Annotated in this window: 48 protein-coding genes and 3 tRNA genes (1 of these 51 running past the window's edge); 29 read left to right on the top strand and 22 right to left on the bottom strand. The window is 70.4% G+C overall.

The window, feature by feature from the left end; translation table 11 throughout:
- The 14 genes from CSC62_RS13940 to CSC62_RS13875 all read left to right on the top strand — a co-directional run.
- Positions 1–171, top strand: the 3' portion of a protein-coding gene (locus CSC62_RS13940) for a KdsC family phosphatase (RefSeq protein WP_211369017.1). Its footprint begins 399 nt before the window's first position; only the last 171 of its 570 coding nucleotides appear in the window; its start codon lies beyond the left edge, outside the window; the stop codon is at positions 169–171.
- Positions 168–725, top strand: coding sequence for an LPS export ABC transporter periplasmic protein LptC (gene lptC / locus CSC62_RS13935; RefSeq protein WP_162407288.1), 558 nt, complete (start codon positions 168–170; stop codon positions 723–725). The genes CSC62_RS13940 and lptC overlap by 4 nt, the downstream gene beginning before the upstream one ends.
- A gap of 1 nt (position 726) precedes the next feature.
- Positions 727–1,251: a lipopolysaccharide transport periplasmic protein LptA gene (gene lptA / locus CSC62_RS13930; protein ID WP_425502032.1), complete on the top strand. Its 525-nt coding sequence runs from the start codon at positions 727–729 to the stop codon at positions 1,249–1,251.
- Complete coding sequence (gene lptB / locus CSC62_RS13925) at positions 1,251–1,973, top strand: LPS export ABC transporter ATP-binding protein (protein ID WP_162407286.1); 723 nt, start codon at positions 1,251–1,253, stop codon at positions 1,971–1,973. Before lptA ends, lptB begins: the two co-directional genes overlap by 1 nt.
- A gap of 60 nt (positions 1,974–2,033) precedes the next feature.
- A complete protein-coding gene (locus CSC62_RS13920; RefSeq protein WP_162407285.1) occupies positions 2,034–3,464 on the top strand; it encodes an RNA polymerase factor sigma-54 in 1,431 nt (476 codons plus the stop codon).
- 58 nt (positions 3,465–3,522) lie between these two features.
- Entirely contained in the window at positions 3,523–3,840 is a 318-nt protein-coding gene (hpf, locus tag CSC62_RS13915; RefSeq protein ID WP_162407284.1) for a ribosome hibernation-promoting factor, HPF/YfiA family, read from the top strand.
- Positions 3,841–3,937: 97 nt separating this feature from the next.
- Positions 3,938–4,891 carry an HPr(Ser) kinase/phosphatase gene (gene hprK / locus CSC62_RS13910; RefSeq protein WP_162407283.1) on the top strand — a complete coding sequence of 318 codons (954 nt, stop codon included), beginning with the start codon at positions 3,938–3,940 and terminating at the stop codon, positions 4,889–4,891.
- Positions 4,888–5,757, top strand: coding sequence for an RNase adapter RapZ (gene rapZ, locus CSC62_RS13905; RefSeq protein ID WP_162407282.1), 870 nt, complete (start codon positions 4,888–4,890; stop codon positions 5,755–5,757). Before hprK ends, rapZ begins: the two co-directional genes overlap by 4 nt.
- 151 nt (positions 5,758–5,908) lie before the next feature.
- A complete protein-coding gene (locus CSC62_RS13900) occupies positions 5,909–6,301 on the top strand; it encodes a PTS sugar transporter subunit IIA (RefSeq protein WP_162407281.1) in 393 nt (130 codons plus the stop codon).
- The gene (locus tag CSC62_RS13895; protein WP_162407280.1) at positions 6,294–6,563 is read left to right on the top strand and encodes an HPr family phosphocarrier protein; all 270 of its coding nucleotides are present in this window, start codon (positions 6,294–6,296) and stop codon (positions 6,561–6,563) included. The genes CSC62_RS13900 and CSC62_RS13895 overlap by 8 nt, the downstream gene beginning before the upstream one ends.
- Positions 6,564–6,612: 49 nt before the next feature.
- On the top strand, positions 6,613–8,331 hold the full coding sequence (ptsP, locus tag CSC62_RS13890; RefSeq protein WP_162407279.1) for a phosphoenolpyruvate--protein phosphotransferase: 1,719 nt from the start codon (positions 6,613–6,615) through the stop codon (positions 8,329–8,331).
- Positions 8,332–8,457: 126 nt separating this feature from the next.
- Entirely contained in the window at positions 8,458–9,819 is a 1,362-nt protein-coding gene (mgtE, locus tag CSC62_RS13885; protein WP_162407278.1) for a magnesium transporter, read from the top strand.
- A gap of 103 nt (positions 9,820–9,922) precedes the next feature.
- On the top strand, positions 9,923–10,723 hold the full coding sequence (locus CSC62_RS13880) for a carboxylesterase family protein (RefSeq protein WP_162407277.1): 801 nt from the start codon (positions 9,923–9,925) through the stop codon (positions 10,721–10,723).
- A gap of 13 nt (positions 10,724–10,736) precedes the next feature.
- Positions 10,737–11,015: a hypothetical protein gene (locus CSC62_RS13875; RefSeq protein WP_162407276.1), complete on the top strand. Its 279-nt coding sequence runs from the start codon at positions 10,737–10,739 to the stop codon at positions 11,013–11,015.
- A gap of 11 nt (positions 11,016–11,026) precedes the next feature.
- Here CSC62_RS13875 and pgi read toward each other — a convergent pair whose 3' ends face one another.
- The 6 genes from pgi to pcnB form a co-directional block, all read right to left on the bottom strand.
- Positions 11,027–12,541, bottom strand: coding sequence for a glucose-6-phosphate isomerase (gene pgi, locus CSC62_RS13870; protein WP_162407275.1), 1,515 nt, complete (start codon positions 12,539–12,541; stop codon positions 11,027–11,029).
- Entirely contained in the window at positions 12,541–12,921 is a 381-nt protein-coding gene (gene panD, locus CSC62_RS13865) for an aspartate 1-decarboxylase (RefSeq protein WP_162407274.1), read from the bottom strand. The genes pgi and panD overlap by 1 nt, the downstream gene beginning before the upstream one ends.
- 56 nt (positions 12,922–12,977) lie before the next feature.
- A complete protein-coding gene (panC, locus tag CSC62_RS13860; RefSeq protein WP_162407273.1) occupies positions 12,978–13,820 on the bottom strand; it encodes a pantoate--beta-alanine ligase in 843 nt (280 codons plus the stop codon).
- Positions 13,821–13,867: 47 nt separating this feature from the next.
- Entirely contained in the window at positions 13,868–14,683 is an 816-nt protein-coding gene (gene panB, locus CSC62_RS13855; protein WP_162407272.1) for a 3-methyl-2-oxobutanoate hydroxymethyltransferase, read from the bottom strand.
- Positions 14,684–14,779: 96 nt separating this feature from the next.
- A complete protein-coding gene (gene folK / locus CSC62_RS13850) occupies positions 14,780–15,280 on the bottom strand; it encodes a 2-amino-4-hydroxy-6-hydroxymethyldihydropteridine diphosphokinase (RefSeq protein WP_162407271.1) in 501 nt (166 codons plus the stop codon).
- On the bottom strand, positions 15,277–16,644 hold the full coding sequence (pcnB, locus tag CSC62_RS13845; protein WP_343039610.1) for a polynucleotide adenylyltransferase PcnB: 1,368 nt from the start codon (positions 16,642–16,644) through the stop codon (positions 15,277–15,279). The genes folK and pcnB overlap by 4 nt, the downstream gene beginning before the upstream one ends.
- Positions 16,645–16,703: 59 nt before the next feature.
- Between pcnB and CSC62_RS13840 the strand changes: the two genes are divergently transcribed.
- Positions 16,704–16,778 (top strand) — tRNA-Glu (locus tag CSC62_RS13840).
- A 163-nt stretch (positions 16,779–16,941) separates the two neighbouring features.
- Here the strand turns inward: CSC62_RS13840 and CSC62_RS13835 are convergent.
- From CSC62_RS13835 to CSC62_RS13790, 10 genes are all read right to left on the bottom strand, one after another.
- Positions 16,942–18,372 (bottom strand): sugar porter family MFS transporter, encoded by a 1,431-nt coding sequence (locus CSC62_RS13835; protein ID WP_162407270.1) that lies wholly within the window; start codon positions 18,370–18,372, stop codon positions 16,942–16,944.
- Positions 18,373–18,474: 102 nt separating this feature from the next.
- Positions 18,475–20,907, bottom strand: coding sequence for a glycoside hydrolase family 95 protein (locus tag CSC62_RS13830; protein WP_162407269.1), 2,433 nt, complete (start codon positions 20,905–20,907; stop codon positions 18,475–18,477).
- 66 nt (positions 20,908–20,973) lie between these two features.
- Complete coding sequence (locus CSC62_RS13825) at positions 20,974–23,841, bottom strand: TIM-barrel domain-containing protein (RefSeq protein WP_162407268.1); 2,868 nt, start codon at positions 23,839–23,841, stop codon at positions 20,974–20,976.
- 99 nt (positions 23,842–23,940) lie between these two features.
- On the bottom strand, positions 23,941–25,614 hold the full coding sequence (locus tag CSC62_RS13820; protein WP_246194451.1) for a GH35 family beta-galactosidase: 1,674 nt from the start codon (positions 25,612–25,614) through the stop codon (positions 23,941–23,943).
- 53 nt (positions 25,615–25,667) lie between these two features.
- Positions 25,668–27,596, bottom strand: a complete 1,929-nt coding sequence (locus CSC62_RS13815; RefSeq protein WP_162407298.1) for a sialate O-acetylesterase — start codon at positions 27,594–27,596, stop codon at positions 25,668–25,670.
- Positions 27,597–27,610: 14 nt separating this feature from the next.
- Positions 27,611–29,818, bottom strand: a complete 2,208-nt coding sequence (locus tag CSC62_RS13810; protein WP_246194449.1) for a cellulase — start codon at positions 29,816–29,818, stop codon at positions 27,611–27,613.
- A 127-nt stretch (positions 29,819–29,945) separates the two neighbouring features.
- Positions 29,946–32,894, bottom strand: a complete 2,949-nt coding sequence (locus tag CSC62_RS13805) for a TonB-dependent receptor (protein ID WP_162407266.1) — start codon at positions 32,892–32,894, stop codon at positions 29,946–29,948.
- Positions 32,895–33,157: 263 nt separating this feature from the next.
- The gene (locus tag CSC62_RS13800; protein WP_162407265.1) at positions 33,158–36,238 is read right to left on the bottom strand and encodes a TonB-dependent receptor; all 3,081 of its coding nucleotides are present in this window, start codon (positions 36,236–36,238) and stop codon (positions 33,158–33,160) included.
- A 217-nt stretch (positions 36,239–36,455) separates the two neighbouring features.
- Positions 36,456–39,629 carry a TonB-dependent receptor gene (locus CSC62_RS13795; RefSeq protein WP_162407264.1) on the bottom strand — a complete coding sequence of 1,058 codons (3,174 nt, stop codon included), beginning with the start codon at positions 39,627–39,629 and terminating at the stop codon, positions 36,456–36,458.
- A 231-nt stretch (positions 39,630–39,860) separates the two neighbouring features.
- Positions 39,861–40,826, bottom strand: coding sequence for a LysR substrate-binding domain-containing protein (locus tag CSC62_RS13790; RefSeq protein ID WP_162407263.1), 966 nt, complete (start codon positions 40,824–40,826; stop codon positions 39,861–39,863).
- 186 nt (positions 40,827–41,012) lie between these two features.
- Here CSC62_RS13790 and CSC62_RS13785 point away from each other — a divergent pair, with 186 nt between their 5' ends.
- The 6 genes from CSC62_RS13785 to fdxA all read left to right on the top strand — a co-directional run bounded on the left by CSC62_RS13785 (position 41,013) and on the right by fdxA (position 45,758).
- Positions 41,013–41,762, top strand: a complete 750-nt coding sequence (locus tag CSC62_RS13785) for an SDR family oxidoreductase (protein WP_162407262.1) — start codon at positions 41,013–41,015, stop codon at positions 41,760–41,762.
- Positions 41,755–42,378, top strand: coding sequence for a 2-dehydro-3-deoxy-6-phosphogalactonate aldolase (locus tag CSC62_RS13780; protein WP_162407261.1), 624 nt, complete (start codon positions 41,755–41,757; stop codon positions 42,376–42,378). Before CSC62_RS13785 ends, CSC62_RS13780 begins: the two co-directional genes overlap by 8 nt.
- Entirely contained in the window at positions 42,375–43,526 is a 1,152-nt protein-coding gene (gene dgoD, locus CSC62_RS13775; RefSeq protein ID WP_162407260.1) for a galactonate dehydratase, read from the top strand. Before CSC62_RS13780 ends, dgoD begins: the two co-directional genes overlap by 4 nt.
- A 7-nt stretch (positions 43,527–43,533) precedes the next feature.
- Positions 43,534–44,451, top strand: a complete 918-nt coding sequence (locus tag CSC62_RS13770) for an SMP-30/gluconolactonase/LRE family protein (RefSeq protein WP_162407296.1) — start codon at positions 43,534–43,536, stop codon at positions 44,449–44,451.
- Complete coding sequence (locus CSC62_RS13765) at positions 44,448–45,347, top strand: 2-dehydro-3-deoxygalactonokinase (protein WP_162407259.1); 900 nt, start codon at positions 44,448–44,450, stop codon at positions 45,345–45,347. Before CSC62_RS13770 ends, CSC62_RS13765 begins: the two co-directional genes overlap by 4 nt.
- An 87-nt stretch (positions 45,348–45,434) precedes the next feature.
- Entirely contained in the window at positions 45,435–45,758 is a 324-nt protein-coding gene (fdxA, locus tag CSC62_RS13760; protein WP_162407258.1) for a ferredoxin FdxA, read from the top strand.
- A 72-nt stretch (positions 45,759–45,830) separates the two neighbouring features.
- Here the strand turns inward: fdxA and CSC62_RS13755 are convergent, their stop codons facing one another.
- On the bottom strand, positions 45,831–46,346 hold the full coding sequence (locus CSC62_RS13755; RefSeq protein WP_162407257.1) for a hypothetical protein: 516 nt from the start codon (positions 46,344–46,346) through the stop codon (positions 45,831–45,833).
- A 27-nt stretch (positions 46,347–46,373) separates the two neighbouring features.
- The gene (gene dapA / locus CSC62_RS13750; RefSeq protein ID WP_162407295.1) at positions 46,374–47,282 is read right to left on the bottom strand and encodes a 4-hydroxy-tetrahydrodipicolinate synthase; all 909 of its coding nucleotides are present in this window, start codon (positions 47,280–47,282) and stop codon (positions 46,374–46,376) included.
- A gap of 147 nt (positions 47,283–47,429) precedes the next feature.
- Between dapA and CSC62_RS13745 the strand changes: the two genes are divergently transcribed.
- The 8 genes from CSC62_RS13745 (at position 47,430) to CSC62_RS13710 (ending at position 53,050) form a co-directional block, all read left to right on the top strand.
- On the top strand, positions 47,430–48,005 hold the full coding sequence (locus tag CSC62_RS13745; protein ID WP_211369016.1) for a glycine cleavage system transcriptional repressor: 576 nt from the start codon (positions 47,430–47,432) through the stop codon (positions 48,003–48,005).
- A gap of 20 nt (positions 48,006–48,025) precedes the next feature.
- Entirely contained in the window at positions 48,026–48,502 is a 477-nt protein-coding gene (locus CSC62_RS13740; RefSeq protein ID WP_162407255.1) for a peroxiredoxin, read from the top strand.
- A 132-nt stretch (positions 48,503–48,634) separates the two neighbouring features.
- Positions 48,635–50,035, top strand: coding sequence for a PhoH family protein (locus CSC62_RS13735; RefSeq protein ID WP_162407254.1), 1,401 nt, complete (start codon positions 48,635–48,637; stop codon positions 50,033–50,035).
- A 201-nt stretch (positions 50,036–50,236) separates the two neighbouring features.
- Positions 50,237–50,488 (top strand): helix-turn-helix domain-containing protein, encoded by a 252-nt coding sequence (locus CSC62_RS13730; RefSeq protein ID WP_162407253.1) that lies wholly within the window; start codon positions 50,237–50,239, stop codon positions 50,486–50,488.
- Between the two features lie 2 nt (positions 50,489–50,490).
- Positions 50,491–51,180 (top strand): YoaK family protein, encoded by a 690-nt coding sequence (locus CSC62_RS13725; protein WP_162407252.1) that lies wholly within the window; start codon positions 50,491–50,493, stop codon positions 51,178–51,180.
- A gap of 77 nt (positions 51,181–51,257) precedes the next feature.
- Positions 51,258–52,079, top strand: coding sequence for a bifunctional hydroxymethylpyrimidine kinase/phosphomethylpyrimidine kinase (gene thiD, locus CSC62_RS13720; RefSeq protein ID WP_162407251.1), 822 nt, complete (start codon positions 51,258–51,260; stop codon positions 52,077–52,079).
- On the top strand, positions 52,076–52,969 hold the full coding sequence (locus CSC62_RS13715) for an alpha/beta hydrolase family protein (protein WP_162407250.1): 894 nt from the start codon (positions 52,076–52,078) through the stop codon (positions 52,967–52,969). The genes thiD and CSC62_RS13715 overlap by 4 nt, the downstream gene beginning before the upstream one ends.
- Positions 52,970–52,973: 4 nt before the next feature.
- Positions 52,974–53,050, top strand: a tRNA-Arg gene (locus tag CSC62_RS13710).
- A 238-nt stretch (positions 53,051–53,288) separates the two neighbouring features.
- On the opposite strand, the gene CSC62_RS13705 is transcribed toward CSC62_RS13710, so the two are convergent.
- The 4 genes from CSC62_RS13705 to recX form a co-directional block, all read right to left on the bottom strand.
- Positions 53,289–53,381, bottom strand: a tRNA-Ser gene (locus CSC62_RS13705).
- An 80-nt stretch (positions 53,382–53,461) separates the two neighbouring features.
- Positions 53,462–53,668 (bottom strand): carbon storage regulator CsrA, encoded by a 207-nt coding sequence (gene csrA / locus CSC62_RS13700; RefSeq protein ID WP_162407249.1) that lies wholly within the window; start codon positions 53,666–53,668, stop codon positions 53,462–53,464.
- 164 nt (positions 53,669–53,832) lie between these two features.
- Positions 53,833–56,484, bottom strand: a complete 2,652-nt coding sequence (gene alaS, locus CSC62_RS13695) for an alanine--tRNA ligase (RefSeq protein WP_162407248.1) — start codon at positions 56,482–56,484, stop codon at positions 53,833–53,835.
- 118 nt (positions 56,485–56,602) lie between these two features.
- Positions 56,603–57,034, bottom strand: a complete 432-nt coding sequence (gene recX / locus CSC62_RS13690) for a recombination regulator RecX (RefSeq protein ID WP_162407247.1) — start codon at positions 57,032–57,034, stop codon at positions 56,603–56,605.
- Positions 57,035–57,146: the final 112 nt, after the last annotated feature.

The following is a 57,146-nucleotide window of genomic DNA, read 5'->3' as shown; positions in this document are numbered from 1 at the left end:
GCCCCGGCCAACGCCCATCCCTGGATCGCCGAGGTCGTGCACTGGCGCACCCACGGCCGTGCCGGCGAAGGCGCGGTGCGCGAGGTCTGCGACGTTCTGCTGGCCGCCCAGGGCCACGTCGCCGAGATCCTCGCCGGCGGCCACGGCGCGCGCGACGGGCGCCGGGCATGAGCTGGCGCACCGGCCTGGGCCTGCTGCTGGTCGCCGCCCTGGTGTCGGGCTGGTCGGCCTGGCGCATGCGCGGGCGCGATGCGCCGACCGCGGCCCAGGCCCAGCGCTCGGACTACGTGCTGCGCGACTTCGAGCTGGTGGTGCTCGGCAAGGACGGCGCCGAGTCTGTGCGGCTGCAGGCGCCGCAGCTGCAGCGCAGCCGCGAGGACCGGAGCCTGGACATCGCCACCCCGCTGTTCCTGGTGCCCGCCGAGCAGGGCCCCTGGCGGCTGCGCGCCGATCGCGGCTGGGTCAGTCCCGAGGCCGACCGGGTCCGCCTGGACGGCAATGTCGCCGGCGACAGCGACCCGGCCGCCGGCATGCCCACAAGCTTCCGCACCACCCGCCTGGAACTGCTGCCGGACCAGGACCTGGCCCGCACCGACCAGCCGGTCGAACTGCGCCAGCCCGGTATCATCCAGACCGGCACCGGCCTGCAGGCCAACCTCAAGTCCCGCCAGTACCGCCTCCTCTCCAAGGTCAGGACCCGCTATGAACCTTCCGCGCGCCGCTAGCCTGCTTCCCGGAGCGGCCCTGGCCGCGCTCGCGCTGGCGTCGGTGCTCGCCCCGGCGCCGGCCGCGGCCAAGTCCACCGACCGCAACGAGCCGATGACCCTGGACGCGGACGACTCCGACTGCAACCAGGCCCAGGCCAACTCCCGCTGCATCTTCAACGGCAGCGTGGTCATCACCCAGGGCACCCTGGACATCCGCGCCGCGCGCGCCGAGATCGTGCAGCGCAACGGCGAGATCGACCAGGTGATCCTGACTGGCAAGCAGGCCACGATGAAGCAGCAGATGGACGACGGCACCGCGATGAACGCGCGCGCCGACCGCATCGTCTACGAGCCGAAGAAGGAGATCCTGACCCTCACCGGCAACTACCAGGTCGAGTCGCCGCGCGGCAGCAACAGCGGCCAGCGCATGGTCTACAACATGGCCAGCGGGCAGATGCAGAGCGGCGGCGACGGCAGCCGGGTGCGCACCGTGATCCAGCCGCGCGCCCAGTCCCAGGCCCCGGCGAAGAAGGAAGCCGACTGATGCTGGTCGCCGAAGGCCTGCGCAAGAAGTACAAGCAGCGCGAGGTGGTGCGCGAGTTCGGGCTGACGCTGGATGCCGGCGAGGTGGTCGGCCTGCTCGGCCCCAACGGCGCCGGCAAGACCACCTGCTTCTACATGATCGTCGGCCTGGTGGCCGCCGACGCCGGCCGGATCGTGCTCGACGGCCGCGACATCACCGGCGAGGCGATGTACACCCGCGCCCGCCTGGGCGTGGGTTACCTGCCGCAGGAACCGTCGGTGTTCCGCAAGCTCAGCGTGGCCGACAACCTGCGCCTGGTGCTGGAGCTGCGCGAGGACCTCAAGGGCGAGGCCGCCCTGGAGCGCGAGCTTTCGGCCCTGCTGGACGAGCTGCAGATCGGCCACGTCGCCGACCAGCTCGGCGCCAGCCTGTCCGGCGGCGAGCGCCGCCGCTGCGAGATCGCCCGGGCCCTGGCCGCGCGGCCGCGGCTGATGCTGCTGGACGAGCCGTTCGCCGGCGTGGACCCGATCTCGGTCGGCGAGATCCAGCGCATCGTCACCCACCTCAAGAACCGCGGCATCGGCGTGCTGATCACCGACCACAACGTGCGCGAGACCTTGGGAATCTGCGACCGGGCGTATATCCTCGCCGAGGGAAGCGTGCTGGCGCAGGGGGCGCCGGACGCGCTGCTGGCCGATCCGGACGTGCGTCGGGTCTACCTCGGGGATACCTTCCGCCTGTAGTTTCCGAACAGGAGCCGTCCCCCCGGCCTGCAGCCCCGTCGCTCCACACCTGGCAGGGACATGAAGGCACGGCTGCAGACATCGCTGGGACAGCAACTGGTCATGACGCCGCAGCTGCGCCAGGCCATCCGCCTGTTGCAGATGTCCACCCTGGAACTGCAGGCCGAGGTCGCCGAGGCGATCGAGACCAATCCCCTGCTGGAATGGGCCGACGAGGCCGCGCAGGAGACGCCCGCCGGCGAAGGCAGCGCCGACCCGGCCGAGGGCGGCGGTGAGGATGCGCCGCCGGCCGAGGCGGCCGACGACGGCGACTGGTCCAGCGAAGAGCCGGCGTGGGAAGGCAATGGCGGCGGCAGCTACGACGACGACGAGCGCGACAGCGCCGCCGAGCGCGTGGCCGAGCCGGAGACCCTGGCTGACCACCTGCTCTGGCAGCTGCACCTGTCGCACCTGTCCGAGCGCGACCGCCACATCGGCGCGGCCCTGATCGACGCCCTGGACGAGGACGGCTACCTGCGCGAGCCGCTGGCCGCCATCGCCGAGACCCTTTTGCCGGAGATCCACGCCGGCGAGGACGAAATCCTGACCGTGCTGCACCAGCTGCAGCGCTTCGACCCGGTCGGCATCGCCGCGCGCAGCCTGGGCGAATGCCTGCGCCTGCAGCTGGACGTGCTGGCCGAGTGCGCCCCCGGCCGCGCCCTGGCCCTGCGGATCGTCGACGGCCCGCTGGAACGGCTGCCGCGCAGCGGCATCGACGGCATCGCCCACGAGCTGCGCTGCCCCCCGGCCGAGGTGGAACAGGCGGTGCAGCTGCTGCGCTCGCTGGACCCGCGCCCGGGCAAGCAGCTGGCCGAACTGGAGCACGACAGCTACGTGGTCCCCGACTGCGTGGTCTGGCGCCAGCGCGGGGTGTGGAAGGTGGCCTTGTCGCAGCAGGCCCTGCCGCGGGTGTCGATCCACCGTGGCTACGAGCAGATGATCCGCCGCTGCGGCGAGAGCGACGCCGGCTACCTGCGCACCCAGCTGCAGGAGGCGCGCTGGCTGCTCAAGAGCCTGGAGGCGCGCGGCGAGACCCTGCTCAAGGTGATGCGCTGCCTTTTGCGCCAGCAGGCCGCGTTCCTGGAGTTCGGCGAACAGGCCCTGCGCCCGCTGACCCTGCGCGAGATCGCCGGCGAGGTCGGGCTGCACGAATCCACCGTCTCCCGCGCGATCGCCCGCAAGTACGTGCGCACCCCGCGCGGCACCCTGCCGCTGAAGTCCTTCTTCGCCTCCGGGATCGACACCGACGGTGGCGGCGAGGCCTCCAGCACCGCGATCCAGTCGATGATCCGCGGTCTCATCGACGGCGAGAACCCGCGCAAGCCCTTGTCTGACGCCAAGCTGGCCGAGCTGCTCAAGCAGGGTGGAATTCCGGTGGCGCGACGCACGGTGGCGAAGTATCGTGAAGCCATGAACATTCCGGCTTCGCACGAGCGGGTCCGCATCGGCTGACGCAGCGGCATCCGCATCGACGGGGCCGCCCACGCGGCAACCACCAAGGAGGTTCACGATGCGCATCGAAACGTACGGCCAGCAGATCGAGGTCACCCCGGCCCTGCGCGAGTACGTCGAGGAAAAGCTCCAGCGCCTCGGACGCCATTTCGAGCAATCCCTCGAGGTCCGGGTCCAGCTGGGCCTGCGCAAGCCCTCGCACCACGCGACCGCCGACCTGGTCGTGCCCGGCAAGACCCTGCACGCCGACGCCGACGGCGAGAACATGTACGCGGCCATCGACCTGCTGGCCGACAAGCTCGACCGCCTGATCCTCAAGCACAAGGAGAAGCAGCAGGACCACCACGCCCCGCGGGTGGTGTCCGACGCGCTCTGAGCCCTGACCCGGGACAGGCGCGCCTTCCCGCCGGCGGTGCCCACGCGCCGCCGGTTTGGGCGACAATCCGGCGACCCCAGCCGACGAGACGGGCCGCATGAGGAACGCCAGCATCACCGCGCGCGAGCTGTTCGAGCAGCAGCAGGAGAAGCTGGCCCTGCGCTGGCTGGCCGGGCGCAAGGGCGAGGTCCGCGAGATCGAATCCGGCGAGACCAACGCCCGCCGGCCCTCGCTGGCCGGCTACCTCAACGCCGTCTACCCCAACAAGGTCCAGATCCTGGGCAGCGAGGAGCTGGCCTGGCTGGATTCGCTGGACTCGCGCCAGCGCTGGGAGACGATCGAGAAGATCATCCAGTTCCGGCCGCTGGCGCTGGTGGTCAGCAAGAACCAGTCCTGCCCGGAGGACCTGCGCGCGGCCGCCGAGGAAACCGACACGCCTTTGTGGGTCTCGCCCAAGCGTGGCCACGAACTGCTCAACCACCTCTCCTACCACCTCGCCCGCACGCTCGCACCGCGAGTCACCCTGCACGGGGTGTTCATGGAGATCTATTCGATCGGGGTGCTGATCACCGGCGAGGCCGGCTCGGGCAAGAGCGAGCTGGCGCTTGAACTGCTCAGCCGCGGCCACCGCCTGGTCGCCGACGATGCGCCGGAATTCACCCAGATCGCCCCGGACGTGCTCGACGGCACCTGCCCGGAGCTGCTGCAGGACCTGCTGGAGGTGCGCGGCCTGGGCGTGCTCAACGTGCGCGAGATGTTCGGCGACACCGCGGTCAAGAAGAACAAGTACCTGCGCCTGATCGTGCACCTGACCCGGCCCATGACCGAGCCCAACCCGCACGGCTACGAGCGCCTGACCGGCGACTCCGGGACCCGCCACGTGCTCGACCTGGACGTGCCGCTGATCACCCTGCCGGTGATGCCCGGCCGCAACCTGGCGGTGCTGACCGAGGCCGCCACCCGGCTGCACATCCTGCGGACCAAAGGCATCGACCCGGCGGCCATGTTCATCGCCCGCCACAGCAACCTGCTGGAGCGGCGCGGGACATGAGCGCGCGCTCGACCGTGGTCATCGTCAGCGGCCTGTCCGGCTCGGGCAAGTCGGTGGCGCTGAAGACCTTCGAGGACCTGGACTACTACTGCGTCGATAACCTGCCGATCGAGCTTTTGCCGGCGTTCGTGCGCACCCTGGTCCGCGACGACGGCCTGCCCGAGCGGATGGCGGTGGGCATCGACGTGCGCAGCCGCCACAGCGACCTGAGCCGGCTGTCGGAATGGCGCGCGGCGGCGGCCTCGCTGGGGGTGGACGCGCAGCTTTTGTTCTTCGAGGCCGACGACGAGATCCTGCTGCGCCGCTACGCCGACACCCGCCGCCGGCACCCGCTCAGCCGCCTGGGGCTGTCCTTGCCGCAGGCCATCGCCAGCGAGCGCGCCCTGGTCCAGCCTTTGCGCCAGGAAGCGGACGCGGTGATCGACACCAGCGGGCTCAACGTCCACCAGCTGCGCCGCCAGGTGATCACCGGCTTCGCCCTGGAGCACAGCCCGGGGCTGTCCCTGCTGTTCGAATCGTTCGCCTACAAGCGTGGGGTGCCGGAGGAGGCGGACTTCGTGTTCGACGCCCGGGTCCTGCCCAATCCGCACTGGGATCCCGAGCTGCGGCCGCTGACCGGTCGCGATCCGCGCGTACGCGACTACCTGGACTCCCAGCCGGAGGTGGAGGCCTACGCGGGCCAGGTCGCCGCGTTCCTCGACACCTGGCTGCCCAAGCTGCGCAGCGACACCCGCGCCTACGTCACCGTGGCCTTCGGCTGCACCGGCGGCAAGCACCGCTCGGTCTACCTGGCCGAGCGCCTGGCCGCCCACGCCCGCGCCCAGGGCTGGAACGAGGTGGCCACCTACCACCGCGAACAGGACTGACCGCTCCCACGCACCCGGCCCACGGCAACCGACCGCATCTCCCGCCCCGTCCCGGGGACAACGCAGGACAACCCGGGACATCGGCGATTTCCGGCAAAAAAGCCGGCGCGACCCACTGACGGCGGTCATAGCGCTCTGTTAACTTTCCGCCATGGCCTGTGGCATCCTCCTGATCACCCACCCCGGCGTCGGCTCCGCACTGCTTGCGGTGGCGACCGCCCTGCTGCGCAACCTGCCGCTGCGGGCGGAAGCCTTCGAAGTGCCGTTCGACGCCGACCTCGAACAGCTGCTGCCGGCGGCCTCGGCCGCCCTGCGCCGGGTCGACGGCGGCGACGGCGTGCTGGTCCTGACCGACCTGTACGGCGCCAGCCCCAGCAACCTGGCCGTCAAGGTCGCCCGGCTCGGCACCCCCGTCCGGCGGGTGGCGGCGCTGAGCCTGCCGATGCTGCTGCGGGTGATGAACTACCCGGAACAGGGACTGGACCAACTGCCCGCCACCGCCGCGGCGGGCTCGCGCAATGGAGCGATCATCGACGATGCTTGAACGTGAACTCACCGTCTCCAACCGCCTGGGCCTGCATGCTCGGGCCACCGCCAAGCTGGTGCAGGTGCTGGCGCCGTTCCGCTGCACGGTCACCCTGCAGGCGAAGGGACGCGAGGTCAACGCCAAGAGCATCATGGGGGTGATGCTGCTGGCGGCCGGCCAGGGCACCCCGATCACCGTCCGCACCGACGGCGAGGACGAGGCCGCGGCCATGGACGCGCTGGCGGCCCTGTTCGAGCGCCGCTTCGACGAGGACGCATGAGCCGCGGCCCGGCCCGCGTCACGCCCGCACCCCGCCGGGAACCCCGGGGGTGACCCAGTCCTTCGCCGGCCATGGCGCGTCGCGCGGGCTGGCGCTGGGACGTGCGCGCGTGCGCCTGCCGCATGCGCTGGAGATCGGCGAGCAGCACGTGCCCGCGGCCCAGGTCGAGGCCGAGGCCGCGCGCCTGCAGGCCGCGCTGGAGGCCGCCCGCGCCGAGATGCGCACCCTGCGCGAGAAGCTGCAGGGCGCCCTGTCCCGGGACGCGATCGAGTTCATCGACCTGCACGCCCTTTTGCTGGACGACCCCGAGCTGGTCCAGGCCCTGGACGGGCTGATCCGTCAGGAACGCTATTCGGCCGGCTACGCCCTGCGGGTGCAGCGCGATCGCCTGGCGGCGGTGTTCGAGTCGATGGACGACCCGTACCTGAAGGCGCGGCTGGACGACCTCGACCATATCATCGGCCGGGTCAACGCCCACCTGCACCGGCGCGAACCGCTGCCGCGCGGCACCGCCGGCGAGATCCTGGTCTGCGAAAACGTCGCCCCGTCCGAGATCGCCCAGCTGCAGGCGCAGGGCGTGGTGGCGATCGTCTCGGCCGCCGGCAGCCCGCTCTCGCACAGCGCGATCCTGGCCCGCAGCCTGCACCTGCCGCTGGTGGTGGGCGCGGCCGAGGCGCTGGCCCGGATCAACGACGGCGACGTGGTCATGGTCGACGGCGACAGCGGCCGGGTGGTGGTCGACCCCGACGCCGCCGAACTGCACGACTACCGCGCCCGCGAGCAGCAGGAGGCACGCGAGCGCCGCGACCTGGAGCGCCTGCGCAGCAAGCCCACCCGCACCCGCGACGGGATCGACATCGCCGTGTACGCCAACGCCGAGTCGCGCGAGGACGTGGCCCGCGCCCACGCCCTGGGCGCGGCCGGCGTGGGCCTGTACCGGACCGAGTTCCTGTTCCTGCAGAGCGAGCAGCTGCCGGACGAGGAGGAGCAGTTCCTCGCCTACCGCGACGCGGTCCTGGCCATGCCTGGCCGCCCGGTCACCTTCCGCACCCTGGACCTGGGCGCGGACAAGGCCGACCGCGCCGGCCTGGCCCTGGCCAACGAGGACAACCCCGCGCTGGGCGTGCGCGGCGTGCGCCTGTCCCTGCTGTACGACCGCGTGTTCGACACCCAGCTGCGCGCGATCGTTCGCGCCTCGGCCTACGGCCCGGTGCGGGTGCTGGTGCCGATGGTCGCCTGCCGCGAGGAACTGGTGATCGTACGCCGGCGCCTGGCCCGCGCAGTGGCGAGCGTGCGTCGGCACGGCGTCGCGGTGGAGCCGCCGCCGCTGGGCGCGATGATCGAAGTGCCGGCCGCGGCCATCGGCGTGCACGGCCTGGCCGACGCCGTGGACTTCCTCTCGGTCGGCACCAACGACCTGGTCCAGTACCTGCTGGCGGTGGACCGCAACAACGACGCCCTCGGCGACCTCTACTCGCCACTGCATCCGGGCGTTTTGCGGCTGCTGGCGCACGTGATCGGCGCCGGCGTCCAGCACGGCGTGCCGGTGGCGGTGTGCGGCGAGATGGCCGGCGACGTGCGCCTGGCGCCGCTGCTGCTGGCCCTGGGCCTGCGCGAGTTCAGCCTGCACCCGGCCAACCTGCTGGAGCTGCGCCGCGCCATCCGCGACTGCGACCTGGCCGCGTTGCAGGCCGGCGCGCCGAAGCTGCTGCAGGCGCGCGACCGCAGGGCGATCGAACGCTGGCTGGCTGCGGCCACGCAGACGTAGGTCGTCGCGCGCATGGGCAGCCGCGCGCTCTATACCAATGCAACACGCGCGGGCGATAATCGCGGCATGGACACCTGACCTGCCGCGCGTCCTCCGGGTTCGCGGCCCCAACCACCGGAGACGCGCATGGCCGAAGCCGTCCGCCACGACAAGACCGCGCGCCAGCTGCGCATGCTGTCCGACGCCCTGGACAGCGGCCGGCTCGGCCCGGTGCGGCGGCTGGTCAACACCCTGTCCCCGGCCGAGATCGGCAACCTGCTCGAATCGCTGCCGCCCGGCAAGCGCGAAGTGGTCTGGGGCCTGGTCGATCCCGAGGACGACGGCGAAGTGCTGGTCCACGTCGGCGAGGAGGTCCGCGAGAGCCTGATCGCCGACATGGACCCGGACGAACTGGTCGCCGCGGTCGAGGACCTGGACATCGACGACCTGGCCGACCTGGTCGAGGACCTGCCGGACACGGTCATCGACGAAGTCCTCAAGTCGATGGACCGCGAGAACCGCGAGCGCCTGGAGCAGGTCCTGTCCTATCCCGAGGACAGCGCCGGCCGCCTGATGAACCCGGACGTGGTCACCGTGCGCGCCGACGTCAACGTCGACGTGGTCCTGCGCTACCTGCGCCTGCGCGGCGAACTGCCCGACCACACCGACCATCTGTACGTGGTCAGCCGCCGCCACCAGTACCTGGGCCGGGTGCCGCTGGCCGCCCTGGTCACCCACGAGGACTCCACCCCGATCAACCGCCTGATCGACGACGAGCAGCCGGCGATCGACGTGGGCGAAGGCGCCCAGGAAGTGGCGCGCCAGTTCTCCGACCACGACTGGGTCTCCGCACCGGTGGTGGACGACAACAACATCCTGCTCGGCCGGATCACCATCGACGACGTGGTCGACATCATCCGCGAGCAGGCCGAGCACCAGGCCATGGGCGCGGCCGGCCTGGACGAGGACGAGGACCTGTTCTCGCCGGTCCGGCGCGCCGTGCGCGGCCGCGTGGTCTGGCTGGGGATCAACCTGTTCACGGCCTTCCTGGCGGCCACGGTGATCAACCAGTTCGACGTGACCCTGCAGAAGATCGTGGCCCTGGCGGTGCTGATGCCGATCGTGGCCGGCATCGGCGGCAACGCCGCGGTCCAGGTGCTGACCCTGATGGTCCGCGGCCTGGCCCTGGGCCAGGTCGGTTCCAGCAACGCCGGGATCCTGTTGTGGAAGGAGATCCGGGTGGCGCTGATCAACGGCCTGCTGATCGGCGGCATCGTCGGCGTGATCGCCTTCCTCTGGTTCCACAGCCTCCTGCTGTCGCTGGTGATCGCGCTGGCGCTGATGCTGAACTTCTGCGCCGCCGCCAGCGCCGGGGTGCTGCTGCCGTTGCTGCTCAGGCGCCTGAACATCGACCCGGCGGTGGCCGGCACGGTGGGGGTCACCGCGGTCACCGACGTGATGGGCTTCTTCTGCTTCCTCGGCCTGGCGACCCTGATCCTGCTGCATTGAGCGCGGTCCGCCGGATGCCGGCGCCTCCACGGGCACGGCCCATGCTGCCGTCTTCGCCCCACCGGCCTATGCTGGGCATCCCGCCGCGGAGGAGTGTAATGCGATGCGCCTGCGATCCTGCCTGTTCCTTGCCGCCCTGCTGTCGCTGTCGATCCTGATGGGCGCCTGCCAGTCCCGCCCGGACCGCCCCGCCGGCGGCCATTTCCTCGAGCGCACGCTCGAATTCGAAGGCCGGTCCTTCCGCTACGCGGTGTTCGTGCCGGCGACCGCGGCGGCCAGGCCTTTGCCGGTGGTGCTGTTCCTGCACGGCTCCGGCGAGCGCGGCCGCGACGGCCATGCCCAGACCACCGCCGGCCTCGGGCCCTGGCTGCGCCGCAACACTGACAGCTTCCCGGCGCTGGTGGTGATGCCGCAGGTGCCGGAGAACGAGGAGTGGATGGGCTTCAACGCGCGCATGGCGCTGGCCGCCCTGGACGCGGCAAGCGCCGAGTTCGGCGGCGACCCGGCGCGCACCTACGCTACCGGCATGTCGATGGGCGGCTACGGCACCTGGGAAGCGGCGCTGCTGGCGCCGCGGCGCTTCGCCGCGCTGGTGCCGGTGTGCGGCGGCGTGCGCGCGCCGCGTGCAGTGCGCCCCACCCTGTTCGTCACCGCCGTGGCCGGCGAGGCCGATCCCTATACCGCGCTGGCCACCCGCCTGAAGCACGTGCCGGTCTGGATGTTCCATGGCGCCCTCGACGACCTGGTGCTTCCGGACGACGACCGCCGCCTGCACCGGGCCGCCGCCGTGGTCGGCGCCGACTTCCGCTACACCGAATACCCGGACGGCAACCACAACGCCTGGGACGCCACCTACGCCGACCCGGCGATGTGGGACTGGCTGTTCGCCCAGCGCCTGCCCTGAGGACCCGAAGACGATGGCCGAACTGGTCGACGAGTATTTCCAGCCCGGCTGGCGCAGCCGCCGGATCGAGTGCGCCGCCTGCGAATGGCGCGGCGACAGCCGCGGCATGAGCCTGCAGCCGCACGAGGACCTGAGCGAATACCTGTGCCCGCAGTGCGAGGACATCCTGCTGGTGGTCCGGCATCCGGACATCGCGCAGGTCCGCGCCGCCGCCGCGGCCGGGCACCCGGAAGCGCTGGAGCAGCTGGCGCTGGTGGAGGAATACCTGCGGCAGCGAGGATCGGAAGGCTGACCGGGACGCCCTCAGCGCCCCAGCCGCGCGATCAGCTCCGCCGTGACCGGATCGGCCGCCTTCGTCTCCCCGCGCAGGGCCGGCAGCAGGGTGCTGGCAACCTGCTTGCCCAGCTCCACCCCGAACTGGTCGAAGGCGTTGATGCCCCACACCACCGACTGCACGTAGACGCTGTGCTCGTACATCGCCAGCAGAGCGCCCAGCGACTGCGGGGTCAGCGCGTCGAGCAGGATCGTGGTGCTCGGCCGGTTGCCCGGGTAGACCTTGTGCGGATCCTCGCTGGACTGGCCGTTGGCCAGCGCCTCGGTCTGCGCCAGCAGGTTGGACAGCAGGGCATCGTGGTTTTCGGCGTAGGGATCGTCGTTGTGCACGGTGCCGATGAAGTCGGCCGGTACGATCCCGGTGCCCTGGTGCAAAGCCTGGAAGAAGCTGTGCTGCACGTCGGTGCCCGCTCCGCCCCACCACACCGGCACGGTGTCGGCGGCGACCGGGCTGCCGTCCAGCTTCACCCGCTTGCCCAGCGACTCCATCACCAGCTGCTGCAGGTAGGCCGGCAGCAGCGCCAGGCGCTGGTCGTAGGTCATCACCGCGTGCGAGGCCAGGCCCAGGGCATTGCGGTTCCAGACCGCGGTCAGGCCGTGGCGCACCGCCAGGTTGGATTCCAGCGGCGCCTCCAGCACGTGCGCATCCATCAGCGCCGCGCCTTCCAGCAGCTGCTCGAAGCGCTCGAAGCCGATCGCCAGCGCGATCGGGAAGCCCACCGCCGACCACAGCGAATAGCGGCCGCCGACCCAGTCCCACATCGGCAGGACGCGTTCGGCGGCGATCTCGAACGCCGCCGCGGCGCGTTCGGGATTTGCGCTGACCGCGTAGATGCGCTCGCTGCCGCCGAGCCAGTCGCGGACGATGGCGCCGTTGAGCAGGGTCTCCTGGGTGCCGAAGGTCTTGGAGATGAGGATCGCCGCGGTACGCTTCGGGTCCAGCGGCGCCAGCACGCGCTGGGCCGCGGCGCCGTCGACGTTGGAGATGAAATGCACCCGGAAGCGTCCCGGCACCGGCCCGCGCAGGGCATCGGCCACCAGCCGCGGCCCCAGGTCCGAGCCGCCGATGCCGACGCTGACGATGTCGGTGACATCGCTGGCCTCCAGCGACTCGATCAGCCCGCGCATGCGCACACGCACCGCCGCGGCGGTCTCGTAGGCCGCATGCGCCGCCGGCGCCGGCGACAGGTCGCCGCGCAGGGCGGTGTGCAGCACGGCCCGTCCCTCGGTGACGTTGATCTTCTCGCCGTCGAACATGCGCCGGAACGCGCCGGCCAGGTCGTGCCCGCGCCCCAGCGCCAGCAAGGCGTCCCAGGCGGTGGCGTCATAGCGCTGGCGGGCGAAGCTGGCGTACAGCGGACCGACCTGCAAGGCCTGCGCGGCCACCCGTCCCGGTTCGTCTTTCAGCAGCCCGGCGATGCTGGCGCCGGACAGGCGCGCGGCGTGGGACTGGAGGGATTCGGTACCGGGGACGGATGCGGTCATCAGGCGGCCTGCTTGGGGATGGTGTGGTTGGTGTGGGTGATGCGGTTGGCCGCGTCGACGTAGACCAGGTTGGGCTGGAACGCGTCGGCCTGCGCGGCGTCCATCGAGGCGAACGCGGCGATGATCACCAGGTCGCCCACCTGCACGTGGCGCGCGGCGCCGCCGTTGAGCGAGACGATCCCGCTGCCCTCGTCGGCGCGGATGGCGTAGGTGGTGAAGCGGCTGCCGTTGGTGACGTCCCACACGTGCACCTGCTCGAACTCGCGGATGCCGGTGGCATCGAGCAGCAGGCCGTCGATCGCCACCGAGCCTTCGTAGTTGAGCTCGGAGTGGGTGACGGTGGCGCGGTGGATCTTGGCTTTCAGCAGGGACAGGAGCATCGGGCGTTCAACTCTTCGACGTGGATGGTAGCAACGCGCGCGGCGTCGCTGGGACTTCAGAACTCGAGGTTGTCGATCAGCCGGGTCGCGCCCAGGCGCGCGGCGACCAGCGCGACCCTGGGCCCGGCCTCGCCGTCGACCGGTTCGGACAGGTCCGGACGACGCAGCGCGGTGTAGTCGACCGCGAAGCCCTCGGCCTGCAACTGGGCGGTGGCCTGCGCCTCCAGCGTCGTGCGCGGCGTGCCGGCCAGGCAGGCATCGCGCATCTGCCGCAGGACCCGGTGGATCGCCGCCGCGCGCGGGCGCTCGGCCGCGCCCAGATACTGGTTGCGCGAACTCATCGCCAGGCCGTCGGCCTCGCGGACGATGCCGCCGCCGAGGATCTCGATCGGGAACTGCAGGTCGGCCACCAGCTGACGGATCACCGCCAGCTGCTGGTAGTCCTTCTTGCCGAACGCGGCCACGTCCGGCAGCACCTGGTGGAACAGGCGGCTGACCACCGTGCACACGCCGTCGAAATGGCCGGGACGGCACTCGCCCTCCAGCACGGCGCTGACGCCGGGCACGTGCACCTTCGAGGCCAGCTCGACCCCGAACGGGTACATCGATTCGACCGTGGGCAGCCACAGCACGTCGCAGCCGGCGCCTTCCAGCCCGGCGGTGTCGGCGTCGGGGGTGCGCGGGTAGCGGGTGAAGTCTTCGTTCGGCCCGAACTGGGTCGGGTTGACGAACACGCTGGAGACGACCCGGTCGGCGTACTGGCGGGCCAGCATCACCAGCGAGTAGTGGCCGGCGTGCAGGTTGCCCATGGTCGGCACGAAGCCCACCCGCAGGCCCTGCCGCCTCCAGCCGCGCACGCGCTCGCGCAGGGCGTCCAGTTCGGTGATGGTCTCGATCATGGGGTTCCGGTCTCGGCGTGCGGGTACGGCTGGCGGGCGCGGCGTGGTCAGGCGTAGGCGTGTTCGGCGTCGGGGAAGCTGCCGTCGCGCACCGCCTGGGCATAGGCCGCGAACGCACCAGCGACCGAGCCGCCCTGGGCCAGGAAGTCCTTGACGAAGCGCGGCCGGCGGTGGCCGCTATCCAGGCCGAGCATGTCGTGCAGCACCAGCACCTGGCCGTCGCAATGCGGGCCGGCGCCAATGCCGATGGTGGGCACCTCCACCGCGGCGGTGATCTTCTGCGCCAGCGGGGTCGGCACGCATTCGAGCACCAGCAGGGAGGCGCCGGCCTCGACCGCGGCGCGGGCGTCGGCCAGCAGCCGCGCGGCGGCCTGCTCGTCGCGGCCCTGCAGCTTGAAGCCGCCCAGCCGCAGCACCGACTGCGGGGTCAGGCCCAGATGGGTGCAGACCGGGATCTCGCGCTCGACCAGGAAGCGCACCACTTCGAGCTTGTGCCCGGCGCCCTCGATCTTGACCATCTGCGCTCCGGCCTGGAGCAGGGCCACAGAGGCGTCCAAAGCGCGCTCCGGGGTCGCGTCGGCCTGGAACGGCAGGTCGGCCACCAGCAGCGCCCGCTGCAGCACCCGGGCCACCGCGGCGGTGTGGTAGGCCATGTCGGCCACGGTCACCGGCAGGGTCGAGTCGTGGCCCTGGACAACCATGCCCAGCGAGTCGCCGATCAGGACCAGGTCGATCCCGGCCTGGTCCATGATCCGGGCGAAGCCGGCGTCGTAGGCGGTCAGCATCGCCAGCCGGCGGCCCTCCCGCTTGGCCTCGGCCAGGGCCGGGACGGTCCAGGGCTTCTGCCCGGCATGTACGCTCATCGGGAGGAGTTCCGCGTGGTAAAGCGCGGCATTATCGCCCAGAACGCCGGCAGGTCCGCGGCGGCGGCCGGAACACTCCGGCCCGGCCGCCCACCCTCAGGCGCCATCCAGCAGTTCCACCCCGGCCGGATCGATCGCGCGCAGGGCTTCGCCGACGCTGCCGTGGCCCGGGAACGGCTCGGCCGCGGCGATCTCAGCCAGCGGCACCAGGGCGAAGGCGCGTTCGTGCAGGTGCGGGTGCGGGACCCGGAGGCCGGGCTCGTCGATCATCCGGCCGCCGTACAGCAGCAGGTCCAGGTCCAGCAGCCGCGGGCCCCAGCGCGAATCCGGGCCGCGCTCGCGCCCGGCCCGGCGCTCGATCTCCAGCAGCGCCGCCAGCAGGGTCTGCGGCGCCAGCCGGGTCTGCAGCAGGGCCGCGGCGTTGACGAAGTCCGGCTGGTCGGTGCGGCCCCAGGCGACGGTGCGGTAGCAGCGCGACACGGCCAGCAGGCGGGTGTCGGGCAGCGCGGCCAGGGCCTGGGCAGCCGCGTGCAGGGTCGCCTGCGGATGCCCCAGGTTGGCGCCCAGGCCTATGCAGGCGTGGACCGGGGCGTTCATTCGCCGGCCGTGGCAACCCGCCGGCGCCGGCGGCGACGGCGCCGCGGCGCGCCCGGCTCGTCCGCCTCGCCCTCGGCCGCGGCGGCCTCCAGGCTGGCCGACAGTTCGTCGCCGGAGCTGGCCTGGGCCTCCCGCCAGAACTCGACGTCGGCGGCGTGGCCGTCGGAGGCGGCCAGGCGCAGGACCAGGAAATCGAACGCCGCGCGGAAGCGCGGGTGGGCCAGCAACCGGAACACGCGCTTGCGCTGGCGGCTGGAGAAGCGCGACTGCAGCAGCCAGATCTCCTGCATCGGCAGCGAGAAGCGCTTTGGCAAGGCGATGGTCTGGGCCTGGTGCAGGGTCACCCGGTCGGCGGCGCGGCGCTGCGCCTCCTCCGGCTGCATGCCCTGGGCCTGCAGCCCGGCCAGGGCGCGGCAGTAGGCCGGCCACAGCAGCAGGGCGAACAGGAAGGCCGGCGAGACCGGCTCGTCAGCCGCGACCCGGGCGTCGGTGTTGCCCAGGCCCTGGACCAGCATCCGCCGCAGGGCGCCGCTGCGGTTGGAGCGCAGGGCGGCGGCGGTCTCGGGCATCAGCGCGCCGAGCAGGCCGTGGCGCTCCAGGCCCTCGAAGCTGGCCACCGCGTGCCCGGACAGGAACAGCTTGAGCATCTCCTCGAACAGCCGCGCCGGCGCCGCCTCGCCCAGCAGCCCGGCCAGGCGCGGGATCGGCTCGGCGGTGGCCGGCTCGATCGAGAAGCCCAGCTTGGCCGCCAGCCGCACCGCGCGCAGCATCCGCACCGGGTCCTCGCGGTAGCGGGTCTCCGGGTCGCCGATCAGGCGCATGGTCCGCGCCTGCACGTCCTCGAAGCCGCCGGTGTAGTCGCGCACCGAGAAGTCCTCGATCGCGTAGTACAGGGCGTTGCAGGTGAAATCACGGCGGACCGCGTCGTCCTCGATCGTGCCGTAGACGTTGTCGCGGACCAGCCGCCCGTCCTCCATCTCGCGGTCGCCGCTGCCGTCGTCGATGTTGGCGCGGAAGGTGGCGACCTCGATGATCTCGCGCCCGAACACCACGTGGGCCAGGCGGAAGCGGCGGCCGATCAGCCGGCAGTTGCGGAACAGTTGCTTGACCTGCTCGGGCGTGGCGTCGGTGGCCACGTCGAAGTCCTTGGGGTGCATGCCCAGCAAAAGGTCGCGGACCGCGCCGCCGACCAGGTAGGCGCCGAAGCCGGCCTCGCGCAGGCGGTAGAGCACGCGCAGGGCGTTGGGGCTGATGTCCCGGCGGGAGATCGTGTGCTGGTCGCGCGGGATGCTGCGCAGGACGGGCGTCGGGAGGGCTTGCGGATTGATGGGCGTGCTTCCGTGAACAGGGTCGTGCCGGACCATTGCCGTCCGGCGGGCGCGTGAATATACTAGCGCGCCTTCGCCGGTTACACCCGTACAACGCTCCCTTCGTCTAGTGGTTAGGACGTGGCCCTCTCAAGGCTAAAACAGGGGTTCGAGTCCCCTAGGGAGCGCCATCCCGGTGCAGCGAAGCGACAAAAAGCCCCGTTTCCGGGGCTTTTTTGTTGTACGGCGCCCGGCCCTGCCCTTTGCAGGCGCCGGTCCTGCCGGCGGCCGCCAGGGCGGCCGGCCGGCCATCGGCAAGGACCGCGGGGCAGGACGCCTGCCCCGCCGCGAGTCTCAGCCCTCCATCTGCTCGAGCTTGATGCCCTTGGTCTCGTGCACGTACTTGAGCACGAAGGCCACCGAGACGAAGGCCGCGACCATGTAGATCGCATAGGTCGAGGCCAGACCGATCCCCGCCAGCAGGATCGGGAAGCTCATCGTCACCGCGAAGTTGGACGTCCACTGCGCCGCACCGGCCACCGCCAGCCCCGAGCCTCGGATCTGGTTGGGGAACATCTCCCCCAGCATCACCCACATCACCGGGCCCCAGGACACGTTGAAGAACACCACGTAGACGTTGGCCGCCACCAGCGCCAGCGTGCCCATGTGCCCCGGCAGCTGCAGGTGACCGTCCACCAAGGAACCGCTGGCGAACGCCCACACCACCAGCGCCAGGCTCACCGCCATCCCCGCCGAGCCCACCCACAGCAGCGGCTTGCGCCCGACCTTGTCGATCAGCACCACCGTCACCAGGCAGGCACCAATGCTCAGCGCCCCGGACAGCACGTTGATCAGCAGCGCGTCGGCCTCCGAGAACCCCACCGCCTGCCACAGCACCGCCCCGTAGTAGAACACCACGTTGATGCCCACCAGCTGCTGGAAGGTGGCCAGGCCAATGCCCACCCACACGATCGGCCGGATCTTGCCGGTGGCCTTGTTCACCAGGTCGCCCAGGGTCGGGCGGTGGTGGTCGGCCGACAGCGAGGCCTCGATCTCGGCCAGGGTGGCCTGGGCGGCCTGCGGCCCGTACAGCCTGGACAGCACCGCCAGGGCCTGGTCCTTGCGGCGCTTGACCACCAGGAACCGCGGGCTCTCCGGGATCACCAGCAGCAGCACCAGGAACAGGGCCGAGGGCAAGGCCATCATCCAGAACATCCAGCGCCAGGCCGGCTGTCCGGCCCACAGCGCCTCGGTCGAGGTCCCGGCCGCCTGGGCCAGCAGGTAGTTGCTCAGGAAGGCGGCGAACAGGCCGGAGATGATCGCGATCTGCTGGACCGTGGCCAGCCGGCCGCGGTAGCGGGCCGGGGCCACCTCGGCGATGTAGGCCGGCGACATCACGCTGGCCGCGCCCACCGCGAACCCGCCCAGGACCCGGGCGGCGATGAACACCAGCGAGCTGGGGGCCGCGCCCGAGCCCAGGGCCGAGAGCAGGAACAGCACCGCCGCGGCGATCAGCACGCTGCGCCGGCCCCAGCGGTCGGCCAGGCGGCCGGCGAAGAACGCGCCGATCGCGCAGCCCAGCAGCATCGAGGCCACCTCGAAGCCCAGCGCCGCCTTGGACGAGCCGAACGCCTGCTGCAGCCCGTCGACCGTGCCGTTGATCACGCCGCTGTCGAAGCCGAACAGGAAGCCACCGATGGTGGCCACACAGCTGATCAGGATGATGAATCCGGTGTTCTCCGCGCCCGCCGCGGTAATCCCGCCGGCGGTCTCGCTCGCGCCCATGCCTGCCATTGCCATCCCCTCTAGGGTTGTCGTTGTTCATGTGTGGAGGCCGGAATGTACCGGCTTCGCATCGCTCGCCGCACGCAGCAGTGCGCGACGCGCCTACGCGTGCCTCAACCGCCGTCCTTTCCAATCGAGCGTCGCCACGGCACCTGCGTCCAGCGCCACCTCCAGCGCCTGCCCTCGATACTCGATCCGGTAGCGGCCGCCACGGCGGCTGCGCAGCCTCGCCCGCAGCAGCTGGCCGCCGTTCCATTCCAGGTCGACCTCGCCCGCGCCGCGCACCTGCAGCCCGGCCACCCGGCCCCGCGGCCAGGCCGCCGGCAGGGCCGGCAGCAGGAACACGCTCCCACCCCAGCTCTGCAGCAGCATCTCGGTGATCCCCGCGGTGCCGCCGAAGTTGCCGTCGATCTGGAACGGTGGGTGCGCGTCGAACAGGTTGGGATAGGTGCGCGAGGGGCTGAGCAGCATCGCCAGCACCTGGTGCGCGTGTTCGCCGTCATGCAGCCGCGCCCACAGGTTCAGGCGCCATCCGATGCCCCAGCCGGTGGCCTCGTCGCCGCGGAGCTCCAGCGAGCGCCTGGCCGCCGCGGCCAGATCGGGGGTGTCGCGCACGTTGATCTGGCTGGACGGATGCAGCGCGTACAGGTGCGAGACGTGGCGGTGATGGATCTCCGGCGCGTCCATGTCCCAGTCCTGCTGCCACTCCTGCAGCTGCCCGGCCTTGCCGATCCGGTGCGGCGGCAGCCGCCGGCGCAGCGCTTCCAGCCTGGCCGCCAGTTCCGTGTCCACGCCGAGCAGGCCGGCGATCTCGATGCACTGGCCGAACAGGTCGCGCAGGATCTGCGCATCCATCGACGGCCCGGCGCACAAGGCGGCGCCGTGCGGATGCTCGTTCTCCGGCGAGATCGACGGCGCGGTGACCATCGCCCCGGTGCCCGGGTCCTCGACCAGGGTGGCGGCGAAGAATTCGGCCGCGCCCTTGAACAACGGCCAGACCCTGCGCAGGTACTCCGGGTCGCGGCCGTAGTCCCAGCGGTCCCACAGGTGCTGCAGCAGCCAGGCGCCGCCGGTCGGCCACAGGCCCCACTGCGCGCCGTCGATCGGCGCGCTGCGCCGCCACAGGTCGGTGTTGTGGTGCACGACCCAGCCGGGCGCACCGTACATCCGCCGCGCGGTCTCCGCGCCGGCCTCGGCCAGCTCGGCCACCATCCGCTCCAGCGGCTCCACGCACTCGGCCAGGGCGTTGGCCTCGGCCGGCCAGTAGTTCATCTGGGTGTTGATGTTGATCGTGTACTTGCTCTCCCACGGCGGGGACAGCAGGTCGTTCCAGATGCCCTGCAGGTTGGCCGGCTGGGAGCCGGGCCGCGAGCTGCAGATCAGCAGGTAGCGCCCGAACTGGTGGTACAGCGCGGCCAGCGCCGGGTCGCCACCCTGGGCGAAACGGGCCACGCGCGCATCCGTCGGCAGGCCGGCGACCTCGGCCGGGCTGTCGCCGAGGTCGATCGCGACGCGATGGAACAGCCGGCGGTGCGCGGCCATGTGCGCGGCCAGCAGCTCGTCCCAGGACTTGGCCGCGGCCGCGTCCAGCTGCGCCCGGGTGATCGCCTCCGGGTCGCCGCCGATGTCGTCGTAGCGGCGGAAGCTGGTCGCCGCGGTCAGCAGCAGCACGACCTCATCGGCTTTGAGCACCTCGATCCGCTCGCCGCGCCGGCGCAGGCTGCCGCCGCGCGCCAGCACCCGCAGCCGGGCGACGAAGCGCAGTCCGCCCTCGATCCCGAAGGCATCGCCGTTGCGTCCTCGCAGCAGAAGTCCGTGCTCGCCATCGGCCTCCACCGCAGCCTGGGCGTGATCGCTGCCCAGGCCGATGCGCAGGCCGATCCGCCGCGGCTTGTCGCCGCTCAACCGCACCGCCACGCATTGGTCCACCGCCGAGACGAAGGCCTCGCGGGTGTGCTGCATGCCGCGCGCCTCGAAGGTGCTGGTCGCCAGCGCCCGGTCCAGGTCCAGCTCGCGGCGGTAGCCGTTGAGTTCGGAGATCTCGAGGAAATCCAGCAGCAGGTCCCCCAGCGGCTGGTAGGGCATCTGCTTCTTCGGCTGCCCCATCATCTTCGCGTTGGCCAGTGCCTCGGCCTCGGCGTAGCGGCCGGCGAACAGCAGCCGCCGCACCTCCGGCAAGGCGGCCAGCGCTTCCGGCGGAGTCGGGTCGTAGGGCTGGCCGGCGTAGAGGGTGTCCTCGTTGAGCTGCAGGCGCTCGGACCGGCCGCCTCCCCAGACCATCGCCCCGAGCCGGCCATTGCCCAGCGGCAAGGCCTCGACCCATTGCGTGGCCGGGCGCGGGTACCACAGCTTCAGCGCCGCATTCCCCTGCCCCGCGGGAGCCGCAGCGTCCGCGGCTGCGGCGCCGATGGCACCGGCCATTGCGGCCAACGCGCTGCCGCCGGCGACAGCGGCCGGCGTGGCGGCCCTCGCACCGCCGGCGACGGCCAACGCCGCCGCGGTTCCCTTCAGCAGCTCGCGTCGGGTCAGGCTCATCCTGCTTCCTTCATGCGCGTCGCGGCACGCACCGGCATGGCGCCGGCACGTGCCGCGACCGGTGGCTCAGCCGCGCGGACGGCGCACGGTGACGGCCTTGCCGTCGTAGCGGATCGTGGTGTCGGCCGCGGGCTCCAGTTCGCCGACGCCGTCGCGCGGGCCGTCGACCCAGCGCACCCGGATCTCACGCTGCGCCTGCATGCCCGGGTACTGGCCCTGGCGCGCGCCGATGACCAGCTCGCCGCGCTTCTCGTTCCAGGCCAGCGGGATGCGGCTGGATTCACCGCGCTCGTAGCCGTAGTTGCGGCCCTGGTCCTCGTACAGCGAGAAGCTGCCGTCGGCACCGGTGTAGACCTCCAGGGTGACCGGCGCGTCCGGCTTTTCGTCCACGTACTGCTGGACCACGGTGCGCGGCACGATCGAGCCGGCGCGCACGAACAGCGGGCTGCGCTCCAGCGGCGCGGCCGCCTCGATGGTCTGCCCGCCGGCGTGGCGCTGGCCGGTGTGGAAGTCGATCCAGCTGGTGCCCGCCGGCAGGTACACCGGACGGTGGGTCGCCTTGAACGCGGTCACCGGCGCGACCAGGAAGGCCGGGCCGAACAGGTACTGGTCGGCGATGTCGCGGACCTTGGGATCGGCCGGGAAATCCATCGCCAGCGTGCGCAGGATGGTGCCGTCCTTCTGATTGGTGTCGCCGGCCAGGGTGTAGATGTAGGGCAGCAGCGCGTAGCGCAGCTTCAGGTAGTGGACGAAGCTGGCGTAGTGCGGCGTGCCTTCCGGGGCGATGTTCCAGATCTCGCGATAGGGGAACTGGCCGTGCAGGCGGAAGATCGGCACGAACGCGCCGTACTGGAACCAGCGCAGGCTCAGCTCGCGCCATTCGGCCAGGTGCGCCGGGTCCTGGCTCTCGTAGCGCTTCTCCGGCGAGAAGCCGCCGATGTCGAAGCTGACGTTGGGCGCGCCGGCCATCGAGGCGTTGACCAGGCCGGAGATCTGCTCGCGTAGGTCGTCCCAGCGCGGGACGATGTCGCCGCTCCAGAACGCCGCGCCGGCGCGCTGCTGCCCGGCGAAGAACGCGCGCGAGAGGATGAACACGCGCTTGTCCGGCTCGACCTCGCGCGAACCGCGGTAGACGCCTTCCGAATGGACCAGCGGATAGGAGTTGAAATACTCGACCGAAGGACCGAGCGCGGTCGGCGTGGTCCGCGCCTTGCGCTCGCCGATGTCGATGTTGCTGTGCAGGTCCGGCTCGGAGGCGTCAAGCCACCAGGCATCGAAGCCCTTGCTGTTGAGCTTCTCGTTGACCTGCCGCCAGAAGATGTCCTGGGCCTGCTTCGAGTACGGGTCGTAGAAGGAGTTCAGGTAGCCCTTGCCGATCCAGTCCAGCTCGCCGACCTCGACGTTGCGTTGGTACATGTGCCCGGCCGCGTCCAGTTCCTTGTAGTTGGCCGTGGTCGGATAGAACTTGGGCCACACCGAGATCATGATCTGGGCGTGCTGGTCGTGGACGTGCTTGACCATCCCGTCCGGGTCCGGGAAGTTCTTCGAGTCGAAGTCGTGCGAGCCCCAGGCGTTCTCCGGCCAGTACGACCAGTCCAGGACGATCGCGTCGATCGGCAGGCCGCGGCGGCGGTACTCGTCCAGCGCGCCGGTCAGCTCGGCCTGGGTCTTGTAGCGCTCGCGGCTCTGCCAGAAGCCGTAGGACCACTTCGGCAGCAAAACCGCCTTGCCGGTCAGCTCGCGGTAGCCGGCAACCACCTCGTCGCCGCTGCGGCCGGCGACCACGTAGTAGTCGATCATCTGCCCGGCCTCGGACCAGATCGACAGGTCCCTGGCCTGCTCCGCCGGCAGCGGGTCGCGGTGCAGCAGGGCGATGTAGGCCGGGTCGATCGCGTCCCACTCCACCCGCACGGCGTGCTTCACGCCCGGCTCCAGCTCCAGCGCGAACTCGTGGTGCCACGGGTTCCAGTTCTGGCGCCAGCGGTCGATCACCAGCTTGCCGTCCACGTACACCTTGGCGTATTCGCTGTTGTACATGGAGAAGGTGTGGCGGCCGCCGTTCCTGGCCTCGATCGCGCCTTCCCACACCACCTGGGTGCGACCGCCCTGGGCGGTGTTCCAGCCCTTCTTCGGCAGGGCCTTGAGGTCCTTGATGTACTGGTAGTTGACCTCGGCCTCGCGGCGCACGACCCGGGCCTTGCCGTCGATCGAGTAGGTCGCGGTCAGCGCGCCCGGCTTGCCCCCAGCGTCGTACACCACCAGGCTCTCCTGCAAAGGACGCAGGCCGCGCGGGTCGCCGTAGCGGGTGATCGAATTGTTGTCCCAGAGGATGCCGAAGTTGCGGCTGGACACCAGGTAGGGAATGGCGTTGTCGATGTTGTGCTGGAGCAGCTCGACGTCGCGGCCCTTGAGGTTCATCCAGCCCTGCTGGTGCAGGCCGGTGCCGTAGAAGGCCTCGTCGTCCGGCGACTGGAAGCGCTGGCGCAGGCTGTAGTACGGCTTGCCTTCGAACTCCACCGCCTCGAACGTGCGCGCCCCTTCGGTCTCGGCCAGCAAGGGCTTGCCGGCGGCGTCGAAGAAGCTGACCCGGCCGTCGTCCAGCGCCACTTCGGCGGCGATCCCGGCGGCCTTCAGCCGTACCTTGCCCTCGCCTTCCTCGAGCTGAAACGCGCCGGCCGGAACGGCCGCCGGCGCGCGCATCAGGCTCGGGCTGCGCTGGAAATCGCCGTCGGGATCGGCGCTGACGCGGACGATGCGGTCGCCGACCAGCTGCAGGCGCACGTCGGCGGCGGCGGCATCGGCCGGGCGCACGATCACCCCGTCGAGCTGGCGCTCCACCGTCTGCGCCGCCGCGGCCCAGGGCAGCGTGGCGGCGGCCACGGCAATCGCCAGCAGGCTGGCGCGGGCATGGACGTGCTTGTTCTCGCGGTTCATCGGTATTCCCCTCGTTGCGGCGCCCTTGCGGCGGCGCCCTTTGCCATATGCCGGCGCCTCACGGCGGCGCCTTGCTGTGTTCTGTGGTGCGACGTCGGATCAGTAGCTGGCCATCTTCACCCGCAGCAGCTGGGTGGCGCTGGAGAAGTTGAGGCCGTAGTCGGTCTGGTCGCCGTTCCAGCGGCGGCGGAACGTCCATTCGCCGTCGACGTAGGTGCCCTCGTCCACGTACTCGTAGATCTGGCGGTCGGCCAGGGCCGGGTCGGCGGCGGTGATGTTGATCCGCGCGTGGGCGCCGGTGACCAGGAACTCGTCCGGCCCCAGCTGCACCACCAGCGCGCGGCCGATCGGCTCAGGATTGCCCGGCGGCTCGCCCTGGAACCAGAACTGCGGCACACCGTAGGTGACCACCATGTTCCAGCGCTCGTCGATCTTCAGCGTCTGCACCGCCTGGCCGGGCTGCTCGGCGGTGCCGCGGACCTTGCCCTCGAAGCTGGCCTGGGCGATCACCGGCGCCGCCGGCGCGACCAGGCGGTAGTTCAGGGCGAAGGTCTCCAGCGTCTCAGGGTTCATCGCCTTGGCGCCCAGCGGGTAGTTGGAGTACTTCGAGTAGTCGATCCCGAACGGCGACCAGCCAATCGCCTGCTGCCCAAGGGCCGAGAAGAAATAGCGCGCGTACTCCTCGCGGTTGCCGGTCTCGGCCACGAACAGCGGGTTGTCCGGACGCGAGTAGCGCTCCAGCACCGTGGTGTAGTGGCTGTACTCGGGCATGTAGATGTCCGGCGCCAGCAGGTCGATGTGCGGGGCGGCGGCCTTGTAGATGTCGAGCACGTTGTCGGTCGGACCGCCGCTGGCGTACTGGCCCGGCTGGCCGGGGTTGAACGGCCCGCGCAAGGCGGCGTTGACGAACATCGGCAGCGGGTACTCGGCCTTGCCCGCCTGCGCGACCTGGTCGATGTAGTGGGCGATGTGCCAGGCGTGGAAGAACTCGTCGGCATCGGCGCCGAACACCTCGCGCCAGCTGCCGGGCTGGCGGCCCAGCTTCTGCAGCAGGGCCTGCGGCACGGGGCCGTCGAACGCCTTCTGCGCCAGCGGCGAGAAGTCGCGCACCGCGCCGTAGGTGCCCGGTTCGTTCTGCGGCTGGACCATGATCACGGTGCGCTGCGGATCGGCCTGCTTCAGGTGCCGCATCAACTGCACGAAGGCCTTGCGGTCGGCCTCCAGGGTCGCCTGCCCATGCGGCGAGAGCGAGTTGATCGTGCGCCCGTCGGCAGTGACCACGCGCGGGAATCGCGCGTTGTCCAGCTTCACCCACTTCGGCGCGTAGTGCGGGGCGTTGTTCTTCCAGGTCGCGAACCACAGCAGGATCAGGCGCACGTCCTTCTCGCGCGCCTGCGCCAGCAGGGTGTCGACGAAGGAGAAGTCGAACTTGCCCTCCTCGGCCTCGACCTGCTCCCAGGCCACCGGCACCATCACCGTGTTCGGCTTGACCACCTCGATCGCCGGCCAGACATCGTCCAGCGCCTGCGGCCAGTTGCTGGAGTTGTTGACCTGGGCGCCGAGGATCAGGAACGGCTTGCCGTCCACCAGCAGGGCGTGGCGGCCGTGCTCGGTGACCACCTTCGGCAGGGGCGCCTCGGCCGTGGCGGCAGCAGAGGGGGAAGCCGCATCGGCACCGGCGTCACCCTGCCCGGCCTCGCCGCCCCCACCACCACAGGCGGCCAGCAGCAAGGCCAGCGACACCAGCCATCCGGTCCATACGCCGCGCGCCATCGTCCCGTCCTTCATTCCCCTCATTCCCGTCGCTCCCTTCATTCCCTGCTTCTTCACCACTCGGCCGTGCGGAACGGCGAAGCCGGCAGGCCGTCGCGGCCGACCAGGTTGGCCGCGTGCGGATCGTCGCTCCAGCCGTAGCGGGCGATCGCCGGGCGCTTCACCGCGTCGCTGCGCAGGACCACGCTGTCGCCCTCGATCCGCGCCTGCGCCGGATGGAAGCGACCGTCGCGGCCGGCCAGTTCGAAGCCCCGCAAGGCGCCGCCGCCGCGCGCGGCCAGGGCGCCGTCGGCGTGCTCGAAGCGCAGCACCAGGCTGTCGCCCTTTACCTCGGCAGCGCGGAACACCGGTCCGGTCCAGGCGATGGCGGCATCGCCGTAGGCCAGGTGCCGGGCGATCCGCGCCAGGCGGTCGCCCGGGGTGCGCTTGTCGCGCGGATGGATGTCGTGGGTGTCGCCGACGTCGGTGATCACCGCCTGGCCGGTGGCGGGCAAGGCCAGCGCCGCGGACTGCGACTCGCGCAGGGTCGCCCAGGAACTGTCGAGCACGCTGCCGTCGGCGGCCAGCCGGTCGCCGGCGCCGAACGGCGCCAGCTGCACCCACAGGAACGGCAGCCGCGGCGCCTGGAAGCCGGCGCGCCAGCCTTCGATCATGTCCTTGAACTGCCCGCGATAGACATAGGCCCCGGTGTCGCTGGCGTTGGCCTCGCCCTGGTACCAGATCGCCCCGGCCAGCGCGTACGGCTGCAGCGGGTGGATCATGGCGTTGTACAGCAGGGTGTCGATCTGGTTCCTGTCGTCCTGCAAGGACACCCGCACCTGCGCGGTGCGGAAACGCCACTCGCCCGCCAGCGGACGCCGGGGGCCGCCCTGCGGCTGCAGGTAGAGCTGGTCCAGCGAACCGGTGATGCCGCCGCCGCCGCCATCGTCCTGCACCCGCACGGCCAGGGTGTTCAGGCCGGCGCGCAGGACGCCGGGCTGCACCGTGTACACGCGTGGCACGTTCCAGCCGTTGTTCACCCCGCCCACCCGCACGCCGTTGACCCAGGTGGTGTCCGAATCGTCGATCTGGCCCAGGCCCAGGGTCACCCCGGCCGCGGCCTCGCGCGCGCTCAACTCGAACGTGGTCCGGTACCAGGCGGTGCCGTCCATGCCGGCATAGCCCTGCGGTTCCCAGTGCGAGGGCACCTTGACCGTGGCCCAGGCGCCGTCGTCCAGCACCGCGGCGGCGAAGGCGTCCGAGGCCGGATCCACCGCCGGCCATGCCGCCACGCGCTGGCGCACCTGCGCTTCGACCTTGGCGTCCTCGGCCCGGCGCGCCGACATCTTCGCCTCCAGCGCGGCCGCATCCAGGCCGAGCATCGAGGCGCTCATCCAGGCCTCGATCGAACTGCCGCCCCAGGTGCTGTCGATGATGCCCACCGGCACCTGCAGGGTCTGCCTCAACTGCCGGGCGAAGTGGTAGCCGATCGCGGAGAACTCGCCCGCGGTGCCCGGCGCGGCGGCCTGCCACTGCCCGCCTTCCAGCTGGCTGCGCGGCGCCTCGGCCCAGGACTTGGGGACCTTGAAATGGCGCAGCTGCGCGTCGCCGGCGGCGGCCACGTCCTCGGCCCCGTGCAGGGTCTGCGCCAGCGGCCACTCCATGTTCGACTGGCCCGAGGCCAGCCAGACCTCGCCGACCAGCACGTCGCCGATCCGCTTGCGCTCGCCGCCGGCGCGCACCACCAGTTCGTACGGCCCGCCGGCGGCATGCGCCGGCAGCTGCAGGGACCAGCGCCCGTCGTCGCCGGCCCGCGCCCGCGCCTGGCGGCCGTCGAACTCGACCTCGACCTCGGTCCCCGGCGCCGCCCGGCCCCAGACCGGCAAGGGCCGGTCGCGCTGCAGCACCGCGCCGTCGGAGAACACCAGCGGCAGCTCGAGACCGGCCGCGGCCAGCGCCGACAGCGGGAAGGCCAGCCAGGCGAAGGCGGTGGCCAGGGCGATCGGGAAGCGGTTCTTCACTCTTGCGGTTCTCCGTAGATCACGCCGCGCCCGCCCGTCGCCAGGTACACGCGGCCATGGACGCGCGCATCGCCGGTGAGCATGCGCACGCTGCCGAAACGATGCCGCGGATCGTCGATCCGGACCCAGCGCCTGCCATCGTCGTCGGAACGATACAGGCCCGTTTCGCCACCGACATCCCCGAACACGAACAGGCTCGGCGAACTGTGCCCTGGCTTCGGCGCGCCGAGCCCGGCGGCATAGGCATTGGCCACGCCGGGCAGCCGCTCCAGGCCTTTGGAGCTCCAGCGCATCAGGCCGCGCCAGGAGGCGGCGAAATAGACCACGCTGGCCTCGTCCGGCGCCGGCAGGAGTTCGCCGCGGAACCAGTCGCCGATCCCGCCGACACCACCGGCGGTGGCCTCGAACGAGACCCCGCCGTTGCCGCTGACGTACAGGCTGCCGCTGACCGGATCGAAGCCGTACCACAGCCCGGCCTCGACCCGGTCGGCGGCGACCACCGCGCTGGCCGGCAACCCGCGCACCTGCTGCCAGCGGCCGCCGAAGTTGTCGGTGATCCAGTGCGCGCCTTCGCGGGTATGCCAGATCACGCGCGAGCCGTCGGCCGAGATCGCGATCCGCCCGGCGCCCTTGCCGGCGCCCTCGCCCTGCGGCTCGCGCGCGAACGCGGTCCAGGTGTTGCCGCCGTCGCGCGAATAGGCGGCGCGCACCAGGTCGCCGCGCTCGCCGTGCAGGTGGCCGCTGCGCACCAGCAAGGACGGCTGCCGGCCGGCGTAGTCCAGGCTCTCGGTGTTGCTGTAGCGCGGCGGCGCGGCGAACTGCACAGTGGTGTTCCGCAGGTCGTCGTGGCGGAAGCCGTCGATGTCGCCCAGCCCGCTGACCAGCGGCGCGCCCTGCGGCGGGCTGATCAGGTCCAGCGGCACGGTCTCGTCCAGGCCGGCGTCGTCGAACGCCCAGTGCACCGTGCCGCCGCGGTCCAGCGCGCGCATGTCGCGCGAGGCCCAGACCCCATAGCCGGTGACGAACAGCACCCGGTCCGGATCGTGCGGATCGATCTCGATGTCGGCCAGCCAGTGCGGCCTGGACTGCGCGGTCCAGGGCGAAGCCGAATGGTCGAACTCCGAGCGCGCGAACACAGGCGTCCAGCTGCGGCCGCCGTCGGTGCTGCGGTAGACCTCGTCGCCGGGCGCCCAGCGGTTGAACGTGGTGGCCACGATCGTGTCAGGGTTCGACGCGTCCACCGCCACCGCGCCCCAGCCGAAACCGTCGCCCTGCAGGTCGCTGGACTGCGGCGCCGGAGTGATCTCGGTCCAGCGGCCGCGGGCCGGCGAGTACCGCCACACCGCGCCGTTGCCCATCGCGTCCGGGCCCGGCTCGTCGCCGTAGCTGAGCAGGAAATCACCGCGGCCGTCGCGGACCATGTGGTTCGGGCGCAGCCCGGTGGGCTGGCCGGGCACGGCCTGCCAGCTGCGGCCGGCGTCGGCGGAGCGGAACAGGCCGCCTTCGCGGCTGGACACGCCGGCATAGACCACTGGGGTCGGCGCACCGGCCTGGCCGCTGGCCGGGTCGAAGGCCACGAATACGATCCCGATCGCCTGCCGGCGCCAGTTGCTGGCGCTGGCCGATTCGGAGGTAGCCAGCGCGGGGAAGGCATCCACACGCTTCCAGCGCGCGCCATGGTCGTCGCTGCGCCACAGGCCGTGCGCACGCGAGCCCAGGAACAGCACCCGGCCGTCGTTCGGATCCACCGCCAGGCGCTCGCCGTTGCCGCGCGCCAGTTCGTTGCCGCCGAGCTTGAACGGCAGGTCGGTACGCTCGAAGCTCGCGCCGCGGTCGGCCGAGCGCAGGATCGCGCCGTTGCCGGCGCGCTCGTGGGTATAGGTGCCCGCGGCCAGGTACAGCCTTTGCGGGTCCGAAGGATCCAGGGCCAGGCTCTCGATGCCCATCAGGTTGGCGTCGTCGTGGCCCAGCCAGTCGGTCAGCGGGATCCAGCGCCGCGCCACCGCGTCCCAGCGGTAGGCGCCGCCGACATCGGTACGCGCGTAGGCCAGGCCGCGCTCGGCCGGATGGAACTCGATGCCGGTGACGAAGCCGCCGCCACCGATGGCGACATTGGCCCATGTGTAGGGTTCGGCGCGCGTGGCTGCGGTGGCGTCGCCGGCGGCCGCCACCAGTGCGGCCAGCAAAATCATGACTCGATGCATGCACTGCCCCTCTCCGGATGGCTTCCACGCGGACCCGGCGCGGGCCACGGCGCGCGCGCCGTCACAGGAACCGCCCGCCGACAGCCGGAGGGAGAGGGGGAGTACCCCCTCTCCCGGCCCATCGCCATCAGAACGTGAAGCGCAGGGTGGCCGCGTAACGACGGTCGTTCACGTACCAGGAAGTGACCCGGCGCCCGGCTCCGTTCTGGTCCATGATCGTGCGCTGCTCGGCATTGTTGAGGTTGTTCATCTCCAGGCCGAACTGCACGTTGTCCGAGAAGCGGTAGAAGATCGAACCATCCAGCTGGCCGAACTCGTCGCTGTATACCGGAAGCTTCCAGGCGATGTCGTTGTGGGTGCCGTTGTAGCCGTTGGGACCGACCGAAAGCAGGTACTCGCTGCGCCAGTTGTAGGCCAGGCGCACCTGCCACGGGCCTTTCTCGTAGAAGGCGGCCACGTTGTAGGCGTTCTTGGACAGGCCATCGGCCGGCAGGTCGCCGAAGGTCGAGCCGTCCGTATCCACCGGCGAAACATCGATGTTGCCCGGCACCTTGGTGCTGCTGTCGATGAAGGTGTAGTTGGCCGACATGCCCAGGCCGTCGAACGGCGCCGGCAGGAAGTCGAAGAACTGGTTCCAGCCGATCTCGGCACCCTGGATGCGGGCGGTGCCCACGTTCACCGGGCGGGTGATCAGGTAGTCATAGCTGTTGCCGTCGGCACCCGGGTAGGAAACCAGCTCGGTCTGCCGGCGGAAGTAGTCCTTGACGTCCTTGTGGAAGACGTTGATCCAGGCCATGCCGCCGCGGTCCGGGGCGAAGTACCACTCCAGCGACAGGTCGAACTGGTTGGCCTTCATCGGCTCCAGGTACGGGTTGTCGTAGGAGCTGCCGGTCAGGTCAAGGTTGTCCACCGACAGGCTGCTGCCGTCGTCCGGCGGGTCGATGCCCGGCTTGGTCCCGGCATTGAGCTGCTGGTAGGCCTGCATGTCGCTGAAGTTGGGCCGGGCGATGGCCTTGGACGCGGCGAAGCGCATCACCAGGTTGTCGGCCAGCTCCCACTTCAGGTTGGCGCTGGGCAGCACGTCGGTGTACGAGTTCTCGGCCGTGACCGGGGTGGACTCGCCCGCACCCAGGTAGGGAGCGTAGGCCACGTTCGGGAAGATCAGGTAGCCATCGGCGCTGTTCTCGGTGCGCACCACGCGCACGCCCACGTTGCCGTCCATCCGCATGCTGTCGACGGCGAAGTTGAGCATCGCGTAGGCAGCGTAGGTCTTCTCCTTCTGGATGTTCGACCACTGCTCGTCGCTGGTGTCGCGCGGCGCGTAGACCCCTGCGTAGCAGCACAGGTAGTACGGATCGGCGGCGCTGTGGATGTCCTGGTAGCTGACCGGGAAGCCCAGCGCGGTGGACAGGATCGGCGCGTAGATCGCACCCGGGGTCTTGGCATCGCCCCGGTAGAAGTTCTCGAAGGTGGTCAGGTTGGTCAGGCTGGAGTTGACCTGGCCGTTGAGGTTGACGCCTGGCAGCGGCTGGTCGCCCGGGAGGGCCCACCACTGCATCCACGGCTGGATGACCGGCTGCCAGTCGTAGCCGGTGTCGATGCTGTGCGCATCGCGGTCGGTCATCCGCACGCCGAACTTCAGCGACTCGACGAAGCCACTGTCGAAGCTGTGCTTGAGGTCGGCACGCCAGGCGATCTCCTCGGCCTCGTTGTCGTCCTGGTGGTCCATGGTGAACGCCCAGTAGTAGTTGTCGATGTTCGCGGTGAACGACTCATCGACACCGATCACCGGACGCCCACCGCTGAGGTCGACGTCGATGTAGGGCACGTTCAGGCCAAGGGTGACGGTGGAATCCAGCGCCTTGGTGGTGGCCTTGATGTACTGCACCTCGGTGGACAGCTCGGTGTTGTCACCGACCAGCCACTTCAGACCCGCGGAGAAGTCCTGGGTCTTGGAGTCACGGTGCGAGGCGCGGATGTCGGCACCCATGGGGATGTTGCCGCCCGAGGCCAGGCGGCCGGAGACGAACACGTCGCCATCCAGCTGGTACGGCTGGCTGGCATCCAGGCGCACCTGCAGCGGATCGTTGTCGAGGAAGATCGCATCCTCGTACCACAGCTCGTCATAGGTGCTCTGGAAGCCGGTCGCGAACACCTCGACGCGGTCGTTCGGGCGCCATTGCATCGCCACGTAGGCGCCCTGGCGTTCGCGCTCGTAGTCCAGCGTGCGCCAGTCGGCGCCGCGCGGCAGCCACAACGCTTCGTTGGTGCCGTCGCCGTTGAGGTCGCTGTTGGCGTTGTTGAAGAACGGCCGCACGAACATGCCGTCGGTACGCGTAGCCAGTTCGGAGTGGGCCAGGTCGACGAGGATGCCGAAGTCGCCGGCGTCGGTATCCCACCGGTTGCTGAAGAGCAGCGACGCGGAAGGCTTGACCTGCTCGGCGAAGTCGCCGCGGTTGACGCTGAAGGAGGCGCCGATCTTCCTGCCCTCGAAATCGAATGGCATGAAGGTGCGCAGATCGACCGTGCCGCCAAGGCCGCCTTCGATCATGTCGGCCTTCTGGTTCTTGTACACGTCCACGCCCGCCATCAGCTCGGACGGCACGTCGCCGAAGCTGAGGCTGCGGCCGCCGGAGGCGGAGAAGCTGTCGCGGCCGTTGAGCTCCGAGCGCACCTGGGTGAGGCCGCGCACGGCCACGCCGTTGCCTTCGGCCGAGAAGTGCTCCGGGTCGCCCACCGACAGGAAGCGGTCAATGGTCACGCCGGGGATGCGCGACAGCGTTTCGGTGACGCTGCGGTCGGGCAATGCGCCGATGTCGAGCGCTGTCACCGAGTCGACGAATGTGTCGGCATCGCGCTTGATGTCCTGCGCCCTGTAGACCGAGCCGCGGATGCCGGTGACCTGGACCTGGTCCAGCTCGGTCACTTCGCCTTCGGTATCGGCCTGTTGTGCAAGGGCGCTGGGTGCGGCCAGCAGCATCGCCACGCTCAGGGCGAGCAGGCTGCGGCGATGACGGGCATTGGCGGCGGGCGCGGAGATTCGGTTCGCCGGGCTGCGATAGTGGTGCTTGGACATTGCGTTCCCTCCCAGGACACATGCGGTGCAAGCGAGGACGGGTTGCCCGTCCGATCTGGTTGTAGTCGGCCGGAAGATGCGACCGGATCCGGCCCGCGCGCCAAGACAGCGCTGTCGGACCATGGGGCGGATCATAGATAGCGGTCACATACCCGACCAATGAATTATTCCGCACCACGTATTTCGCCCTGGAATGCTGCGCCGCAAAAAGGAAAAGCCCGCATGGTTTCCCGTGCGGGCCTTATTTGGCCGGCTTCCGCCGCTTACCAGCTGGCGCGCAGCACCGCCGAGTAGCGCCGGTCGTTCATGAACCAGGCGCGGTCGTAGGTGGTCGTGTCCAGGTAGCCGTCCGTCGGATACAGCCGCGGGCCGGTGGTCAGGTGGGTCACCGAGTTGGTGATGTTGTTCACCTGCAGGCCGATCTGGATGTTGCTGTTGAGGTTGTAGAAGAACGAGCCGTCCAGCTGGCCGAAGTCCTCGTTCCAGGTCGGCAGCTGGGTGATCACGTCGCTGGACGTCAGCAGGTAGCGCGATCGCCAGTTGTAGGCCAGGCGGAACGACAGCTTGTTCTTCTCGTAGATCCCGACCACGTTGTAGGAACGCTTGGACAGGCCCTCCAGCGGCAGGTCCACCGACACCGCGCGGTGCTCCAGGTCGTACGGGTCGACCACCGCGTTGGCGCCGCCCGAGCTGTCCACGTAGGTGAAGTTGGCCTGCACGCCGAAACCGCTCAGCCAGCCCGGCAGGAAGTCGAAGAACTGCGAGTAGCCCAGCTCGTAGCCGCGGATCTTGCCTTCGTCCAGGTTGTTGGTGCGGGTGATCGCGTACTGGTCGCCGTTCCAGGTCTCGTAGCCGACCGTGGTGGCGAAGTAGTCCTTCACATCCTTGTAGAACAGGGTCGCGTAGACCATGTTGGTCGGGCCGAAGTACCACTCCAGCGCCGTGTCGTACTGGTTGGCGCGCATCGGCTTGAGCGCCGGGTTGCCGGCGGAGCCCTCGAAGGAGGTCAGGTCCTCGAATCCGCACGGCTCGGTGCGGGCGCCGGTTTCGATGGCGTTGCTGCACGCGGTGGAGACCGAAACGCTCAGCGGCAGCCAGGCCTGCATCAGGCGGAACTCGGGGCGGGAGATCGCCTTGGACGCGGCCAGGCGCCACTGCAGGCCCTCGCCGAAGCGGAAGCGCACGTTCAGGCTCGGCAACACGTCGGTATAGGAGCTGCTGGTGTCGGTGCTGAAGAACTGGCCAGCAAACTTCTCCTTGACCGCGTCGGTGACCTGGTCGCCCCAGCCGGACAGGTCGGGCATCTGGCCGCCGCCGGTGGTCTTGACCGAGGTCTTGACCACGCGCACGCCGAGATTGCCGTCCACCGGCACGCCCAGCGCGTCCTGGTTCTCGAAGTACAACACGCCGTAGGCGGCCTGGGTGCGCTCGTCCTGGATGTTGATGTTCTCCGGGGCGTAGGTCAGCGGCGACCAGCCGCTGCCCGGCGAGACCTCGTTGGACAGCGGGCCGATGGTGCTGTTGGCGTAGGCGATGTTGACCATGCTCGCCGCCGGGAACCACAGGTTGGTCGGCACGCTGACCTTGCCGCCGAAGAAGTTGCCCATGTCGTACAGCTCGGTGTCGCCGGCGTAGTACTGGTCCAGCCAGGCGACGTTGCCGCGGTCCGGGTTGTCCACCGCATGCCACGACTCGCTGATCGCCTTCCAGTTCCACTTGGTGGAGTAGCTGGTGTAGCTGCGGTCGGCCAGGCGCACGCCGAAGCGGAAGAAACGCAGCCAGTCGCTGTCGTCGAAGGTGTACTCGAGGTCGATCCGGCCGGCGCGCTCGTTGCCGCGGTTGTCGGCGATGTGGTCCATCGCCGCGCGCCAGAAATAGGTGCTCGGGTCCAGCAGCGCCTCGTCGTTGTTGGTGGTCACCGTCGGGTACTTGCCGCTGAGGTCCAGGTTCACGCCTTCCAGCAGGGTCGAGGCGTAGACGGTGAAGTCCATGGCCTGGTTGTCCGACTTGACGTACTGGAAGTCGCCGCGCATCACCAGGTTGTCGGTGAGGTAGTGGCGGAAGCCGGCCGAGAGGTCGGTGGTCTGGTTGTCCTGGGTGTTGTAACGGTGGCCGGTGCTGAACTGGATGCCGAAGCCGTTGTACATCTGGTGCCACGGGTACTCGCCCGAGCGCAGGGTGCCGCTCACGAAGCGGCCGTTCTCGTCGTAGACGAAATCGGTGCCGGGCATCGGCAGCACGTCGGTGGTCTTGCCGTCGGCGTTCTCGGCATCGCTGGCGCCGCCGAACACCATCGAGTGCTCGCGCCAGGCCATCCGGTACTTGGAGGTCAGGAACTGCGCGTACAGCTCGGTGTCGTCGTTCGGCCGCCACTGCGCGGCCAGGGCGATGCCCTGGCGCTTGCGGTCGAATGCGGTCTGGCGCCAGTTGGCGCCGCCCGGCACGAACACCGCGTCGTGGCCGCTGTCGCCGACCAACTGGTCGCGCAGGTCCTCCGGGGAGACCCAGCTGCCGTCGGGCATCATCGCCCAGTCGCCGCCGTTCTCTGGCAGCACGCCACGGCGGTGGAACGGCTCGATCTGGATGCCGTCCGACAAAGTCGACATCTCCGAGTAGGAGACGTTGGCGAGGAAGCCGACCTCGCCGATCCCGGTCTGCCAGCGGTCGGAGAACAGGAACGAGGCCGACGGCTTGCCCTTCTTGGCGTGGTCGCCGTAGTTGTAGTCGACGCTGCCGGCGATCTTGCGTCCCGGCTGGTCGAACGGCATGCGCGTGCGCAGGTTGACCGTGCCGCCCAGGCCGCCCTCGATGATCTCGGCCGAAGGATTCTTGTACACGTCCACGCCGGCCATGAGCTCGGAAGGCACCTCCTCGAAGCTCAGGCCGCGGCCGCCGTTGGCGCTGAACACGTCGCGGCCGTTGAGCTCGCCGCGCACGAAGGTCAGGCCGCGGATCATCACCCCGCTGCCCTCGGCCGAGAAGTGGTCGGTATCGTCGCGCGCCAGGAAGCCGGTGACGGTCACGCCGGAGACGCGCTTAAGGGTCTCGGTGACCGAGCGGTCCGGCAAGGCGCCGATGTCCTCGGCGGTGACCGAATCGACGATCTGCGCAGCCTCCTGCTTGATCTCCTGGGCGCGCATCACGCTGCCGCGCACGCCCTTGACGGTCACGGTCTCCAGTTCGACGGCGCCGGCATCGGCGGCACCGGTGCCGGCCTCCTGCGCCTGCAGGCCGCCGGCGGACAGCGCCAGCGCCACCCCGAGCGCCAGGGTAGAGCGGTGGATGCGGTTGGACGGATACGGCTTGACGCCGCGCCCAGCGGCGCGGACCTGGCTCTTGGACATCGCAGTTCCCCTCCCAGAGACACTGAAGTCTTGATCTGTTGTCGTTCTTGCTGGCCGGACCGGGGCTGTCCCGGCGGCCGAGTTAACGTTATCCCGAATTCGCGCGACCGCACAACAAATGCCGTTATCTAGACCCCTTGTATTCCGGAAAGGAATATTTCCACCCAAAAGAAAACCCGCGCGGTTGCCCGCGCGGGTTGCCATGGTGCCGGTCGCCTTACCAGCTGGCGCGCAGCACCAGCGAGTAGCGGCGGTCGTTCTCGAACCAGGCGCGGTTGTACAGCGTGTCGTCGATGAAGCCGTCGCGGCGGTAGCCACGCGGGCCCATCAGCAGCTTGGTCACGCTGTTGGTCAGGTTGTTGGCCTGCAGACCCACCTGGATGTTCGAGTTGATGTTGTAGAAGATCGACCCGTCCAGCTGGCCGTAGTCGTCGTTCCACACCGGCTGGCGCATCGCCGGCATGACGTCGCTGGAGGTCAGCAGGTACTGCGAACGCCAGTTGTAGGCCAGGCGCAGCGAGATCGGGCCACGCTCGAAGATGCCCATCACGTTGTAGCTGCGACGGGACAGGCCTTCCAGCGGCAGGTCGACCGGGACTTCGGCCGGGGTGCCGTCCGGCGGGCTGACGTCGGCGTTGCTGCCGCCCTTGCTGTCGACGAAGGTGTAGTTGGCCTGGATGCCGAAGCCCGGCAGGAAGTCGAAGAACTGCGAGTAGCCGACTTCGAAGCCGCGGATCTTGCCCTCGTCGAGGTTGCGGGTGCGGCTCATGACGTAGTTGCGCCCGTCGATCACCTCGCTGCCGATCGAGGTCGCGAAGTAGTCCTTCACGTCCTTGGTGAACAGGGTGATGTAGGCGCTGTTGGCCGGACCGAAGTACCACTCCAGCGCGGTGTCGAACTGGTTGGCGCGCATCGGCTTCAGCTCGGGGTTGCCGCCGCTGCCGCTGTAGCTCAGGTCATCGAAGCTGCACAGGTCGGTCTCGTCGCGCAGGCCGTCGGTGATCGCCTGCGAGCAGCCGGCCGCGTTGGCGCTGAGCGTGATCCAGTTCTGCATCAGGCGGAACTCGGGACGGGCGATCGCCTTGGAGGCCGCGAAACGCCACTGCAGGCCATGGTCGAAGCGCACGCGGACGTTCAGGCTGGGCAGCACGTCGGTGTAGGAGCTATTGGACTGGCTCTCGAACGACTGGCCGTAGAACGCCTCGCGCACCGCCGGGTCGACGGTCTCCAGGTAGGCCGTGGTCATGTCGGGCATCAGGCCGCCGCCCTGGCTCTTGACGCTGGTCTTGACCACCCGAACGCCAATGTTGCCGTCCACCGGCGCACCGAAGCGGTCCTGGTTCTCGAAGTACAGGATGCCGTAGGCCGCCTGGGTCCGCTCTTCCTGGCTGTTGACCGCATCCGGTGAGTAGGTGATCGGCTCCCACTGCGCGCCGGGGATGGTCGCCAGGGACTCGTTGACCTTGCGGATGTCGACGAACCCATCCTGCGCCGCCCAGAACTGGGTCGGGACGTTTGCCTTGCCACGGAAGAAATCCTTCAGCGTGTACAGCTGGGACTGGTTGCCGTAGTACTGGTCGACCCACGCCACCGGCGGACGGGTCGGATCCGGGTTCTCGATCTTGTTCCAGTCGTCGCTGATCACGCCCCAGTTGTAGGTCGTGTAGAAGCTCGTGTAGCTGCGGTCGGCCAGGCGGACGCCGAAGCGGGCCATGCGCCACCAGTCGCTGTCGAAGCTGTACTCGAAGTCCAGGCGCGCGGCACGCTCACGGCCTTCGTTGTCGGCCAGGTGGTCCATGGCCGAACGCCAGAAGTAGTTCTCCTGCTGCAGCGCCGCGGAGGGGTCGTCCAGGGTCACCGAGGGGTACTTGCCGGTGAGGTCGAGGTTGATGCCTTCCAGCAGGGTCGAGGTGTGGACCGAGAAGTCCACCTGGTCGCTCTCGGCCTTGACGTACTGCAGGTCGCCGCGCATGACCAGCTTGTCGGTCATGTAGGTGCGGAAGCTGGTCGAGAAGTCGGTGGTCTGCGAGGTCTGGACGTTGTAGCGGTTGCCCACCGCGAACTGGATGCCCGGGCCCTGGTACATCGACGGGGTCGCGTCGCCCGGCTGCCCGCGCCAGCCGCCCAGGCGGATCGCGCCCTTCAGGAAGCGGCCACGCGAGTCGTACATGAACTGCGTGCCCGGCATCGGGATGATCTTGTTGGTGCGGTCGGCCAGGCCGTCGCCACCGTCGTAGGCGTTGCCGTAGTAGTCCGGGTCGCCGGTCCAGTTGTCGGTGTTGTTGGCCTCACCGGCGCCGGTGTACTCCATGAAATGCTCGCGCCAGGTCATGTCGTACTTGGAGGTGATGACCTGGGTGACGATCTCGGTGTCCTCGTTCGGACGCCACTGGAACGCGAAGGCACCGCCTTGGCGCTTGCGCTCGAAATCGGTGCGGCGCCAGTTCACGCCGCCAGGCACGAACACGTGGTCGAAGTCGGTGCCGTCCAGCAGCAGGTCGCGCTGGCTGTCCGAGGACACCCATGCCTCCTGCTCCCAGTCGTACACCCAGCCCTCGCCGTTGGGCAGGCCTTCGGGCTGCTCGGCCGGGGTGCGGCCGCGACGCGAGTACGGCTGGATCTGGATGCCGTCGGACTGGGTGGCCAGCTCCGAATAGGAGATGTTGGCCAAGAAGCCCATCTCGCCCACGCCGGTCTGCCAGCGGTCGGAGAACAGGAACGAGGCCGACGGACGGGCGTCCTTGGCCTTGTCGCCGTAGTTGTAGTCCAGGCTGCCGGCGATCTTGCGGCCCGGCTCGTCGAACGGCTTGCGGGTGCGCAGGTTGACCGTGCCGCCCAGGCCGCCCTCGATGATCTCGGCCGAGGGGTTCTTGTACACGTCCACGCCGGCCATCAGCTCGGAGGGCACTTCCTCGAAGCTCAGGCCACGGCCGCCGTTGGCGCTGAACACGTCGCGACCGTTGAGCTCGCCGCGCACGAAGGTCAGGCCGCGGATCATCACGCCGCTGCCTTCGGCCGAGAAATGGTCGGTATCGTCGCGCGCGGCGAAGCCGGTGACGGTCACACCGGACACGCGCTTGAGGGTCTCGGTGACGCTGCGGTCGGGCATCGCACCAATGTCTTGGGCGGTGACAGAGTCGATGATCTGCTCGGCGTCCTGTTTCAGGTCCTGGGCGCGCATCAAGCTGCCACGCAGGCCAGTGACCTGCACGGTCTCGAGATCGAGGGCCTCGGCCTGCCTTTCCCCGGCAGCCCCAGTTGCAGCCTCCTGCGCGTGCAGCGTCCCGGCGGACAACGCCAGGGCGACGCCCAGCGCAAGGGTGGAATGGTTGAAACGATTCGACAGGCGCGAAACGACGCCACGCCGGCCGGCGCGGATACGGTTGGACATCACAGCTCCCTCCCCAGGACACTGAACATTAAGATCTTGTGGATTTATATCGACGGCCCCTCGCCGCCTCTGGTATCGCTATCAATGCCGCATAAACTGGATCAGATGCTTTGAAACCAATGCGTGCATGACAGCGCTCCCCAAAGGGAAGCTATTGCCCGGACAGCGCCTTTACCAATGAAATGAATGAATAGTATGTATGCATGTATCGATATACATGACACACAGGAACTAGCGCGGGCCGCCCCGCGCATACAGCTGCCGGGCCATCGTCCGCAGGGCCTCCAGCATCTTCTGCGCCGCCGGCGACAGCAGGTGGCCGCGACGGCGGATGATCCCGAACGACTCCATACCCACGCCCAGTTCCAGCGGCAGCACCGCCAGCTGCTTGGCCTGCACGTACGGCGCCACCGCCTCGACCGGCAATGCGGTCAGCAGGTCGCTGACCCGCAGCAGGTTGGTGGTCACCGGCAGCGAGGAGGTCTCCACCACGTTGCGCGGCCCCTGCATGCCGCGTTCCAAGAACATCGTCTCCAGCCGCGCGCGCAGGACGCTGTCCGGCGGTGGCAGGATCCAGCCGTACGCCGCCAGGTCGGCATGGCGCACGGTCTTCTGCGTGGCCAGCGGATGGCCATGGCGGACCACCACCGAGTGCGGCTCGTCGGCCAGCGGCTCGAACTCCAGGTCCAGGCCGCCGTCGGGATCCATGATCCGGCCGACCACCAGGTCCAGCTGCCCGTCCAGCAGGCGCGCGACCAGCGGCCGGCTGTAGTCCATCTCGATCCGTACCAGGATGTCCGGGTGCCGGCTCTTGATCTCGGCCACCGCGCGCGGGACCAGGTTGGTGCCGGGATTGACCACGGTGCCGATCGAGGCCTGGCCCATGCGGCCGTCGCGCAGAGCCGCGATCTCCTCCTGGGCGCGGCCGATCTCCAGCAGGGCGCTGCGTGCGCGCCGGATCAGCACCTGTCCGTACCAGGTCGGCTGCACCCCGCGCGCGTGCCGATCGAACAGCGGCACGCCCAGCAGGGCCTCCATCTCCGCCAGCAGCTTGGACGCGGCCGGCTGGGTCATTCGCGCCGCCTCGGCCGCACGCAGCACCGAGCCCTGCTCGTCCAGGTGCAGCAAAAGCACCAGGTGCCGGGTCTTGAGGCGGGAAGGATTGGACCAGTGGGCCCCCGAGATCGATCTGTCCATGGCGTCACCCTATGCGAGTGCGGAATAGATTACATCGTAAATTTCATTTCCAAACATATCTCGCCCGCGCGAGGCTTCCCCGCATGTCCCGCGCTAGGACCTGCCCACGAGGCGGGCCGGGTGCAGGCGCAGAAGACCACGGGGAGGAGACCCAGTGACCCGATCCAGCAGCCGCCAGGGTCGCGCGTGAGCGCGCGCCTGGCCGGCAAGACCGCCCTCGTCACCGGCGCCGCCAGCGGCATCGGCGCGGCCACCGCACGCCTGTTCGCCCGCCAGGGCGCGCGCGTGGTCGGCCTGGACGTCGCCGCGGCCGGCGATCCGGCCGCGCTGGCCGCGGGCGTCGAACACCGGCAGGTGGACATCCCCGACGGCGACGCCGTGCGCGCGGCGGTGGCCACCGCCCTCGCCCGCCACGGCCGGATCGACGTCCTGGTCAACAACGCCGGCGCCGACGTGTTCTCCGATCCATTGGAACTGTCCGGCGAGGCCTGGCAACGCAACCTCGACCTCAACCTCAAGGGCGCCTGGCACCTGGCCCAGGCGGTGCTGCCGGCGATGCTCGGACAAGGCGCCGGCGCGATCGTCAACATCGCCTCGGTCCACGGCCAGCGCATCATCCCCGGCTGCTTTCCCTACAACGTCGCCAAGCACGGCCTGATCGGCCTGACCCGTGCGCTCGGGATCGAGTACGCGGCCCGCGGCATCAGGGTCAATTCCATCTCTCCTGGACTGATCCTGGTGCCGCGGATCGAGGCCTGGTTCGAACGCGAGCCTGGCGCGCGCGAGGCGCAGACCGCGCTGCTGCCGCCACGCCGGATCGGCGATCCCGACGAGGTCGCCCACACCGCGCTGTTCCTGGCCAGCGACGAAGCCCGTTTCATCAACGCCACCGACATCCTCGTCGATGGCGGCCGCTCGCAGATCTACCATGACTGACACCACTCCCTTCCGCCTGCCGCTGGTCGCGATCCTGCGCGGCATCACCCCGGACGAATCGGTCGCCCACGTCGGCGAGCTGGTGGCCGAGGGCTACGACGCGATCGAGATTCCGCTCAACTCACCGGACTGGCGCGAGGGCATCGCCCGCGCGGTCCAGGCGCATGGCGACGCCGCCTGGATCGGAGGCGGCACCGTGCTGCAGCCGGAGCAGGTCGATGTCCTCCACGGCGTGGGCGCACGCTTCATCGTCACTCCCAACACCAACCCGACGCTGATCCGGCACGCGGTCGACGCCGGGCTGCAGGTCGTGGCCGGCTTCGCCACCGCCAGCGAGGCCTTCGCCGCGCTCGACGCCGGCGCGCAGATGCTCAAGCTGTTCCCCGCCGCGACCTATGGCCCCGGCCATGTCCGTGCCCTGCGCGCGGTGCTGCCCAAGGGCACGCCGCTGTACGTGGTCGGCGGCGTCACCCCCGAATCGCTTTCCTCCTGGCTCGCCAGCGGCGCCGACGGCGCCGGCATCGGCGGCGAACTCTATCGACCCGGCCAGTCCCCGGAGACCACCCGCGCCCATGCGCGGGCCTTCCGCCTGGCCCTTGCGGACGCCCGCGCATGAAGATCACCAAGCTCACCACCTACCACGCCGCACCGCGCTGGCTGTTCCTCAAGGTCGAGACCGACGAGGGCATCGCCGGCTGGGGCGAGCCGGTCATCGAGGGCCGCTCGCGCACGGTCGAGGCCGCGGTCCACGAACTGGGCGAATACCTGGTCGGCAAGGACCCCGCGCGGATCAACGACCTCTGGCAGACCCTGTACCGCGGCGGCTTCTACCGCGGCGGCCCGATCCTGATGAGCGCGATCGCCGGCATCGACCAGGCCTTGTGGGACATCAAGGGCAAGACCCTGGGCGTGCCGGTGTACCAGCTGCTCGGCGGCCTGGTCCGCGAGCGGATGAAGACCTACCGCTGGGTCGGCGGCGATCGCCCGGCCGAGCTGGTCGAACAGATCCGCGGCTACCGCGCGCTGGGCTTCGACACCTTCAAGTTCAACGGCACCGAGGAGATGCGCCTGATCGACAGCCCGCGCGCGGTCGACGCGGCGCTGGAGAAGGTCGCCGCGGTGCGCGAGGCCTTCGGCCATTCGGTCGACTTCGGCATCGACTTCCACGGCCGGGTCGGCGCGCCGATGGCCCGGGTGCTGCTGCGCGAACTGGAGCCGTTCAAGCCGCTGTTCGTGGAGGAGCCGGTCCTGCCCGAACAGGCCGAGTACTACCCGCGCCTGGCCGCCGCTTCTCCGATCCCGCTGGCGGCCGGCGAGCGCATGTTCTCGCGCTTCGAGTTCAAGCGCGTGCTGGAGGCCGGCGGCCTGGCGATCCTGCAGCCGGACCTGTCGCACGCCGGCGGCATCAGCGAATGCCTGAAGATCGCCGCCATGGCCGAGGCGTACGATGTCGCCCTGGCTCCGCACTGCCCGCTCGGGCCGGTGGCCCTGGCCGCCTGCCTGCACGTGGACTTCGTCTCGCACAATGCCGTGCTCCAGGAGCAGAGCATCGGCATCCACTACAACCAGGGTACCGACCTGCTCGACTACGTGCTCAACAGGGACGACTTCGCCTGCGACGCCGGCGGCCACATCTGCGCCCTGCCCGGCCCCGGCCTGGGCGTGGAGATCGACGAGGATCGCCTGCGGCACGCCCACCGCAATCCGCCGGACTGGCGCAACCCGCTGTGGCGCCATGCCGACGGCAGCGTGGCGGAGTGGTGAGGTGAACATGCCGGCGCCGGGACCGGATGAAGTCTTGCGGCTGGCCGTGGACGCGCGCTGCGCGCACGGCGAGGGCGTGGTCTGGGACCAGGACCGGCAGCAGGTGCTGTGGGTGGACATCGACGGCGCCCGCCTCTGGCTGCACCGCCCCGGCGACGGCCACACCCGTTCCTGGGCCCTGCCCGAACGCGCCGGCTGCATCGGCCTGGGCGAGGACGGCAGCCTGCTGCTGGCGCTGGCCAAGGGCCTGTACCGCGCCGACCTGGACGGCGCCGGCCAGGAGCTGCCGCTGTGGCACCTGGAGGCGGTGGAGCTGGAGCAGGCGCACACCAAGGTCAACGACGGCCGCGCCGACCGCCACGGCAACTTCGTGTTCGGCACCATGAACGAACATCCGGAGCGCGCGCCGACCGGCGCGTTCTACCAGTATTCGGCCGCGCACGGCCTGCGCCGGCTGCCGTTGCCGGGCGTGGCCATCCCCAATTCGATCTGCTTCTCGCCCGACGGGCTGACGATGTACTGGTGCGATTCGCTCGACGCCCGGATCCTGTGCGGCGACTACGACCCGGCCAACGCCCAGGTGCGCGCGGTGCGCTGCTTCGCCCGGATCGAGGACGACGCCAATGCCTCGCCCGACGGTTCCTGCATCGACGCCGACGGCTATCTCTGGAATGCGCAGTGGGGCGCGGCGCGGGTGGTGCGCTACCGTCCCGACGGCACGGTCGACCGGATCGTGCCCCTGCCGGTGCCGCAGCCGTCGTGCTGCGCCCTCGGCGGGCCCGCGCTGGACACGCTCTACGTGATCACCTCGCCGCAGGGCCTGGACCCGGCCGCGCGCGCGGCGGCGCCGGAATCCGGCGGCCTGTACGCGCTGCCGGTGCCCGGCTGCCGCGGCCTGGCCGAAAGCCGGGTGGCCTTGCCGTGATCGCGGTCGACTGGGGCACCAGCAGCCTGCGCGCCTACCGCCTGGACGCAGGCGGCGCCATCCTCGACCAGCGCCGCGGCAGCGACGGCGCCCTGGCCAGTGCCGGCCGCTTCGGCCAGGTGCTGGCCGCCCTGCTGGACGGCTGGGACGACCGACTGGTCGTGCTCGGCGGCATGGTCGGCGGCCGCGGCGGCTGGATCGAGGTGCCGTACGTGGATTGCCCGGCCGGCCTGGACGCGCTGGCCGCCGGCATGCTCCGCCTCGACGACGACCGGGTCGACGCGCCGGCGCTGCGCGGGCGCGCGTTGTGGTGCGCGGCCGGCATGGCCGACCGCCAGCAGGCCGCAGCCGACGTCATGCGCGGCGAGGAGACCCAGGTCGCCGCCCTGTTCGACCTGCTCGGCCCCGGCGAGCACCGGATCTGCCTGCCCGGCACCCACAGCAAGTGGGTGCGGGTGCGCGACGGCCGGATCGTGCGCATCGCCACCGCCATGACCGGCGAGGTCTACGGCCTGCTGCGCCGGCACAGCATCCTCGCCCGCAGCATGCCCGAGGCCGAACCGGCGCTGGATCCGGCCGCGTTCGACGCCGGCGCCGCCGATCCGGGCCAGTCCGGCCTGCTGCACGACCTGTTCGGGGTGCGCACCGCCGCGCTGTTCGGACGCTTCGACGGCGATGCCTTGCCGTCGTACCTGTCCGGCCTGCTGGTCGGCCACGAACTGCGCGCGGCGCTGCCGGCGGACGCCACCGGCACGGTCCACCTGCTCGGCAGCGACGCGTTGCTGGAGCGCTATGCACGGGCGCTGGAAGCGATGGGGATGCAGGTGCGCCGGCATCGCGAGGATCTGGCCGCAACCGGCCTCCACCGCCTCGCACAGGCCCGCGGCCTGGCCTGAGAACCGCCGCCCATTGCCGCCGCAGGACGCGGCCCGGCGCGCTGGATTAGAATATCGCGCCCTTCTGCACGCCCGCGCGGTCGTTCCATGCCCTTCGTCGTCACCGAGAACTGCATCAAGTGCAAGTACACCGACTGCGTGGAGGTGTGCCCGGTCGACTGCTTCCACGAGGGTCCGAACTTCCTGGTGATCGATCCGGACGAGTGCATCGACTGCACCCTGTGCGAGCCCGAGTGCCCGGCCAATGCGATCTACCCCGAGGACGACGTGCCGGCCGGGCAGGAGAACTACGTCGCGCTCAACGCCGAGCTGGCCAAGGCCTGGCCGGTGATCACCGTGCGCAAGGAACCGCTGGCCGACGCCGCCGAATGGGACGGCAAGCCCGGCAAGCTGCCGTTTCTGGAGCGCTGAGCAGGACCGGCAGCGGAAACGAAGAAGGCGCCCGATGGGCGCCTTCTTCGGTCAGGGCCGGCGAATGGCGGTTCAGCGCGCCAGTGCCGCCTGCAGCGAGGCCACCACCTTCAGCGGCGCCTCGCCGGTCGCGGGCAGACCGCGCGGATCAACCGCCGACACGTAGGCGCCGCTTTCCACCGCGACCACGCGTACCAGGAAGTCGCTGCCCTGGTAGGAGACGTCATAGGTGCCCAGCAGCTGGGCCTTGCTGGCGATGGCCAGGCCGTCGATGCCCTCCAGCGCGGTGCCGACCTTGGCGAAGGTCTCGTCGCGGGTGCCGGCCACGGTGAAGCCGCTGGCCGAAGGCGCCGGGGCCGCGCCCGGGCGCGCCGGCTGCGCGGCGCCGGCCGGCGGCAAAGACATCGCGCCGGAGGTGTCGGGCAGGTTGAGATCGGGCGGCACTTCCAGCGGACGCTGTTCGGCGGCCAGGGCGTAGTCGCCGCGCGCGCCCTTGCGGAACCAGGAACAGCCGCTCAGCACCGCGACCGCGGTGAAGGCGAGCAGGACGGCCACGCCGGTGCGGGCGATGCGGGAAGTCTGGGACATCGGGAAGGTTCTCCGGAGGGTTCTGGATCAGGCCGCGAGCGGTTCGCGGCCACAGTGTGCTTCGAGTTCGCCGGCCAGCGCGAGGTTTCGCGCCAGTTCGGCCCGGTGCGCGGCCGACAGCGGCAGCAGCGGCAGGCGCACGCCCTGGCCGTAGCCCAGCCCCTGCAGCAGGGCCTTGACCGGGATCGGGTTCGGTTCCACGCCGCAGAAGGCGTGTAGCGGCGCCAGTTGTGCGTCCCACTGCCCGGCCGCGGCAGCATGGCCGCCACGGGCCAGGTCGCAGAGGCGGCGATAGGCGGCCGGGGCGGCGTTGGAGCCGACCGAGACCAGGCCATCGGCGCCGGCGAGCATGGCGCGCCCGGCTTGGCCGTCGTCGCCGCCGAGGACGCTGAAGGCCGGGCTGCGCAATGCGAGCAGCGCCGCCATCCGCGCCGGATCGGACGCGGCTTCCTTGATGCCGACGATGCGCGCGTGCGAAGCCAGTTCGGCCACCGTCTCCGGCAGCAGGTCGGCCGCGGTGCGGACGCTGACGTTGTACAGGACCACCGGCAGTCCGCCCTGTTCGGCCACGGCGCGGTAATGCGCCAGCAGGCCGGCCTGGGTCGGGCGCACGTACGGCGGCGTCACCACCAGCGCCGCATCGGCGCCGGCCGCGGCGGCGCGGCGGGTCTGGGCGATGGTGCGCGCGGTCCCGGACAGGCCGGTGCCGGCCAGCACCGGGATCCGTCCGGCGACGGTTTCCACCGCGATCCGCAGCAGGGTGTCGTATTCGGCGTCTTCGAGCATCGACGCCTCGCCGGTCGACCCGGCCACCACCACGCCCTGCGCGCCGGCGGCCAGCTGCCACTGCAGCAGCCGGCGCCAGGCGTCGAGGTCGAGTGCGCCGGCCCCGTCGAACGGGGTCGCCAGCGCGGTGATGAGGCCGGTGGGGTGCAAAGCCGGTTTCACTCTGTTTTCTGCGGCTTGCGCGTGCGGCGCAGGCCGGTTCAAGGAGGCCCGATCATACTTGCGGCCCGAAAGCACGGGCAAGTATGCTGCACCCGGCGGCGCGGCCGTTCCGGCCCCGCCATTCAGCCACCCGCAATGCCGGAAGCCTCCTTGACCGACACCCCGCCCCGGCCTTCGCCGAACGAAAACCACCTCCTGATCAACGCCTATACGACGCATCCGGAGTCGCCTCTGTTGTCGGTCACCCGCCGTATCGCCGACAGCGGCTGCAACCTGGTGGATGCGCGCCTGGCCACGGTGGGCCGCGACGTGTCGATGACCGCGCTGGCGATGGGTTCCTGGGACGCGGTGGCCAAGCTGGAGGCCATGCTCGGCCGCCTGGACCGCGAGGAAGGCCTCAAGCTCAACTGGTACCGCACCGCCGCCAAGCAGGTGCAGTCCAACCTGCTGCCGTACATCGTGGAAGTGGTGGCCGCCGACAAGCCGGGCATCCTGTTCCAGCTGGCCGACTTCTTCGACCGCCAGGGCATCACCATCGAGAACCTGCAGAGCACCCGCTACCGGGCGATGCAGACCGGCGCGGAGATGTTCTCGGCGCAGGTGACCATTGGCGTGCCGGCCAACATGCACATCGCCGCCCTGCGCGACGACTTCCTCGAGTTCTGCGACCACCTGAACCTCGACGCGATCATGGATCCGATGAAGTTCTGACGGAGCGTCACGACCGCCCCATGAAGCAAGGCAAGCTCGACCGCACCACCCTGACCCTGCCGCTGGCCTTGTCCGGCGGCCGCCAGGCCACCCTCGCCGACTATGCCGGCCGCTGGCTGGTCCTGTACTTCTATCCGAAGGACAGCACGCCCGGCTGCACCACCGAGGGCCTGGACTTCAACGCCCTGCTGCCGCGTTTCGCCGCCCTCGGCGCCGACGTGCTCGGCGTCTCCCGCGACTCGGTGAAGTCGCACGACAACTTCTGCGCCAGGCAGGGCTTCGCCTTCCCGCTGGTCAGCGACGGCGACGAGGCCCTGTGCCGCGCCTTCGACGTGATCCACGAGAAGAACATGTACGGGCGCAAGGTGCTGGGCGTGGTCCGCAGCACCTTCCTGGTCTCGCCCGACGGCCGCATCGCGCGCGAATGGCGCGGGGTCAAGGTCCCCGGCCACGCCCAGGCCGTGCTCGACGCACTGAAGGCCGAAGCCGAGCAGTGATGCCCGCATCCGTCCACGCCCCCGTCGCCCTGCCCCGCAGGCCGCGACGGTTCGCCCCTGTCCGGCGTCCGCCGGCGCCACTGCTGTCCGCGCCACCCCACCCTGCCCCGCACCTCCCACCAGGAAGCCACGATGACCCGAGGCAAGCGCATCTACGTGCTGGACACCAACGTGCTGATGCACGACCCCACCGCGCTGTTCAAGTTCGAGGAGCATGACGTCTACCTGCCGATGCAGGTGATCGAGGAACTGGACAATGCCAAGAAGGGCACCTCCGAGGCCAGCCGCAACGCGCGCCAGGTCAGCCGCTTCCTCAACGAACTGGTGGAGAACGCCGGCCTGGAACGCCTGGCCGACGGCATCCCGCTGGCCCAGCCCAACGGCGTGCAGCTGCGCGGCCGCCACAGCGCCGGCCTGCTGCGCTTCCAGACCAGCCACTTCGACGCCGGCAAGAGCTTCGGCAAGGTGATCCCGGACAACGCCATCCTCGGCGCGATCCTGGCGCTGAAGGAGGCCACCCCGGCCGAGATCCCGGTGGTGTTCGTGTCCAAGGACATCAACCTGCGGATCAAGGCGGCCATCGCCGGGATCGTGTCGGAGGACTACGAGAACGACCGCGCCCTGGACGACTTCAGCCTGCTGTTCACCGGCGCCACCGAACTGCCGGAAGACTTCTGGGAGAAGCACCGCGACGACCTGCGATCGTGGTCGGACAAGGGCCGCACGACCTACGAGGTCGTCCTGCGCGAGGACGAGGACTGGCATCCGAACCAGTACCTGTACCTGCCCGGCGAGGACGAGGTCGAGCTGCGGGTGGCCAGGGTCGCCGACGGCAAGGCCGTGCTCGCCCTGGTCGACGACTTCCGCGGCGGCCAGCACGCGGTGTGGGGCATCACCGCGCGCAACCGCGAGCAGAACTTCGCGCTCAACGCGCTGATGGACCCGGACATCGACTTCGTCACCCTGCTCGGCACCGCCGGCACCGGCAAGACCCTGCTGGCGCTGGCCGCCGGCCTGGCCCAGACCATGGACCAGCAGCGCTACCGCGAGATCATCATGACCCGCGCCACGGTCAGCGTCGGCGAGGACATCGGCTTCCTGCCCGGCACCGAGGAGGAAAAAATGACCCCGTGGATGGGCGCGCTGACCGACAACCTGGAAGTGCTCACCCACAACCAGGAAGGCGGCGCCTGGGGCCGTGCGGCGACCAACGACCTGCTCGCCAGCCGGATCAAGATCCGCTCGATGAACTTCATGCGCGGCCGCACCTTCCTCTCGCGCTACCTGATCCTGGACGAGGCGCAGAACCTGACGCCGAAGCAGATGAAGACCCTGATCACCCGCGCCGGCCCGGGCACCAAGATCGTCTGCCTGGGCAACGTCGAGCAGATCGACACCCCGTACCTGACCGAGACCACCTCGGGCCTGACCTACGCGGTGGACCGCTTCAAGAACTGGCCGCACAGCGCGCACATCACCCTGCGCCGCGGCGAGCGCTCGCGGCTGGCGGATTTCGCCTCGGAAGTGCTGTAGCGCTTCGTTCCGGCCGCGAGCGATGCGCGGCCGGAACCGCCATGCGCACCGTCGTCCCGGCGTACGCCGGGACCCAGCGCCTTTGCCGCACCTCCAGGCAGAGGCCAGATGATGATGCATGAAGCATCACATATGACGCCCTGAACTTGCATTTGGGCGTATCCGGCGTAAGTTTGTCCGTACCACCCCGGCCACGCCCCAATGATCTCCGCCTCCCAGATGCGCGCCGCCCGCGCCCTCCTCGGCATCGACCAGCGCCAGCTGGCGGCGCTGTCCGGAGTATCGCTGCCCACCATCCAGCGCATGGAGGCCAGCGACGGCACCGTGCGCGGCGTGATCGACACGCTGATGAAGGTGGTCGATGCGCTGGATGCGGCCGGGATCGAACTGATCGGTCCGGGCCAACCCAGCCGCGGCGAGGGCCGCGGGGTGCGGCTGAAGGACGCGCGCTGAGCATGGGCATCCAGCTGCCACGCTGGGTCTGGGTGGGCGCGGTGACGCTGGCCTGCGTCGGCGGCATGGTCAACGTGATCGGCTACCTCGGCTTCGAGCACCAGGCCGTCAGCCACCTCACCGGCACCACCAGCCTGCTCGGCGCGGCCCTGGCGCATGGCGAATGGCGCGCGGTGCGGCACCTGTGGGCCATGCTGATCGCCTTCTGCCTGGGCGCGATGCTCAGCGGCCTGATCATCCAGGACTCGACCCTGCGCCTGGGCCGCCGCTACGGCGTGGCGCTGGCACTGGAGGCGCTGCTGCTGGCCACGGCGGTGCCGCTGTTCGAACGCCAGCAACTCAACGGCGCCCTGCTGGCGGCGATGGCCTGCGGCCTGCAGAACGCAATGGTCACCACCTACAGCGGCGCGGTGGTGCGCACCACCCACCTCAGCGGCATGTTCACCGACCTGGGCATCGGCTTGGGCCATCTGATCCGCGGCATGCCGCTGCAGGTCCGGCGCCTCACCTTGAGCGGGATGATCATCAGCGGCTTCCTCACCGGCGGCGTGCTCGGCGCCTGGTTGTTCGGCGCGCTGCAGTACCGCGCGCTGCTGGTGCCCGCCGCGCTGACCGGGCTGACCGGCATCGGCTACGCCGCCTACCGCCACTGGTCGCTTTCGCGGCAAGCGCCACGGCCGCCGGAGGCATAGCCTTACCGGCGGGGTCGCGGCCGCGGCTTCGTGCCCCTGTGGCACGAAGCCCGTGCGCGGCAGTGCAGAATAGGCCCATGAACGATTCCCGCCCCGACGCCCGGCCCGTTTCCGTCCTCACCATCGCCGGCTCCGACTCCGGCGGTGGCGCCGGCATCCAGGCCGACCTGAAGACCTTCGCCGCGCATGGCGTGCACGGCCTGTCCGCGCTGGCCGCGCTGACCGCCCAGCACACCCGCGGGGTGACCGCGGTGCACGTCCCATCGCCGGACTTCCTCGAAGCGCAGATCGACGCGTGCTTCGACGACTTCCGCATCGGCGCGGTCAAGCTCGGCATGCTCGCCAGCGCACCGGTGATCGAGACCGTCGCCCGCGCACTGGAGCGCCACCGCCCGGCGCACGTGGTGATCGACCCGGTGATGGTCGCCACCAGCGGCGCGCGCCTGCTGGAGGAGGACGCGCTGGCCGCCCTGCGCGAACGCCTTTTGCCGCTGGCCAGCGTGCTCACCCCGAATCTGCCGGAAGCCGAACTGCTGCTGGGCTGGTCCATCCCCGACCTGGGCACGATGCCGCACGCGGCCGCCGCGCTGCGCGCGCTGGGCGCACCGGCGGTGCTGCTGAAGGGCGGCCACTTGGCCGGGCCGGGCGAGGTGGTCGACATCCTGGTCGATGCGCAGGGCGAGCAGCGCACCGCGCATCCGCGCCTGCGGGTGGACGCGCACGGCACCGGCTGCACCTTGGCCTCGGCCGTGGCCGCCAACCTGGCCCGCGGCCTGGCGCTGCGCCCGGCCTGCGCGGCCGCGGTCGACTACGTGCATGCCGCCCTGCGCGGCGGCTTCCGTCCCGGCCGCGGCCAAGTGCTGGTGCTGGACCACTTCGCCACGATGCCCGGCCGATGAGCCTGCAGGCGGACGACCGCGAGGCGGTCGCAGCCGACGGGCACCGCTGGACCCTGCTCGGCCGGCGCCCCGAGCGACCGCGCGCGCAGCTGCTCTGGCTGCCGGCGCTGGGCGTGTCCGCGCGCAACTACCTGCCGCTGGCCGAGGCGCTGGCAGCGCGCGGAGTGGCGACCTGGGTGCACGAATGGCGCGGCAACGGCGGCAGCTCCCTGCGGCCTTCGCGCGACTGCGACTGGGGTTACCGCGAACTGCTGAGCCTGGACCTGCCGGCCAGCCTGGCCGTGCTTGGCGAAGGCGGCCCGCGCACGATCGGCGGCCACAGCCTCGGCGGACAGCTGGCCTGCTGCTTCGCCGGCCAGCACCCGCAGGCGATCGACGGCCTGTGCCTGGTCGCCAGCGGCACGCCGTATTGGCGCAGCTTTCCCGGCCCGCGCGGCTGGCTGCTGCCCGCCGTGTACCGCTTCCTGCCTTGGCTGGCCCGTCGCCGGGGCGTACTGCCCGGCCGCCGGCTCGGCTTCGGCGGCACCGAAGCGCGCGGCCTGATCGCCGACTGGGCCCGGGTCGGCCTGAGCAACCGCTACGCCGCGGCCGGCATGGACGCCGACCTGGATGCGGACATGGGCCGCATCCGCGCGCCGGTGCATGCGCTGGTGCTGGCCGACGACTGGCTCGCCCCGCGCGGCTCGATGCAGGCCCTGCTCGCGCGCATGCCGCAGGCGCCGGCGCGGATCGAGGTCATGGATGCGGACCGGCTGCAGGCCGCCGCCGATCACTTCGCCTGGATGAAGCGGCCGGCCGCCGTCGCCGAAGCGCTGGCTGAAGATTTTTCGATTTCCTCGCCCGGAACGATTGACGACCGCCCGAGGCTCGCTCATACTTCCGCGCCTTGAAAACGCGCCCGTAGCTCAGCTGGATAGAGTACCTGGCTACGAACCAGGCGGTCGGGAGTTCGAATCTCTCCGGGCGCGCCATTTTCAAAAGGGCCGGTGACGCAAGTCACCGGCCCTTCTTTTTTGTGTGCGGCGCGGGGCGCATGCCGCGTCGACGGGGTGCGCATCGGTCATCTACCGCATGCCCGCCGGCCACCGCGTGACGCGTCCCACTGTCGGGAGCCGGGCTGCACGCGCTGCATTGCGCCCGCGCCATTCGCCTCGAAGAACCACTCGCCCGGAACGACGAAAGCCGCCTTTGGGGCGGCTTTCGCAGGTCTGGCGGAGTGAGAGGGATTCGAACCCTCGATAGAGCTTTTGACCCTATACTCCCTTAGCAGGGGAGCCCCTTCGGCCTCTCGGGCATCACTCCGTGGGTGCCCGCTACGCGACTGCGTTTGCGGGCCGCGAAAGGATACCTGCTGGCCGGTTTCCCGGCAAACATTTCCGCACTCAATCGCCGGCGGCGTCCTCGCCCGTACCGGTGCCAGGCGCTTCGCCGCGCTGGATCCGCTGGTAGATCTCCTCGCGGTGCACGGACACGTCTTTCGGGGCGGTGATGCCGATCCGCACCTGGTTGCCCTTGACCCCGAGCACGGTGACGGTGATCGAATCGCCGATCATCAGGGTTTCGCCTACTCGGCGGGTCAGAATCAGCATTGTCTTTCTCCATGGAGCCGGCAAAATCCTTGCCGGCCTGCGCAACGATCTCCACGTGAAGACCGGGACGCGTCCACTCTGCAGCGTACGGTGAGGGTCGGGGGATCGTACTGCCCGTGCCTGCGGGCCGGCAAGGGCCGGCCCGCACGGGTGTTAACGCACGATCAGCCGAGGCGTTGACCGACCCAAGCAGGAATTTCGCCGAGGGCAAGGGCAAGGGCGGGCCCGTCCTCGCCACCACCCTGGGCGAGGTCCGGGCGTCCGCCGCCCTTGCCCCCGATACGACCGGCCACGTGGGCCAGAAGTTCGCCGGCCTTGACTTTGCCCGTTGCGGCGCCGTTCACGCCCGCGACCAGGGCGGCCTTGCCGTCCTGCGCGCCGGCGAGGATCACCACGGTGTCGCCGAGCTGCTGCTTGAGCCGGTCCACCGCCTCGCGCAGGCCCTTGGCGTCGATCCCTTCCAGGCGCGCGGCCAGGACCTTGATCCCGCCCACGTCCACCGCCGAGGCCGCCAGGTCGGCGGCCGCTTCGCTGGCGGCCTTGGCCTTGAACGACTCGATCTCGCGCTCGAGCCTGCGGATGCGCTCGGCCAGCGAGCGGGCCTTGTCGACCACGTCGCCGCGGCTGCCGCCGAGCACGGCGGCAGCCTCGTCCAGGCTGCGGCCTTCGGCGGCCACGTGGTCCAGCGCGCCCTGCCCGGTCACCGCCTCGATCCGGCGCACGCCAGCCGAGACGCCGCCCTCGGAGACGATCCTGAACAGGCCGATGTCGCCGGTGCGGCCGACGTGGGTGCCGCCGCACAGCTCGACCGATTCGCCCATCTTCACCACCCGCACGCGCTCGCCGTACTTCTCGCCGAACAGCGCCATCGCGCCCAGGTCCAGCGCCTCCTGGATGCCCATCTGCTGGATCACCACCGGATGGTTGGCGCGGACCTCGTCGTTGACCAGGCGCTCGATCGTGGCCAGTTCCTCGGATGCGACCGGCTGGAAATGCGAGAAGTCGAAGCGCAGGCGGTCGGGCGCGACCAGCGAACCCTTCTGCGCGACGTGGGTGCCGAGCAGGCCGCGCAGGGCACCGTGCAGCAGGTGGGTGGCCGAGTGGTTGAGGACGATGGTGCCGCGGCGGGCGGCATCGACCTGGCCGGCGAGCACGTCGCCCAGCTTCACCGCGCCTTGGGTCACGCGCACGAAATGACCGTGGAACTGGCCGGCGAACTTCTGGGTATCGGTGACCTCGAGGGAGGCCCCGTCGCCGGCCAGGGTGCCGGTGTCGCCGACCTGGCCACCGGACTCGGCATAGAAAGGCGTGCGGTCGGTCAGCACGATGGCCTCGTCGCCGGCCTGCACGCTTTCGACCGGGCGGCCGTCGCGCAGCAGGGCCACGATCTTCAGGCCGTCGGCCTGCAGCGCGTCGTAACCGAGGAACGCGGTCGGCTGCAGGGTCGCGACCAGGTCGGCCGGCAGCTGCACGCCGCCGCCGAACTTGCCGGCCGCGCGCGCGGTCTCGCGCTGCTGCTCCATCGAGGCGTCGAAGCCAGCCACGTCCACGCTCAGGCCGCGCTCGCGGGCGATGTCCTGGGTCAGGTCCAGCGGGAAGCCGTAGGTGTCGTACAGGCGGAACGCGTCCACGCCGGGGATGGTGCCGTCGGCCGCACGCGAGGCGACGTCCTCGAAGATCTTCATGCCGGCGTCGAGGGTCTCGGCGAAGCGCTCCTCCTCGGCCTTGAGCGCACGCTCGACGGTCGACTGCGCGGCCGGCAGCTCAGGGTAGGCTTCGCCCATTAGCGCCGACAGGGTCGGCACCAGCTTGTGGAAGAACGGCTCGCGCACGCCCAGCATCCAGCCGTGGCGCAGGGCGCGGCGGATGATCCGGCGCAGCACGTAGCCGCGGCCTTCGTTGGACGGCAGCACGCCGTCGACGATCAGGAAGGCGCTGGCGCGGATGTGGTCGGCGATCACGCGCAGCGACTTGTTCTCCAGGTCGGCGGTGCCGGTGAGCTGCCCGGCATGGCGGATCAGCGCCTGGAACAGGTCGATCTCGTAGTTGGAGTGCACGTGCTGCAGGATCGCGGCCAGGCGCTCCAGGCCCATGCCGGTATCCACGCACGGCGCCGGCAGCGGGATCAGGCTGCCGTCGGACTGGCGGTCGAACTGCATGAAGACGTTGTTCCAGATCTCGATGTAGCGGTCGCCGTCCTCGTCCGGCGAGCCGGGCGGGCCGCCGGCGATGTGCTCGCCGTGATCGTAGAAGATCTCGGTGCAGGGACCGCAGGGGCCGGTATCGGCCATCTGCCAGAAGTTGTCGCTGGCGTAGGGCGCGCCCTTGTTGTCGCCGATGCGGATGATGCGCTCCGGCGGCAGGCCGACCATCCGGTGCCACAGGTCGTAGCTTTCGTCGTCGGTGTGGTAGACGGTCACCAGCAGGCGCTCGGGCGGCAGCTTCCACACCTGGGTCAGCAGCTCCCACGACCAGGCAATCGCCTCTTTCTTGAAGTAGTCGCCGAAGGACCAGTTGCCCAGCATCTCGAAGAAGGTGTGGTGGCGGGCGGTGTAGCCGACCGAATCCAGGTCGTTGTGCTTGCCGCCGGCGCGCAGGCAGCGCTGGACGTCGGCCGCACGCACGTAGCTGCGCTTCTCCGCGCCCAGGAACACGTCCTTGAACTGGACCATGCCCGAGTTGGTGAACAGCAGGGTCGGGTCGTTGCCCGGCACCAGCGGGGCCGAGGGCACGATGGTGTGGCCCTTGCCCTGGAAGAATTCGAGGAAGTCCTGGCGGATGCGGGCAGTGGTGTACGCGGGAGTCGAGGCGGTCATCTGGCTGTGGCTGGCGGGCGGACGGGTCCGGGCCAGGGAAGCGCCTGCGGCGCCCCGGCGGGACGGGAAATCCAACCCGCAAAGGGTAGCAGAGCGCGGGGAACCCCCGCCGAACGGCTCAGTCGTCCGGATCGAACCGGGTGGCGCGGCGGATGCTGTCGCCGTCGAAGCCGCGCCGGGCCAGCAGGTCGGCGGCCTTGCGCCGCTGCGCCAGGTCGGCCGGCCCGGCTTCGCCGTAGCGGCGCCGAACCAGGTCGCGGGCCACCTCGGTCCAGTCGCCCTCGAAGGTTTCCAGGGCTGCGGCGACGGCCTCGCTGCCCAGGCCATGGGTGCCCAGCTCGGCCCGGATGTAGAGCGGGCCGTAGCCCGACGCCGCCCTGCTCCGCACCAGCGACGCGGCGAAGCGGGTGTCGTCCTGCCAGCCGTCGCCGGCCAGGCGCTCGACCGCGGCGGCGGCCTCGTCGGCCTCGACGCCACGCGAGGTGAGCTTGCGGGTCAGTTCCCTGCGCGAATGCTCGCGCCGGACCAGCAGGCCGAGCGCACGCTGCACCGGCGTGGGCTGGGGGCGGGGCTTGCGGGGTGGCTCTTATAACCATTCGCCGCTGCCGAGGAATAGAGAGGGGTGAATCTTCGGGGGGGCTCGCGTACATACATAAAAGAAA

It is taken from the genome of Pseudoxanthomonas jiangsuensis (assembly GCF_010093185.1).
Classification (GTDB): domain Bacteria; phylum Pseudomonadota; class Gammaproteobacteria; order Xanthomonadales; family Xanthomonadaceae; genus Pseudoxanthomonas; species Pseudoxanthomonas jiangsuensis.
This window is presented reverse-complemented; position numbering and strand designations above follow the sequence as displayed.

Bases quoted from the DNA above. Each gene is read 5' to 3' on its own strand.
- panC (WP_162407273.1), bottom strand. From the start codon at position 13,820: ATGATCGAGACCATCACCGAACTGGACGCCCTGCGCGAGCGCGTGCGC.
- CSC62_RS13745 (WP_211369016.1), top strand. From the start codon at position 47,430: ATGCCGGAAGCCTCCTTGACCGACACCCCGCCCCGGCCTTCGCCGAAC.
- CSC62_RS13730 (WP_162407253.1), top strand. From the start codon at position 50,237: ATGATCTCCGCCTCCCAGATGCGCGCCGCCCGCGCCCTCCTCGGCATC.
- CSC62_RS13835 (WP_162407270.1), bottom strand. From the start codon at position 18,372: ATGGGCGCGAGCGAGACCGCCGGCGGGATTACCGCGGCGGGCGCGGAG.
- hpf (WP_162407284.1), top strand. From the start codon at position 3,523: ATGCGCATCGAAACGTACGGCCAGCAGATCGAGGTCACCCCGGCCCTG.
- CSC62_RS13740 (WP_162407255.1), top strand. From the start codon at position 48,026: ATGAAGCAAGGCAAGCTCGACCGCACCACCCTGACCCTGCCGCTGGCC.
- fdxA (WP_162407258.1), top strand. From the start codon at position 45,435: ATGCCCTTCGTCGTCACCGAGAACTGCATCAAGTGCAAGTACACCGAC.
- csrA (WP_162407249.1), bottom strand. From the start codon at position 53,668: ATGCTGATTCTGACCCGCCGAGTAGGCGAAACCCTGATGATCGGCGAT.
- CSC62_RS13875 (WP_162407276.1), top strand. From the start codon at position 10,737: ATGGCCGAACTGGTCGACGAGTATTTCCAGCCCGGCTGGCGCAGCCGC.
- CSC62_RS13820 (WP_246194451.1), bottom strand. From the start codon at position 25,614: ATGGCGCGCGGCGTATGGACCGGATGGCTGGTGTCGCTGGCCTTGCTG.
- CSC62_RS13755 (WP_162407257.1), bottom strand. From the start codon at position 46,346: ATGTCCCAGACTTCCCGCATCGCCCGCACCGGCGTGGCCGTCCTGCTC.
- CSC62_RS13900 (WP_162407281.1), top strand. From the start codon at position 5,909: ATGGCCTGTGGCATCCTCCTGATCACCCACCCCGGCGTCGGCTCCGCA.
- rapZ (WP_162407282.1), top strand. From the start codon at position 4,888: ATGAGCGCGCGCTCGACCGTGGTCATCGTCAGCGGCCTGTCCGGCTCG.
- mgtE (WP_162407278.1), top strand. From the start codon at position 8,458: ATGGCCGAAGCCGTCCGCCACGACAAGACCGCGCGCCAGCTGCGCATG.
- CSC62_RS13895 (WP_162407280.1), top strand. From the start codon at position 6,294: ATGCTTGAACGTGAACTCACCGTCTCCAACCGCCTGGGCCTGCATGCT.
- CSC62_RS13830 (WP_162407269.1), bottom strand. From the start codon at position 20,907: ATGAGCCTGACCCGACGCGAGCTGCTGAAGGGAACCGCGGCGGCGTTG.
- CSC62_RS13795 (WP_162407264.1), bottom strand. From the start codon at position 39,629: ATGTCCAACCGTATCCGCGCCGGCCGGCGTGGCGTCGTTTCGCGCCTG.
- CSC62_RS13725 (WP_162407252.1), top strand. From the start codon at position 50,491: ATGGGCATCCAGCTGCCACGCTGGGTCTGGGTGGGCGCGGTGACGCTG.
- folK (WP_162407271.1), bottom strand. From the start codon at position 15,280: ATGAACGCCCCGGTCCACGCCTGCATAGGCCTGGGCGCCAACCTGGGG.
- pcnB (WP_343039610.1), bottom strand. From the start codon at position 16,644: ATGGTCCGGCACGACCCTGTTCACGGAAGCACGCCCATCAATCCGCAA.
- lptB (WP_162407286.1), top strand. From the start codon at position 1,251: ATGCTGGTCGCCGAAGGCCTGCGCAAGAAGTACAAGCAGCGCGAGGTG.
- CSC62_RS13800 (WP_162407265.1), bottom strand. From the start codon at position 36,238: ATGTCCAAGAGCCAGGTCCGCGCCGCTGGGCGCGGCGTCAAGCCGTAT.
- CSC62_RS13920 (WP_162407285.1), top strand. From the start codon at position 2,034: ATGAAGGCACGGCTGCAGACATCGCTGGGACAGCAACTGGTCATGACG.
- CSC62_RS13770 (WP_162407296.1), top strand. From the start codon at position 43,534: ATGCCGGCGCCGGGACCGGATGAAGTCTTGCGGCTGGCCGTGGACGCG.
- CSC62_RS13825 (WP_162407268.1), bottom strand. From the start codon at position 23,841: ATGAACCGCGAGAACAAGCACGTCCATGCCCGCGCCAGCCTGCTGGCG.
- CSC62_RS13790 (WP_162407263.1), bottom strand. From the start codon at position 40,826: ATGGACAGATCGATCTCGGGGGCCCACTGGTCCAATCCTTCCCGCCTC.
- thiD (WP_162407251.1), top strand. From the start codon at position 51,258: ATGAACGATTCCCGCCCCGACGCCCGGCCCGTTTCCGTCCTCACCATC.
- pgi (WP_162407275.1), bottom strand. From the start codon at position 12,541: ATGACCGCATCCGTCCCCGGTACCGAATCCCTCCAGTCCCACGCCGCG.
- hprK (WP_162407283.1), top strand. From the start codon at position 3,938: ATGAGGAACGCCAGCATCACCGCGCGCGAGCTGTTCGAGCAGCAGCAG.
- CSC62_RS13780 (WP_162407261.1), top strand. From the start codon at position 41,755: ATGACTGACACCACTCCCTTCCGCCTGCCGCTGGTCGCGATCCTGCGC.
- alaS (WP_162407248.1), bottom strand. From the start codon at position 56,484: ATGACCGCCTCGACTCCCGCGTACACCACTGCCCGCATCCGCCAGGAC.
- panD (WP_162407274.1), bottom strand. From the start codon at position 12,921: ATGCTCCTGTCCCTGCTGAAAGCCAAGATCCACCGCGCCACCGTCACC.
- CSC62_RS13715 (WP_162407250.1), top strand. From the start codon at position 52,076: ATGAGCCTGCAGGCGGACGACCGCGAGGCGGTCGCAGCCGACGGGCAC.
- lptC (WP_162407288.1), top strand. From the start codon at position 168: ATGAGCTGGCGCACCGGCCTGGGCCTGCTGCTGGTCGCCGCCCTGGTG.
- CSC62_RS13880 (WP_162407277.1), top strand. From the start codon at position 9,923: ATGCGCCTGCGATCCTGCCTGTTCCTTGCCGCCCTGCTGTCGCTGTCG.
- CSC62_RS13805 (WP_162407266.1), bottom strand. From the start codon at position 32,894: ATGTCCAAGCACCACTATCGCAGCCCGGCGAACCGAATCTCCGCGCCC.
- dgoD (WP_162407260.1), top strand. From the start codon at position 42,375: ATGAAGATCACCAAGCTCACCACCTACCACGCCGCACCGCGCTGGCTG.
- CSC62_RS13810 (WP_246194449.1), bottom strand. From the start codon at position 29,818: ATGCATCGAGTCATGATTTTGCTGGCCGCACTGGTGGCGGCCGCCGGC.
- panB (WP_162407272.1), bottom strand. From the start codon at position 14,683: ATGAGCGTACATGCCGGGCAGAAGCCCTGGACCGTCCCGGCCCTGGCC.
- CSC62_RS13735 (WP_162407254.1), top strand. From the start codon at position 48,635: ATGACCCGAGGCAAGCGCATCTACGTGCTGGACACCAACGTGCTGATG.